Source organism: Paraburkholderia tuberum STM678 (assembly GCF_902833905.1).
GTDB lineage: Bacteria > Pseudomonadota > Gammaproteobacteria > Burkholderiales > Burkholderiaceae > Paraburkholderia > Paraburkholderia tuberum.
Genome location: NZ_CADFGP010000049.1, coordinates 1 through 51,654, shown reverse-complemented (window position 1 = coordinate 51,654; position 51,654 = coordinate 1). Strand labels below are relative to the sequence as shown.

The window sequence follows — 51,654 nt, the reverse complement described above, 5'->3', positions numbered from 1 at the left end:
CGACCGGCCGCAAGATGCGAGGTGGCTGACCGAGGATCAAAAACGAATTGTCATCGGCGCGCTCGACGAGGAAGGTCGCAGCAAGCCGCATAACTCGCCGAACACGCTCCTCGCGGCGCTGCGCGACCCGCGCGTGTACGTGATTGCCGCGGGCTGGGCCACGGTGCCCATTTGCGGAACCATCCTCAACTACTGGACGCCCACGATCATCAAACAGGCGGGCGTTTCCGACCTGTTGCAGATCGGCTTCCTGTCGGCGCTGCCTTATATCGTCGGCGCGGTTGCCATGCTGCTGATCGCACGCAGCTCCGACCTGCGGCTCGAGCGCCGCTGGCACTTCGTGCTGTCGACGACAGCGGGCGCCACGGGCGCGGTGCTCCTGACGGTGCTGACGCACAACTCGGTTGCCGCCATCGCGTGCCTGAGTCTCGTTTCGGTGAGCTATTTCGCGGCCGCAGCCATTATCTGGACCATTCCGCCGAACTACCTGAAGGGCGCGGCGGCCGCCGGCGGCATTGGCGTGATCAGCAGTCTCGGTCAGGTGGGCGCTTTCTTCGCACCAATCGTCCTCGGCTGGGTGAAGAGCGTGACCGGCAGCTTTTCGGCCGGCATCCTGCTGGTGGCGGCGCTCGTTTTCATCGGCGGCATCGCCGTCTTCTTGGGCGTGCCGCGGGAGCGGCAGGCACAGCAATCCGGCGCGTGACGGCCAGCATTTTGACAGTCAGACAGGAGCAGGAATGAGCAAGCTTCAACTTTCCATCGCGGTGGGCAACTACGACCGGATGCGGCCGCTGATCGACGGCGACGTCCAGATCGACGGTGTCGATCCGGTGTTCATGCTGCAGGACCCGGAGGAAATCTTCTTTCGTGCGTTCCGGCACGCCGATTACGACATTTGCGAGCTTTCGCTCAGCAGCTATTCGGTGAAGACGGCCGCGGGCACGTCGCCCTACGTCGCGGTGCCGGTCTTTCCGTCGCGCGCGTTCCGACACAGCTCGGTCTACGTGCGTTCCGACCGAGGGATCGACCGGCCCGAGGACCTGAAAGGCAAACGCATCGGCGTGCCGGAATACCAGCTCACGGCCAACGTATGGGTGCGGCTCTTTCTCGAAGAGGAATATGGCGTGAAGGCGTCGGATATCCGCTGGGTGCGGGGCGGCTACGAGGATCCGACGCGCGTGGAGAAGATTGCGCTCAAGCTGCCTGAAGGCGTCGTGCTGGAAAGCGCACCCGAAGGGCAGACGATCTCGAACCTGCTGGCCGACGGCGAGATCGACGGCGTGATCGGACCGCGCGCGCCGTCGTGCTTCGACCGTGGGCATCCGAAGGTCAAGTACCTTTTCGATGATCCGCAGAAAAGCGCCGCTGAATGGTACGAGCACAGGCAGCTCTTCCCGATCATGCACACGCTGGGCATTCGCAAGACGCTCGCGGATCAGCACCCGTGGCTGCCCGGCGCGATCGCGAAGGCGTTCGAGCAATCGAAGGAAGTGGCGCTGGCCCGTTTGAGCGACACCTCGGCGACCAAGGTGACGCTGCCGTTCGTCGAGGACCAGTTGCGCAATGCACGGCGTCTGATGGGGCACGACTTCTGGTCGTACGGATTCGCGAACAACGAGCATGTGATCGACCGCTTCCTCGCGCAGCACCACGCTGAGGGATTGTCGAGCCGTCGCCTGCAGCCTGCCGAACTGTTCCACCCGGCCAGCCTGGAGCGATTCAAGATCTGACCTCTCGCGGCGGTTGTTCGAGCCGTCGCGCATCCGGCAGGCGCTGGGTGCGCGACGGATGCGCGGAAGCGGACAATACATCCAATATACTCAGTAATCCAGAATACAGATGAACATGAAGAGACACACATTCCCGCTCGCCTGCGGCGGGTTGCTGACGCTCGCCTGCACGGCGGCCCATGCGCAGAGTTCGGTCACGCTCTATGGCATCGTTGATGCGGGCGTCGAGTACGTCAACCGGGTGCCCCAAGGCACTCAGACGGGCGCGGTGATCCGGGAACAGTCGGGCAATCTCGCCGGATCGCGCTGGGGGCTCAAGGGATCAGAGGACCTTGGCGGCGGCTACAAAGCCGTGTTTACGCTGGAGGGCGGGTTCAACGTGAACACCGGCGCACTAGGCCAGAGCGGACGGCTGTTCGGCCGCAAGGCATTCGTTGGCGTCTCAACGCCGTACGGCACGCTCACGCTCGGACGCCAACAGAACCTGCTCTACGAACTGATGTACAAGTACGACGCGCTGACGTTCAACCCCAGCTATTCGGCGCAAAGCATGGACAGCCAGTTCGTGAATCGCGCGGACAATTCGGTGCGCTATGGCGTGCACCTCGGCGGCGTCACGTTCGCGGCACTGTACAGCACCGGGTTCGACGCGACGATTCCGAACGGTGGGAGCGTGCCCGGCGCAACGAAGGTGGGCCGCGAAATGAGCGCGGCGCTCCTGTATGATCGCGGGCCGTTCAGCATCGGGTTGACGTACGACCAGTTGCAGGGCACCTCGATCGCGACACAGAGCAATGCGCAGCAGCGCGCGCTGCTCGGCGTGTCGTACGACTTCGGGCCGGTCACGACGCTGGCGGGCCTGCGCTGGCTGAACACGCGCAATACGAATGTGCCGCCGAGCTCGCTGCTCTATTGGGGCGGCGTGACCTGGAGGGTGAATGCGCCGCTTTCCGTTTCCGCCAGCGTCTATCACACGCAGTTTCGCAATCCGCACGGTGGCCCGACGATGGGGGTATTGCTCGTCGACTACTCGCTGTCCAGGCGCACCGACGTGTATGCGGAAGGGGCGTATGTCTCCAATCGTTCATTTTCCAATGTCGGTATTCGCGGCACGGGCGTGGACATTGCACCAGGCATGGACCAGGCAGGCGTGACCGTGGGCATTCGCCACACCTTCTGAGCGGCTTTGGCTATGCGCTCCAGTGTCTCTCGCGCGGGCTAAAGCGCTATGATTATCACCGGTGCGGTCACAATAACAGCGAGGAAGGCATGGCAGCAGCACGTACTTCGGGCAAGGGCAAGGGCGGGGTCGCGAGCGAGGACCCCATTCTGCGGCACTGGCGCGAGGCGGTTCCGGATGATCGTCTTGCTCACCTGGTGAAGGATGCGGGCCGCGCGATGATTCGCGGTCTGCAAATGCGCCTGGCGCAGCATGAAGTCTCGTTCGGCCACTGGGCTTATCTGCGTGTGCTATGGGTCACCGATGGCCTTACGCAGAAGGAGCTCAGCGACGAGACCGGCACCACCACGCCCACCACGTTCAGTGCGGTGTCGGCAATGGAAAAACTCGGGTATGTCGAGCGCCGCTATGAGCCCGGCAATCGCAAGAACACGCACGTCTACCTCACGCCGCGCGGCCGGAGCCTGAAAAACAAGCTCGTCCCGCTCGCGGAAGAAGTCAACGAAATTAGCGTCAGGGGCCTGAAAACCACCGAGATCAACGTCGCGCGGAAGGTTCTGCTGACGATCATCGAGAACATGGCACGCGACGAATCCGAGTCGGATAACCCGGCGCTGCGAATCCCGTCGACGCGGGAAGTGGGCAATCTGATCGCGGCACGCGGGGAAGAAATCGATCAGGATTGAGGCGCAGCTCAGCGTTTCAGGTCGTTCCCGAGTAGCATATTCATTATAGATCTAATAATATTGGCGGACGCGCCAAGTCAACGACCGGCAGGACGGCAGGCTACGGCATGCTGCTCTTTCGCTCAAAAAATACGGATCTGGAATGGATGGAATGACCCGCGCGGCGATGACGCGCAACGTCCGCGATGCGCTCGCGGAAGATGTCGGCGAGGCCGACTGGACGTCGCTACTGATCGACCCCGACGCTTCAGCTGAAGCCGTTTTGACCGTGCGCGAAGCCGCCCTGTTGTGCGGCAGACCGTGGTTCGACGAAACACTCCAGCACGTCGACCCGCGCATCACGATTGACTGGTTTGTCGGCGAAGGCGAACGGATGCACGAAAAGCAGGCCGTCTGCCGGATCGCTGGCCCGGCGCGCGGTATGCTCACCGCCGAGCGCACCGCGCTCAACTTCATTCAGTTGCTTTCTGGCGTGGCCACCGAAACAAGCATGATGACGCGGGTCGTCGAAGGCACGGCTGCGCGGATTCTCGACACGCGAAAAACGCTTTCGGGATTGCGCCTCGCGCAAAAATACGCAGTTCGTGTTGGCGGCGGCGAAAACCATCGTCGGGGGCTCTGCGACGGCATTCTGATCAAGGAAAACCACATCGCGGGCGGCGGCGGCATTGCGTCGACGCTTCGCGCCACTCAAGCATTGGGTGCGGGTGTGACCGTGCAGGTCGAGGTGGAGACGCTCGATGAGTTAAAGGAAGCGTTGGCTGGCGGCGGCGCGGCGATTCTGCTCGACAATTTCTCGATCGAGATGATGCGCGAGGCTGTGCGTTTCACCGCAGGGCGCGCCGAGCTGGAAGTCTCGGGTGGTGTGACCGAGCAGACGCTGCGCACCATTGCCGAGACCGGCGTGGACCGTATCTCGTTAGGTAAGCTGACGAAGAACGTCAGGGCGATTGATTTTTCGCTGCGCTTCGTGGCGTTCGCCGGGTAACGAGATCGGGGTGCATGTGTGTGCCTCGTAGGAGGAAGCGCTGATAAAAAAATCCCTCGTTTTAACTGTACATGGCTCAGTTAAACGAGGGCAATGAGGGCTTTTGCGCTTGCCTCGAACTATCAAAGCGTTACATCTGCGCCCGTTTCGCTCGACTTCAGAATCGCGATACAGATTTCCAGCGTGCCCTTCGCCCATTCGCCATCGTGAAGGGGTGAGCGTCCGTCGACGACCGCGCCATACAACTCGTCGATGACTTCGGCGCGCGGCACGGCGGGTGCTGGCAGCGACAGCGTTTGGCGCTGCTCGTCGCCATAGACGACGATCGAATCGGGCAACGGGCGCAGATCCGCGCGTTCGCACGAAACGATGACCGGACCGAAATGCTGATGAAAGCGCGGCGGCTCGTCCGCGGCGGCCGTTGGCGGCTTGTATGCCGATCCGCCGTAGGTGCCGGCCGCCTTGAGCCTGGCCTCGTCGCCCGAGGACGCGAGTGTCTCCAGACGGTGGCGGGCGCTGCCGTATGTGTCAGGACTCGTGCGATCGCCCATTTCGCCGATCCAGCCGCTCCACTCTTCGGTATTGAAGTGGCCATAGCCGTTGTACGAGAGCGAGGCATAAGCGCCGTTCTCGAACCAGATCAGCGCGGAATAAGCACCTTCGGTCGGGCGTGACGGATCCCACCGTCCTACACTCGCGCGCAGCCGCGTCGCGCGCGAGCCGGCGAGCATTCGCACGATGTCAACCTGGTGAGCCGCCTGGCTGAAGACGGCGCCGCCACCTTCAGCCGTGGCCAGCTCTTCGGGCCGGCGCGGGCGGTACAGGTAGTCGGTGTAGTTCACGGCCTGGATCATTTTCACCGCGCCGAAATCGCCGCGACTGATCAATTCGCGCGTACGCAGGTATGGCGTGTCGAAACTGTGGCAATGGCCGACGATCAGATGCACGTTCGCTGCGCGGCATGCATCGATCATGCGATCGCAGTCCGCGGCGGCGAGCGCCATCGGCTTTTCGACCAGCACGTGTTTGGCTTTTGCCGCGGCAATTTCAGTGTGCTGTGCGTGGAACTGGTGCGGACTCGCAACGTAGATGATTTCGACGTTGGGGTCATCCGCCAACTCCGCCACGTCCGCATACGTGGGCGCAGCGAAGTCGGCGGCGAACTGCCGCCGCGCTTCGTCACGCGGATCGCACGCAGCGACGAGCTGGACTCTGGGGTCGCGCAGGAAGGTCGGCAGCATCAGCGAGAATGCCCTTCCCAATCCTGCTACCCCGATGCGCAAACGGCGCTGCTCCATGGCCGTGCGCCTCCCGTTATTGCTTGACCTGATAGTCGGTTGCGAGCGCGGACGGCTGATCGGCCGGTTCCGGATTCTTCTTGCTGACGTAACGCGCGGCATACGTGCGCCAGTCGATTTCCTTCGGCACGACAGCCTGGTACGAGCAGACTTCCCGGGAAATCGCCTTTGCTCCGGTGCCAATTGCTTCGCCATCCTTCTCGAATTCTGCGATCGCATCGATCATGCGACGACGGAATTCGACGATGGCGAGATCGCTTGCGCCGAGGCGCTCGTCCGAACGGTTCGCAATCGGACCCATCGTGACCCACATGGCGATGTCCTGGTTCGGGAAGCCCGAAATGCCAGTGAAATTGCCGGCCTTCATCGCCTGACGGTCCTGCCAGAAGCGGTTGTCGTGATTGCGCAGCGGACGATAGTACTGGTCCAGATCAACACCGACCTGCTGACGCAGGAACTTGCGCCACGTTTCGGTTTCCGGCGTCGTCTCCGGATCGCCCCAGGCGATGAAGTAGAACGCCGTGTTCGTGTCGTCCATCGGCACGTTGATGTTTGCAACGTTGTACAGATTGTTCGGCGGAATCAGTACCGTTCCCGGCGCCACGAACACCGTGGAGCGTACGTAGTCGTGCGTGTTGGCGTTGAAGATCGGGCGGCGCAGCGCGGCGTAACGGAAGCCGTAGTCAGTGCGCTCGACCTGCAGGCGCGGGGCCTTGTCGGTCGACGGGCGCAACCAGTTCTTCCCGGTCGCTTCGGCGCCGCCGACGCGTGCCGGCACGAAGTCGGACGAATGCAGGCTGGAGCTGTGCGCGGAGTCGATCGCGCCTTCAAGGATTTGCGCCCAGTTGCACGGCAGCAGCGCCTTGGCGATGCTCACGCGGGTGTCGGCAGTCGGCGCCCAGGCCGGCGGCACGAATTCGGGAATGGCGTCTTGCGGGCCCATATACGCCCAGACCATGCCGCCCCATTGCTGCACCTGGTAGGCCTTGTGCTTGACCTTGTCGGTCATGCAGCTCGCTGCCGGCTCGGACACCATTTCAAGCACGTTGCCCGAGACGTCGAACTTCCAGCCGTGATACAGGCAGCGCAGGCCGGAGTCTTCATTGCGACCGTATACGAGCGATGCGCGACGGTGCGGGCAGTACTCGTCCAGCACACCAACGCTGCCTTCCGAGTCCCGGAATACGACGAGGTCCTCGCCAAATACGCGCGCTTTGACAGGTGCGCCATCCGGCTCGCTGACTTCTTCGATGAGGCAAACCGGTGTCCAGTGCCGGCGCATCAGTTGGCCCATCGGGGTATCGCCTTCGACGCGGCACAGCAATTCATTTTCTTGGTGGGTCAGCATGTAATGTCTCCCGGCGAAAGGTCGCCTTCATCAACAGGTGTTGCTCGACTATATTAGATATCTAGTGAAAGTGGCAAGAACCTTTGGGGGCGTCCGGGAAAGTACGGATGGTCAGACGTGCCGCGGAAATATTCGATCCCTAATATAAATAGGTGGGATTCATCGCCGATGGATCTGATTTGTGCGGCGCTGGCTGCGCTTCGGTGGGGACGGCTACGTTGTCGTCATCGATCCCGGGAAGCATGCTGGGGGTAAATCCGTTGAAACCGGAAACGAAGCGCAATTGTTTGGGTGACTACACCGGCGCGAAAGGGGCGCGCAATGGCAAGCGGCGATCGGGTGCTGCAGATCGCGGTATCGACAAGCCTGAAGACTGGAAGGGCAAGCGCATCGGCGTGCCCGAATGCCGGCCGAATTGTTCTACCCGGCTAGGCTCGAAAGGCTTAAGGATTTAAGCTGCGGTGACGGTGGAATGCTGGGAAATTCGCGGCGTTCTATATTTCGCGGCTATGATATAGCTCTTGATAAAGCAGGATTAATCGAACATGACAGACTCTGTATTGAAAGATGTCGAAGCCCCTGTGCGGGAAAGTGACAACAGCCTCGTTTGGTCAGACGCACGGCTACTCGGCTTCACGCCGATGGATGACGTGCATAAGGAATTCTACGAAGTCGCACTACGGCTCGTGACCTGCACCGACGCGAGCGCCCTTGCCGCGATCGAGGAATTCGAAAAACACGCCGTCAGCCATTTCGAGCAGGAAGACGAATGGATGCGCACGACAAACTTTCCCCCGCGCGACTGCCACATCGACGAGCACGAAGCCGTGCTGAAGTCAGTCCGAGACGTTAAAGCGGCGGTCGAAGCAGGGCAGGCCGGTTGCGCGCTGGTGCATGACATCGGCATGCATCTGTACAACTGGTTTCCAGGACACGCCGACTACCTGGATTCGGCGCTTGCCGCATGGATGACGAAGCAGACGATGGGTGGAAAGCCTGTTGTCTTAAGACGGACGATTTGAGCTTTGATATTTTGACGTTTGAGATCTTGAGACAAATATAAAAGGCCCTGCCAAAACTCACCACTCGCGGCACCTCATAGAGGAACGCCCGCGATTCGTGGAATTCTCACCAAAATTGTTAAGCGGCTAATTTGATGCACGTCGATCGGGCGCCCGTCGCGAGTCATATGCGTGAGTGAGCGGCCGTTCTGCAGTCCTTCGGCTCTCTATGCGTCTATGCTCTGCGCGCTCAGAGTTTTCCTGCGCAGCGGCTCCCGTCAACACATCGTCGCTTTCCGGCATCACTACTGGAATCGCAGCGGACGATATCGGTGCCGTTCAGCTCCCCGACTCGCGCAGCACGATGTGACCGAGTTCGGCGAGGCGGGCGGCGTCGACGCGCACGCTCGGGCAGGAGATGCCCATGGCGGCGATCATCTCGTCTTGCGCGTCGTAGATCGGGCGAGCCACGCAGCGGATGCCATCGGTGAATTCCTCGTCATCGATGGCATAGCCCCGCTGGCGCGTCTGTTCCAACTCCTGCGCGAGGGCCAGCTCTGAAGTCAGGGTGCGCGATGTATAGGTGGCCAGTTCGGCCGGCGTTTCGGCATGGCCGAAGGCCAGGAAAGCTTTACCGAGCGCCGTGCAGTGCAGCGGCGACAGGGCGCCAATCGGATGATCGACCTTCAGCGGCAGGGTCGAGTCCACCTTGTCGATATACCAGACGCGCGAGCCGACCAGCACCGACAGATGCGTGCATTCCCCGGTGGAGGCGGCGGCGAGCCTCTCCAGCGCCGGGCGCCATGCTTCCTTGATCGCCACGACTTCCTCGAGCGTGCGTTGTACCGGCTTGCCCGGCTGACTGCCGTTCGAGGGCAGATAGCGCCGGTTGGAATCCTGCGCCGCATAGCCGGCAGCAACCAGCGTCTTCAGAAGATGGGCGGCCATGGATTTGTCCATTTCGAGTTCGCTCGCGAGTTCCGTTAGCCGGACGGGGCCGCGATGAGTCCGCAGATACGTCAGTGCTTCGAGGCCAAGAGTCAGGGACTGGAGCAGTCGCATGAATATCCCTCCACGCCAATAAAAAGTTTTCCTCAATTGGTTGCGCGTTTCCGTCCATTGCGAACGGAAGAACTACGATGACCGTTGGTAATCGTGCGAAGCCAGGAACATCGTTGTGAAAAGCGACTGGTATCTCGATATCGGAGTTTGCATTATGATCAGGAATGCGAATGCAACAGGCGTGAGCAATCACGGCGCGTGCCGCAGTCAGTGAAGTGCGAGCCCCGCGCTGGTTCAGCAGTAGTGGCGCAGGTTAATCATCGTATAGGCAAGCGTCTTGAACGCGTAGTGAACGTCACTGATGCGTTCAAAGCGCAGCAGCAGACGGCGGAACTTGTCCTCCCAGGCGAAGACCCGTTCAATGGTCCTGAAGCGCTCCTCGAAGATGGCCGGATCGTAGCGCTGCTTGCGGCCCCGCTTCGGTATTTTGCGTCCGCGCGGATTCTCGGGGATGTTCGGGGTCATGCCACGATTGAAGATCGCCTTGCGGTTGGCCCTGCAGTCGTAAATGCCATCCAGGCTGACGATTGAACCGTGCAGGTCCGCGCCAATGGCGCGGGCCATGGCGGTAAGGCTGGGCAGCGCGTCGCGCAACAGCGGTGATTCGTTGCGGTTGCCGGGAGCGCTGATGAATGGAGCAATGACGTTGCAGTTGCGATCGCACAAGGCCACCACCTTGTCGCCCTTCAGATGCTTGTGCCCGCTATACCCGAGATTGTCGCCGCCTTTCTTCGCCGCCGTCGTGGTGCCGTCGCCGTGGATGACCGAAAGGTCAAGCAGCTGGTCCTGATGAAGTTGCTGCACCGAGCCCGAAAAGATGGCATCGATGCAACCATCGGCCTGCCAGCGACGAAACGTGCGGTAGATGCGCGTATAGTGAATTTCAGGGTGACCTTCTGCATTCCTGTCGATCGGCAGCATCTTCCATTGGCAACCCATGTACAGTGCCTGCAGGATGTAGTTGAAGATCTTGTGCAAGGCCAGCGTGGGGGGAGGTCCGCGACGGCCCAGGCTCAGATGCGGCCAGACAAATTGCTCGAACTGCTCCAGGCGCAATCTTGTTGGAATCTCTTGCCAGTATGGGCTTCGGGTCATTCGCTGCGTCCAGAAATCTGGACTTTAGCCGATCTGGCTACTCTGACCTGAAATCCAGTCCTGGCGCGGCTTGCAGACAAATTCCACGGCCGTCGAAAACCGGCAACCAGTTGATCGACATCTCATCGACGGTTCGCTTCCGCTCGTCTCGTTATCCCACACCTGACGCATTCGCTGCGCCTTTTCTTCAACGCTCACCACCACGTCTCTTAAACGCAGCAGCTTGAAGTGGTTTGATGCCTTCTCCTGAAAGACGGCATCGAGGGGCCCACCCTCATCGATCAAACAGCTTTCATAGCACACTCGCCACGACTTTTTTTTTGACAGTACCAGCAGCGCTACTGTCTCAGCCAGCGCCTTCTCCTTGCGCCGCAGGTCGCGTTCGAGCTCCTTGATGCGGCACTGATCGAACCTTTGCTGCTGCCGCTGAAACCGCGACGCAAGAAATATCCAGGCCGCCGCTCGGTTTCGAGCCGAGCTGCACTGAACGGCATCCTGTTCGTGTTCAAGACTGGGATACGCTGGTGCGACCTGTCGACCAAGTTGGGATTTGGTTCGGGTTCGACCTGCTGGAGGCGTTTGCGCGACTGGCAGAAGGCCGGCGTGTGGAAGCGATTGCACGAGCTACTGCTGGCGAAGTTACGCGAGGTCGGCGAGCTCGATTTCTCACGAGCAGCCGTGGATTCATCGTCGGTGCGAGCCGTTGGGGCGGGCGAAAAACTGGCCCGAACCCCACGGATCGTTCGCGGTGTTTGGGTCTTCTTCATCGGCCAGCCAAAGCATATTTGTCAGGCTCGAATACTACCTCTCCCGTCTTAACGCGACAAAACCGTTTGATACGGTTAGCCCGCCAACCCTTTATCAGCGCGGGTTGCAGCTGATCCGCCCGGTCTCATTGCGGTCATCCGAGCCATCGTCGTACAGTTCGTATCCGTCAGCGCATCCCGTCTTGAACGCACGTACGCGCGGTGCGAAGGTGTAGCCATCGTAACGACGGAGCAATGCGATGGAGAACACCAGCGCTCAGCGCGACAAAGGACGCGGCGAATGCGCGCACGCATGCGCACCCAGCGCGGTGGCCGCTTCATCTTCCGGCTCCGCGGACAGATCCCGCTTGAAAGTCTCGGCGAGGAAAAACGCGCACACCAGGCTCAGCAACCCCGTCGCCGCGATATAGATCGAAATGGGCAGCGTCTGGCCATACGTGGCGAACAGATAAGTGGCGATCAATGGCGTCGGCCCTGACGTGATGATGCCGGCGATCTGATACGGCAGCGACGCACCCGTATAGCGCACCCGCGTACCGAACAGCTCCGCAAACCACGTCGATTGCACGCCGTACACGGACGCCTGGCTTAACGCGATACCGCAGACGTACGCCACGAGAATCAAGGTCGGATTGCGTGTCTCGAGCAACGGAAAGAACGCGAATCCGTAGATCGCCACGAACACCGCCCCGAACATGAAGACCGTCCGGCGTCCGATCAGATCCGACAGTTTGCCGAACAATGGCAGCGTGATCAGCGCGAAGGCGCAGCCGAGAATGATGGCGTTCAGCAGGAGTCCGCGCGGCAGGCCGAGCCGCGTCGTGCCATAGACCAGCACGAACACATTGATCACGTTGAAGGTGATGTCGACCGCGAAGCGCGTGCCGATCGTCAGCACGAGGTCTTTCGGATGCCGGCGCAGCAATTCGATCAGCGGCGCCTTGACGACCTGCTTGCTCGCCTTGATCTGTTCGAATACCGGCGATTCCATGACGCGCAGCCGGATAAACAGGCCGATCGCGATCAGCGCGACGCTCAGCAGGAACGGCAGGCGCCATCCCCAGGTATAGAACGCGTCCGACGGCAGACTCGACACGGCTTTGAACACCGCGGTCGAGAGCATCAGCCCGAGCGGCACGCCCAATTGCGGGAACGCGCCGAAGAAGCCACGCTTGCTGGCCGGCGCCGTTTCTACCACCATCAGCACCGCGCCGCCCCATTCGCCGCCCACGCCAAGCCCTTGCAGAAAGCGCATCGCCACCAGCAGGATCGGCGCCCAGACGCCGATCGAGGCGTAAGTCGGCAGCAGCCCGATCACGAAGGTGCCGACGCCCATGATCGTCAGCGTCGCGACGAGCGTCGCCTTGCGTCCGATGCGGTCGCCAAAGTGCCCGAAAAACACCGCGCCGAAAGGCCGTGCGAGATAGCCGACCGCAAAACTCCCGAACGCCGCAATGGTGCCGACCACCGGATCGAACGAGGGGAAGAACAGCCTGGCGAAGACCAGCGCCGAAGCGGTGGCATAGAGAAAAAAGTCGTACCACTCGATGGCGGTCCCGACCACCGAAGCGACCAGCACACGGTTGACGGCCGAGCGGCTGATAACCGGCGCGTTGCCGGATGAAACGGGCGATGTGTTCATGTCTCCTCCCTTCTCTGGGAATCTATGTTTTGAACTGCTGCGTGTCGGCGGCGCGGGTCCGCCGGCACGTTACGATAAATTCACTGTGCTCACCAGTGCAGTTCCATCGGGAACTGGTCAAGCGTTTCGACGCCGCCCGAGGTCAACCGCACGATACGTTCCGTGCGCAAACCGCCGACGTTCGGCACCGTAATGGTCGCCTTCAGGGTAAAGACCATGTTTTCCTGCAGCACGGTCCTGTTGCCCGGCCCGATCCACGGCGCTTCTTCTTCCGGGTCCATGCCGGTGCCGTGACCGGTGCCATGGCCGCGCGCTTCGCTCGAGTATTGCTCGTAGTTCGATTTCACCAGCGCCTGCTGGATCACCGCATTCAGTTCCATGGCCGCCATGCCGGGACGCGCGGCGGCAAGCCCCGCTTCGACCGCGCGCGCCGCTGCCGCGACGATCGCCATCTTCTCGGGATTCGCCGGACCGTAGGTAAAACCGCGTCCGCCATCGGCCACGTACCCACGATAACGCGCGCCGATGTCGGTCATGATCAGGTCGCCCGGTTGCAGGATGCGGTCGGTGGGGCGCGCCAGGTTATACGCCGAGCGCGGACCGGATTGCACCATCGAATCAAACGCGGTCCGGTCTGCTCCTCCCGCGAGCATCGCGCGGTCAGCGATCAGAGCGAGTTCACGCTCGGTGTAGGGACGGCGGTCGGCGAGCGCGTCGCGAATCGCTGCCATCGCCGAATCGGTCAAGGCGGCGGCTTTGCGCATCAGTGCGACTTCGGCGTCGCTCTTGATCGCCTTGATTTCGGCCAGCACCATCGTCGGTTCGAGCTTCAATTCGTTGAGACCGGCGTTCAGGCGCTTCAACAGATCCGCAGGGATATAGGCGGCGCCGGCGAGGCCGACCGTGCCGCTGCGATGCCGCGCCGAAAATGCCTGCACCTGTTGCGTGACTTCACGCAGGCTGCGCACTTCGAAGGCGGTCACGCTCGTCGCGTAGTCGAAGCATTGATCCGACACGAACAGCACGGGGTCGCCGTCCACGGGCAGCAGCAGGATCGCGTTGGCGATGTCCGATACGCCGTCGAGCGGACGGAATTCGGTAAAGTAGCCGATGTTCGCGCCACGCCAGCAATCGCCGAAGGCAAGCAGGCCGACCAGCCCCGCCTTGTCGAGTGCGCTGCGGACCTTGGCGACGCGGCCGAGGAACTCGTCGGTGGTGATGCCTTCCGGCGGGATGTCTGTGGTACGAGTGTTCATTACTTCTTCGTCTCCTGTGTGGCTGCAGGATGCAGCCCGCCTCAATGCCCATGAAGGGAATTCGCCCCGCCTTGGAATGCAGGCCGTCCTCTCCATAGTAGGATCGATCGATATGCTTTTATAATGAAAAATAACGCAAAACCTATATCGATACGGAATACGTGGAGACAATATCGTGACCGCAGCCATTCATCCGGACACCGGCGCAGGGGCCATCGCGACGAGCCGCTTCGACCCCACGCGTCTGAAGACACGTCAATTGGCCCTGATCGTTCAGCTCGATACCCATCGCTCGGTATTGCGGGCGGCGAACGCCGCGCACATGACGCAGCCCGGGGCGACCAAGTTGCTGCGTGAACTGGAAGAGACGATGGGTGTCGAGCTGTTCGAACGGCATCCGCGCGGTGTCGAGCCCACCTGGTACGGCGAGGTGCTGATCCGCCATGCACGCAGCGTGCTGGCGGAGTTGCGGCACGCGTACGACGAAGTGTCAGCGCTCAAAGCCGGCCTGACCGGGCGGGCGATGATCGGCACCGAGGTCACGGCGGCCACCAACCTCGTGCCACAAGCGGTGGCGCTGCTGAAGAAGCGCTTTCCGCAGATTCGCGTCAACATCGAGATGGAGTTCAGCGAGGTGCTGGTGCAGCGTCTGCAGGAAGGCAAGCTGGATATGATCGTCGCGCGAATCCGCAATCCGGACGACCTTGCGGAGCTGCACTATGCGCCGCTCGCAGAAGCACAGCACGCGCTGTTTGCACGCGTTGGCCATCCGCTCGTCAAGCGCAAGGCTCTGAGCTGGGACGAACTGGCGCCGCAAACGTGGATCTTGCCGCCAAAAGGCAACGTCATGCGCAATCAGTTCACGCAACTGTTTCTCGAACGGAAGCTCGCGTTGCCGACGGATGTGGTCGAGAGCTCGTCGCTGCCTGTCATCACGAGTCTGCTGCAGATGAGCGATATGATCGCGCCGCTTGCGCGCGAGCCGGTGCGACCTTATTGCATTGCCGGTGCGCTCGAACCGCTACCGTTCGAACTCGATCTGAAGCTCGGACCGGCGGGCATCGTCACACGGCGCGGCGACAGGCTCTCGCCGGGCGCGCGGGCGATGCTGCAAGCGCTGCGCGAGGCCGCCGGATTCGACACCCAAGGCCCCGACGCCGACAGCGATTGACTTACCGCAACGGGACTCAGCGCGCGCCGTCCACCGCGACCCTTGCGCCGGGTTGTACTAACCATTCGTGAGCCGGCTCGTTATGTACGTGCCAGGCGCGGCGCGGACCGGCCATCACATTCAGGTAGTAGAGGTCATAGCCGTGCGCGGCGGCAACCGGGTGATAGCCGCGCGGCACCAGCACGACATGCTTGTCGTACGCCGCGAGCGTTTCGTCGAGACTGCGATCGTCGGTATAGACGCGCTGAATCGCGAAGCCCTGCGGCGGCGAGACGCGGTGGTAATAGGTTTCCTCGAGATAGGTCTGCTGCTCGCCATTGTCGGTATCATGCCGATGCGGCGGGTAGCTCGACCAGTTGCCCGCCGGCGTCACCGATTCCACCACCAGCAAGCTCTCCGCCGGCTCGGTTTCCGGAAGGATGTGGCGCACGTGACGCAGATTGGCGCCAGCGCCACGGGTTTCCTGCCTGACCTCGTCAGGTGCAATGAAGCGCGGCGGCAGGCCACCCTTCGCGGGCGCGGAGCAGACGCCGAGTTCGACGTCGTCCGCGGCCACGATCGTGTAGCGCGTATGCGGGGGCACGTACATGCACCACGGCGCGCCATCGAACGGCGACATCCGAGCGCCGATCGCGCGGCTCGCGAGCCCTTCGCAACCGGCTGTTGCGTGCCCCCTGACGAGCACGACCACGACTTCGCGATCGCCCGTCTCCTGTGTGACCGTGGCGCCAACCTTCAGGTCGAAAACATCGAAGCCGACGTATTTCCAGCCGGCGCTCGTCGGCGTGATATGGATGATCTGGCCATCTTCGGCGTGCTTTGACGGTTTGACGAGCAGTTCGCTCATGTGTTCCTCCGGTTATTTAGGGCTGCTACTCGCCAGAACGCGGCGGTCGCTGCGGCTGCGTGCATGGCCGTGAAGCGGTACAGGCGTCCATGGCTTTGACGACGCCTTGTGCGCGAATCGCCGCCAGATGGCGTGCGACCTGCGTGACGAAGCGCGGCTGTGCGCGCAGATCGCATCCGAAAATCGACTCGATTTCGAACAGTGTTTGTACCGCATCGATGGCATCCGCGTGCAAGGTCGAGCGGACCGCCTCGGCCAGTGTGCCGGCGAGCGGGTCCGCGATGGCGTAGGTGCGGCCTGTCTCGTCCTGACCGCTCAGGTACGCGATCCAGCCGGCCAACGCAAAGGCGAGACGTTCGGTCGGCGCGCCGCTTTTCAGGTTGGCGCGCACGCTTTCCAGCCAGCGCTGCGGCAGTTTCTGCGAGCCGTCGGTCGCGATCTGTTGCAAGCGGTGATCGAGCGCAGTGTTGCGAAAACGCGTGAACAGTTCAGCGCGATAGCTGGCCAAAGCGGGGCGCGACAGCGTCGGCTCCACCTCGTCGCGCAACATGCTTTCGACAAAGTTCCGCACGGCCGGCGCCGCGATCGCCTGATCGACGGTGTCGTAGCCGATCAGCGACCCGAGGTACGCGAGCGCCGAATGCGCGCCGTTCAGCATCCGCAATTTGGCCTGCTCATAGGGACGCGCGTCACCCACGAGCGTCGCGCCTGCGCGCTCCCACGCCGGCCGCGGCCCCGCGAAGCGGTCCTCGATCACCCATTGCGAAAACGGTTCGGTCATCACCGGCCACGCATCGTCGGCACCGAGTTGCTTCGCTACGCGCCTGCGATCGGCGTCGGTGGTGAGCGGCACGATCCGATCCACCATCGTGTTGGGAAACGCGCCCTCTCCCTCGATCCAGTCGGCCAGCGCAGGATCCGCTTCGCGCGCGAACGCCAACGTCAACTCGCGCATCGTGTCGCCGTTGGACGGCAGGTTGTCGCACGGCAGCACGGTAAACGGGCGAAAACCGCCCGCGCGACGCAGCGCCAGCGCGCGCACGACGAAGCCGATCGCGCTACGCGGCGCGGCAGCCTCGCGCAGATCATGAACAATCTCGGGATGATCGAACTGCAACGCGCCGCTGGCCGGATTGCGGCAATAGCCTTTCTCGGTGATCGTCAGGCTGACGATATGGCAGCGCGGATCGGTCATCGCATCGAGCACGGCGGCGGGCGACTGCGGCGCGACCAGCGAAGCGATCAGTGCACCGACCACCTGGAACGAATCCGCGGTGCCGTCGCGCACATCCACGGCATACAGATGATCCTGCGCAGTGAGCGCCTCCGACGTGTCCGCACGCCGCAACGACACGCCGACGATGCCCCAGCGGTGATCGCCAGCGCGCAACCTATGCTCGGTGTACACGGCCTGGTGCGCGCGATGAAACGCCCCGAGGCCCAGATGAACGATGCCCGGTGCAAGGCTCGCGCGATCGTAGGTGGGAACGACGATTTCGCCAGCGGCGCGCGCCGCGAGCGAAGCCACGGCGGCATTACTCAGCCGCATGATAGGCCGGATGTTTGGCGAGGCCTTCCCAGATGCCGTTCAGGTAGACCGCACCCAGCGCGCGATCGAACAGCCCATAGCCGGCGCGGCCCGTTTCGCCCCAGATCATTCGCCCATGGTCCGGCCTTGCATAGCCTTCAAAGCCGGTTTCGAAATAGGCTTTGACGATTTCCGCCATGTCGAGCGAGCCGTCGGCCGAACGATGCGAGGTCTCATGAAAGTCGCCTGCGGCATTGGTTTGCACGTTACGCAGGTGCGCGAAATGAATCCGGCCACGCGCGCCGAACTCGCGCACCAGTGCCGGAATATCGTTCTGCAGGTCCGCGCCCAGCGACCCAGAACACAGCGTCAGGCCGTTGGCGGGATCGTCGACGATAGCCAGCACGCGCTGCAGGTCCGCGCGATTCTTTACGATGCGCGGCAGCCCAAAAATCGGCCGTGGTGGATCGTCGGGGTGGATCGCCATCTTGATGCCGGCTTCTTTGGCCACCGGAATGATCGCGCGCAGGAAGTAGTCGAGATTGGCCCAGAGACCGGCCTCGTCAAGCGCTTCGTAGTCGCGCAGCAGGGCTCTCAACTGCTCGGGCCGATAGCTCGCGTCCCAGCCGGGCAGCTGGATACCCTGGCTGACGTCGAGCTCGCGGATCGCTTGCGTGTCGAACGCGAGCGTCGTCGATCCATCGGGCAGGGGCATTTCCAGCGAGGTGCGGGTCCAGTCGAAAACCGGCATGAAGTTGTAGCAGACCACCTTTACGCCGCAGGCGCTGAGGTTACGCAGCGTCAGGCCGTAGTTGGCGATGAGCGTGTCGCGCGTCGGTTTGCCGAGCTTGATGTCCTCGTGCACCGGCACGCTTTCGATCACTTCCAGCGTCAGGCCGTGAGCCTCTATCTTCTCCTTCAGCGACAGGATCCTGTCGATCGGCCACACCTCGCCCACAGGCACGTCATAGATCGCCGAGACGATCCCGACCATGCCGGGGATCTGGCGGATATAAGCGAGCGGCACGGGGTCCGTGTCGCCATACCAGCGAAAGGTCATTTTCACGATCGAGTCTCCTCCTCACACGCTCGCCTCGCCGTCGACGACGCTGCGCATCAGTGAATGGTTGGTTCGGCCCTTCCGCATCGGCCCAGCGCGGCGAGACGGCGAATGGACGCCGTGCGCCTGTCGGGTTCACGCGGGGGCGCAGCCAGGACTCTGCATACTAGCGGCGATTGACATGCCTTTATAATGAAGAATAATGCTTTATCTATACGATTATGGAATACATGCCGTTGCAACGTCACCGCCCGTCCGTTGTCAACTACCCTGGGCCCAGCTGGCCGCATGGCTGAACGCCCCGGATCTCCCCGCCGGGGCACGCGAAGTGCTGGGGACCGACTTACGTTTCGCTGGGATCGCAGGCTTGATTCGCTCCCTCACCTTTCCACTGCCGCCTGCGCCTGCTTCGCGCCGCGCCCTCCATATCGTGGATATCTCCGGCTTCTGAGTTAGCCAACGGCTGAGCGCTCTCTACATCCGTTGACGCACTCAACGCACCAATGAAGAGATTTGTGCACCTAAAATCAGCAACTTAGCTACTATCCATGCACCAAATCTGCGCCGGATTCCTGATTCCGGCGAAGCAAAAGCCAGAGGTATCGGGGTTTGTACTCTTGTCCACATTGCGGAATCGTTTGTTTTCGGCGCTGTTGCAAACAACTGTGACGCCTCTATAGTTGACCTCATGTAAGACGACGGCCGACCAAGACTGCGCCAACGCAGCGATCCCGCCCAAGATGTACACGCAGCGGCCACTAAATTGCCCGATTGAAAACACACCATAATTAGGACTCCACAATGAGTAACAGTACCAACGAGGACGAGAAAGTCGTTTTGATCACAGGCGCCGGGATCGGGATCGGTCGCGCCACGGCGAAAGCATTTGGCGTTCTCGATTACAGGGTCATACTTGCCGACGTTCTTCAGGCTGAGGGACAGGCAGTCGCGGCAGAGATTCGTGAAGCCGGAGGCAAAGCTGACTTCTACCCGCTGAACGTTCGAGATACCGCGGCATGCAATGAAATCGTCGCGACCGTCGAAGAGCAGTATGGTGCGCTCGACTCCGTCATCGCGAACGCGGGCATCGCGCATAAGGTCCCGCTGGATGAATTGACCGACGAAAAGTGGGACCACACGATGGACATTGATCTGAAGGGTGTGTTCCGCATCATCCGGGCTGCTCTGCCGGGCATGAAAAACAAGGGAGCCGGCAATATCGTGGCCGTTTCGTCGATTATGGGCGTCGCCTACGGTTGGGATGAGCATGCCCACTACTCAGCTGCCAAGTCGGGCGTAGTTGGGCTTGTGCGCGGTCTTGCAGTCGAGCTCGGCCGTCACGGAATCCGAGTCAACGGGCTGGCGCCCGGCTTCATCCGCACCGCCCAAGCGCTCTCCGAACAGCACTCGCTCGGCGCTGCAGGCCTCGACCAGGTTTCGGGTTCTATCCCGCTTGGTCGCGTAGGCGAACCGGAAGACATGGCCGACGTCATCACATTCATGGTCTCGGACAAGGCTCGATACCTTACGGGGCAGACGATCACGGTCGATGGCGGACTTGTCATCCAAAGTCACTAAGTCGCAGCTCGCAACTCATCCTATTCATATTGGAGGCCAAGCATGAGCAGCCTAATTGGAAAGACAGCGCTAGTCACAGGGGGCGCGCGCGGCATCGGTCAAGCTATCGCCATGGCGTTCGCGAAAGAAGGTGCCGAGGTAGCGGTACTCGACCGACGGAAAGAAGACGCGGAGCAGACCGCAGCGCGAATCAGGGACCTCGGCGTGAAAGGCGTGGCCATTTCTGCGGATGTCGGTGACGAATCGCAAATCAACGCAGCAGTAGAGACCGCCATCTTCGCACTTGGGCGCATCGATATCCTTGTGAACAATGCGGGAATCGAATCAGCGTCCTATGTCGTAGACATGCCGACGGACATGTGGGACCGCATGATGTTGATTAACCTGCGCAGTGTCTTTCTGTGCACTCGCGCCGTCCTTCCCGGAATGCGCGAACGGAAGCACGGGCGGATCATCAACATCAGCTCTCAACTCGCCCATAAAGGGGCGAAAGAGCTCTCCCACTACGCTGCAGCCAAGGCAGGCGTGATTGGATTCACGCGTTCGCTCGCGTACGAGGTGGCTGACCAAGGGATTACTGCAAATGCCATCTGCCCAGGACCTGTGGACACGGAGCTGTTCCGCAGCCTCCCGGAAACGTTCCGGCGCGCAAAACTTGCGGAACTCCCGATCGGCCGAGCAGCCTCCGTCGACGAAATCGCACCTGCGGCTGTGCTACTTGCATCCGACGCCGGCTCCTACTTTTTGGGGGCAACCATTAACCCGAATGGCGGCGACTACATGATTTAACCGCTGGCCGTAACCAAAGCGTTCAACCGCTCGAGTTGCGGCTCGCTGACCCTCTCCGTACCAACCACCGGTCTTCAATATCAGTAGTACTTTTGAAAACCTGAAGAACGTGCTTACTTTTTCCGCGAGGCGAAGGAGTTAGTCCAAAATGGCTAAGTTCAAAAATCCCCAATCGAACGATTTTCGGGTCGATCCGATACTGCCCAGTGATGTAAAGCGAGCGACCATTGTTGCTTTCTTCGCTTGGGTGTTTGCGGTCTATGACTTTATTCTGTTCGGCACCCTTCTTCCAGAAATCGGTTCCCACTACAAGTGGGATGCCGCCGAGCAGGCAGAAATCGCAACCCTGGTTGCGGCGGGAACCGCTTTGATTGCTTTCGTAATCGGGCCAATTCTCGATAAAGCGGGACGAAAAAATAGCTTGCTGTTCACCGTCGCAGGCGCTGCGGTCTGCTCCGGGTTGACCGTGGTCGGCGGATCGCTCGGGCGCTGGCCTCTGATTTTGATTCGGTCGCTCTCTGGTCTCGGATACGCCGAGGAGACGGTCAACGCAACCTATCTCAATGAACTCTACACCGCTGCTAACGATGCTCGCCTCAACAAGCGGAAGGGCTTCATCTATAGCTTGGTTCAGGGTGGCTGGCCGATTGGTGCGCTGGTCGCAGCCGGTCTCACGGCATTGCTGCTGCCCCGCATAGGTTGGCAAGGCTGCTTTGTCTTTGCCACTTTTCCGGCCATCGTCATCTTCTTCATGACCCGTCGCCTGAAGGAAAGCCCACAGTTTCTTCTGCACAAACATGTGAAGGAGCTTCGGGACCGCGGTGAAGAGGCTGCTGCACGCAAGATCGCGGAGCGCCACGGGATCGACTACGAGCAGCATTCGTCGGCGGGCGTCTGGGCGGCCTTCCGCGGGGAGTCTCTGCGTCCGACGCTCGTTCTCGGTGGTGGTTTGCTCCTCAACTGGTCCGCGATTCAAGTTTTTGGCGTGCTCGGTACAACTGTCCTGACTCAAGTCCACCACGTTTCCTTTGAGAACTCTCTCCTGATTCTCGTCCTGTCCAACGTCGTCGGCTACGTCGGTTACCTTTCGCACGGCTTCATCGGCGACAAGATCGGCCGTCGAAACACGCTGGCTCTTGGCTGGATGCTCGGGGGCTTCGCTTTTGCAGGGATGCTCTACGGCCCACACGACCTCTACGTGGTCGTCGGACTCTACAGTCTCGGCCTGTTCTTTCTGAACGGCCCGTACGCAGCTGCGCTCTTTTTCATCGGTGAGAGCTATCCGACGGCTATCCGAGGCACCGGCAGCGCCATTGTCCATGCAATGGGCCCGATTGGAGCGATCTTGGCGGGTCTCGGCATCACCGCCGCGCTTAGCTCCGGAAGTGATTGGCTTCACGCCGGCCTGTTCTTCGGTGCAGTTCCCTGTTTTCTCTCCGGCTTGCTGATCTTCGCCACGCGTCACGTTGATCCGGAAGAGCATACTTGGAGCGAACCGGTGCACGAGCCGAGCTTGGTCGCAGCACAGGAGCTCGGCCGCTACAGCGCAGCAATCGAATAACATCTTAGTGTGAAAGCAGGCGCGGGAGCAACGACCAGCAGTGCGCCGCGCCTGCGCTTTGACACCTCATCGGTGTTAGGGGCTCACCAGCAGACTCGTCTCCTTCGAGATTGAGCAATAGCCCAGTTGCTCTCCCCGACCCGATTCCTGCCCGCCTCCCCCAGTTCAGAAAGTCGACAATGCCCTTTCCTCTCTAGTTGGACTTCTTTTCCTGTGCCCGAAGCGGAAGACCGCCTCGACCTCCATCAACTCCTTCAGACACGACCGCGCAAGTCAGAGATGTCGAGGTTAGCCTGATGCACGAGGTTCTGGATAATGCGAGACTCCGTTCGCAGCAATGAAATGAGCTCTTGCTGCCGAGCGGCCGGCAAGCTTTCGGCCAACACAGTCACGCTCAGCGCGGCAAGCGGCGCACCCCCGCTGTCACGAATCACTGTCCCCACTCCGCTGAGCCCCGGGATGAGACTGCTGTCATGCGTGGCATAGCCCATGTCTTGAGAGTGCTTCACGATCTTGAGTAACGAGGGTACTGACAATCGACCATAGGTGAAGAGCCGCTTTGCGTTGGCGTGGCAAATTCGAGAGATTTCGTCGTCGGGAAGGAGCATCAACAGCGCTAGACTGCCGGCGCCCACTCCCAGCGGTCGATGCACGCCAATCTGTATAGCGGGCACCGTCACGGGTTGGCCGCCCTCAACTCTTGCTATCGAGATTGCATCAGAGTCGCTACGAATCGTCAAAAACGCAATATCCCCCGTTGATTCGGCAATCCGTTTCATCGAAGGCTCGCAGATTGCCTGCAATTTGAATTGTGTTGCCGCTGTCAAGCCGAGCTCGTACAAGTTATGGCCGAGGAGATACCGACGCGATTGTGGGTGCTGCATCACCAGCCCTTCCCGCACCAAACAACTTAGGATTCGATGGATTGTTGGCCTTTCCAGCTTCAATTGAGTGGCCAAGTCTGATAGGCGCAACCCATGCACGCTGAATGAAGCGATTTCTCGCAAGATTCGAGCAGCGCGTTCGATGCTCTGCGTTCCCGATCCTTTGCTCATCGCTGACGCTTGGCTCTCAGTGTTCATGGCGTGGTGCGTCCATCAAAGCAATCATGCTACACCCAAATAGTCCACAAAGCGGACTCATTTTTGAGGCTGCGCTGTTGTTGTTTGAAATTTGCGAGGTTATGGTTGTATCGAAGGGACAAAATCGATTTATCAGCGGCTTAAGCAGTCTCGCTGAGCACTATCCTGGGGTAATCGAGCACCGCTCGAATCCAAAATTTGCTCTGGAAGTCCGTATTGCGGATTGGGCCTGAGCAGCTGTTCAAGACGTTGAAAATCATTTGCCGTCCTCATCAGCCTCAGGACGCAGACATATCTAAAGGGAGACTTACCATGGCGCAGCGAATCGTAGATTTGACATTGACTCTTTCCGACAACATGCCGGCGCACAAGTTGTTTCAACGCCCCATCATTGCGCCTCACCTCACCCACGAGAAGTCGCTCTCGATGGGTATGGGCGTGCCTGAGGACCCGATGACTTTTGCGACCACCTTCATCAGCACGCTGGACCACATCGCTACGCACGTTGATGCCTTCTACCACACCAACCCCAATGGTGCGCCGGTCGACGAGATGCCATTGTCGATGTTCATGGGGAAAGCGGTGTGCCTCGACATGACGCACATCCCCGATTTGGGCGACATTGACGTCCGAGACCTCGAAGAAGCGGAAGAAAAGGCGGGGGTGAAGATCGACGAACACATCGTGCTCATGAACACGGGTCTGCACAAACGCCACTACCCGGACTTGAAAGTCGTATGGAGTAATCCAGGACTTACCGCGGAAGCCACGCATTGGCTTGCGGATCGCGGCTCGAAACTCCACGGCGTGGAGGGACCTTCCACTGACAAACCGTCGCATAACCTGTTTCCGAGCCACCGCGTGTGCCGCGACCGTGGCATCACCCACTACGAATGGCTCGTGAATCTCGAAGAGCTGGTCGGCAAGGGTGAATTCATGTTCTACGGGCCGCCGCTGAAGATCCAAAATGGAAGCGGATCGCCAGTGCGGGCCTGGGCCGTGCTGAACGATTGATTCGTCTTGGACTGATGTTTTGAGCACTTCTCACGGGGACTTGCTAGGGGTCCCGCCCGCAAACCAAGCAACTGACCAGGCCTGAAGATGAACACCGACGCTGACAACGATCAACGAATCCCTATAACGCTCCTGACAGGTTTCCTTGGCGCGGGCAAAACGACGCTGGTCAACCGCATCCTTTCAAGCCGCGACTCCGGGAAGGTCGCGGTCATTGTGAATGAGTTCGGCGAAATCGGCATCGACGGGGATCTCATCACCCGTGCGTCCGAGGACATGTTGGAGCTGAGTAACGGCTGCATCTGTTGCTCGAGCAAAGACGACCTGATGGAAGCGTTATACAAGCTGTATATGCGGAAGGCGGCCCTGGCCGAACCCAAGGTTGACTTTGATCGCGTCCTTATTGAGACGACCGGAATTGCGAATCCTCTCCCGCTCGCACAGGCGTTCTACACGGATATGTCGCTGAATCTCACATACCGTCTCGATGCAATCGTAACGCTGGTTGACCTGAGACATGTGGAAGACCAGTTGCAGAACGCGCCAGAAGCGGAGCGCCAGATTGCGCTGGCTGACAAGATCATCTTCAACAAGCGCGATCTGGTAGATGTCGAACAGTACCGCTCGGCCGTCTCACTGGTCGAGGCGCTGAACCCCATCGCTGCAAAGAAGACAGTTAGCTTCGGCGACGTGGCCCCGGTCGAGCTGCTCGACCTTGGCTTATTCGATCCAAGCACTCGGGAAACGTCGGTCACCAACTGGATTGGCGTAGACAGTGATTCGTACCACGCGTCGGAGGAGGACCACCGCGCTTTATGCGGCTCTGGTGCGCACCACCATCATGATCCGCACCACCATGTTGACGTCTCCTCGGTGAGTTTCCGGGAGTCTGAGGCGGTTGACTATGAAAGGTTCCTCGCCTTCCTGACCCAACTCACCCAGGACTACGGGGGCAATCTCTATCGAGTCAAGGGGCTAATCAAGTTCCCGGGCGCTGACCGTCCGATCATCCTGCAGGGTGTGCAGGACATTTTCAGCCCGCTCACCTATGCAGACGCGTGGCCTCGCGGGGTTCATGAGACGCGTCTCGTCATCATCGGAAAAAATCTTGCACGAGAAAGCATCACTACAGCTTTTAGCGCATGCATCACAAGTAGCGCCGACGCGGTAAGGCACGGCATCGTCATGGTTTAAGCAAGAAGGTGCTACGAAGTGTATTCCTCTCATTTCACTACCGCGCTCGAAATGCGAGACGCGATTGCGAAAAAGCAAGTCTCTCCGGTCGAACTTTTGAAACAGGTCTACGAGCGCGTCGACGCGCTCGAGCCTGAACTGAACTGCTTCGCAACTTTGACGCCGGAACTCGCCTTTGACAGCGCCCGCCGTGCGGAACAAGCGGTCATGAGAGGCGAAACGCTTGGCGTGTTGCACGGCCTCCCGATTTCGGTCAAGGACCTCATTGCAGTAGACGGTGTTCGTCAGACCTTCGGCTCTCTAGCAATGGAGGCGAACATTGCCGCCTATGACGCACCTTCGGTTGAACGCGTGAAGGCAGCGGGCGCATGCATCGTCGGTAAGACGACTACTAGCGAGTTCGGTTGCAAAGCCGTCGGAGACTCCCCTCTTACCGGCATTACGCGAAACCCATGGAACCTCTCCAAGACGCCAGGCGGCTCGAGCTGCGGCGCAGCAGCCAGCGTTGCTGCAGGCATTACGCCGTTCGCCCTGGGTACGGATGGCGGCGGATCAATCCGTGCCCCCGCCTCCTTCTGCGGACTCTTCGGGATCAAGCCTCAGTTCGCACGCGTGCCGGTTTTCCCTGCATCCGCAACGCCCACTTTGGGACATGTCGGCCCGCTCGCTCGCACGGTACGCGACGCAGCGTTGCTCCTCACCGCGATTTCTGGCGGTGACCGTCGCGATCCATTTTCGCAGCTTGGCACGGTGCCGGATTTCCTTGGAGCGTGCGAACAACCTGTTGAACGGATGCGCATCGCGTGGAGTCCGACCCTTGGATACGCAAAGGCAGATTCTGACGTCGTAAGCATCGCCGAGTCGGCGTTGAGGTTGTTTGAAGACATGGGCTGTGAAGTGGTAATTCTGGAGGAAGGAATCGGGAGTGATCCCGCCGACCTCTGGACGGCTGAGTTTTATGCCGGCGTGGGAACGCGCTTGAGAAAAACCTTGCTGGAATCGCGCGAACTACTCGACAAATCAGTAGCCAGGGTCCTGGACAATGCATTGGACCAAAGCCTGCTGCAATATTACGAAAAAGTGTTCGAACGGTATGAGTTCCGCGAGAAGGTCCGGTCCTTCTTCGAGCCATTCGATCTGCTCTTGTCGCCGACCATGCCAATTCCGGCGTGCGACATCAACGTTGACGTACCAGGGCAGCCAGAAGGACGCAACCTTTGCACTTGGCAGTATTACACCTATCCATTCAACCTCACGGGCCAACCTGCCGCGTCGATTCCAGTTGGATTCACCTCCGGAGGCTTGCCCGTAGGCCTGCAAATGGTAGCGAAGATCAATTGTGAAACAGACATCTTCCGTGCTGCGGCTGCGTTCGAAAGCGCCAAGCCGTGGGCCCACGAGAGGCCGGCGGTGACTAGGAGCCGAATGGATGCGGTTCGATTTGAGCGACCTGCAACTGCTAATCTGCATTACTGATTCGGGCAGCATAACCGGGGGTGCCCAACTGGCAGGCTTGTCTCTGGCGGCGGCAGGCGCAAGAGTCCAAGGTATGGAACTCGAGCTTGGGGTGCCGCTGTTCGAGCGCGGACGCCGAGGTGTTCAGCCCAGCGCAGTCGGCTTAACGGCGCTGGACCACGCTATGCAGGTGTTGCAACAAGTCGAGCGGATACGGGGGAGCTTCTTGAGCACGGACGTGAGGACCTCCCCTGGGACCGCCACGTTCGTGAACGTCACCGCGCGTAGCTCCTGCATCGACGCCTTTGACACCACGACCGGGCGACATCCCCGGACACCCGATTACCACTGCCGCGACAGGGCACGGCAGCGCAGCGACATCCAGAAGCCGATTACGCCGCATGTGCTGAGGCACGCGTTCCCCACTCATCTGCTCGAAGCCGGTACTGATGTGCTGCTCACGCGGTAGAGGAAGCGCAGTGCACCGATCGTTGGGTGGAGACTGGCGGGCGCTAGCTTGCGCTCTTCCCGAAGATAGATGAGCCAGGCCCGTATCTCCTCGGGACCCAGTAACTCGGGCGAACGGCGGAAGTGCCGGGCGAAGCTTGAAACCTGAAGAAGATAGGATCGCTGAGTATTCTCGGCGAGATTACGGATCTGCATGTCGTGTAACATACGTTGACGCAGTGGCGTCATGGAGCACCTCCATGAAACAATGATGAAGCCCGGCTGGGCATTCATATATTGGAAGACTGCTCCTGGAAGCGTCCGCTTCTCCTCGCTGATGATCCAGCGCCTGATTACCACCTCTGAGGAAAGTCAGATATAGGCGCTCGCTTTTCACCCCTACCGCGTCAGCGGTTTAGTGCAAGAAAACTTTTCGCGATGAATGCTTAAGCTGCCCGCACCCCACCAAACAAATCTTTTAAGCATCCAGTCTGCGACTGCAAGCGCAACTGCGGATCGACCTTCCGACGTTCGTTCAGCCATACCAATATATGCGCAGGTTTAAAGCTGGATGCTCGCCCTTTTTGCGACACCTTATCGACTGGCTAAGCTGGAAGTTATGGCCGGTAGAACTTCAAACAGATCGCCCACCAGACCGTAATCGGCGACGCTGAAGATCGGCGCTTCCGCGTCCTTGTTGATCGCGACGATCACCTTCGAGTCCTTCATGCCGGCGAGGTGCTGGATCGCACCCGAGATGCCGACAGCCACGTACAGTTGCGGCGCGACGATCTTGCCGGTCTGGCCGACCTGATAGTCGTTCGGCACGAAGCCCGCATCCACTGCTGCACGCGAGGCGCCCAGCGCGGCGTTCAGCTTGTCCGCCAGCGGTTCCAGAATCTTGGTGTAGTTCTCGCCATTGCCGAGACCCCGGCCGCCCGACACAATGATCTTCGCGCTCGTCAGTTCCGGACGATCGAGCTTCGTCACTTCGCGGCTCACGAACTGCGCGAGGCCGGCGTCGGCTGCCGCTTCGATCTTCTCGACCGCTGCGCTGCCGCCTTCGGCCGCGACGGCATCAAAACCGGTCGAGCGCACGGTGATGACCTTGATCGGATCAGCCGATTGCACGATCGCGATGGCGTTGCCGGCGTAGATCGGCCGCTCGAACGTGTCGGCGCTATCCACTGCCGTGATGTCGCTGATCTGCGCGACGTCGAGCTTCGCGGCGATACGCGGCGCGATGTTCTTGCCGTAAGCAGTGGCCGGCGCGAGGATGTGCGTGTAGTGCTTCGCCGCATCTTGCACAAGCGTCAGGACCGTCGCTTCGACGTTTTCCGCGAGGCCTGCGGCGAGTTGCGGCGCATCGGCGAGCAGCACCTTGCTGACACCCGCGATCTTCGCGGCCGCATCGGCCGCGCCCTGCGCGTTATGCCCCGCGACCAGCACGTGAATATCACCGCCGATCTTCTGTGCCGCTGCGATCGTGTTCAGCGTCGCGGCCTTGATCGACGCATTGTCGTGTTCTGCAATTACCAGGTTCGTCATTTCTCGGGTCTCCTCACAGCACCTTCGCTTCGGTCTTCAGCTTCTCGACCAGCGTCTTCACGTCCGGCACCTTCACGCCGGCCGAGCGCTTCGGCGGCTCGGCGACTTTCAGCGTCTTCAGACGCGGCGTGACATCCACACCGAGATCTTCGGGCTTGAACGTTTCGAGCGGCTTTTTCTTCGCCTTCATGATGTTCGGCAGCGTTACGTAACGCGGCTCGTTCAGGCGCAGATCGGTCGTGACCACGGCCGGCAGCGTCAGCGACAGCGTTTCCGCGCCGCCGTCCACTTCACGCGACACCGTCGCCTTGCCGTCCGCCACGACGACCTTCGACGCGAACGTCGCCTGCGGCAGATTCGCGAGCGCGGCGAGCATCTGGCCGGTCTGATTGGAGTCGTCGTCGATCGCCTGCTTGCCGAGGATCACCAGTTGCGGCTGCTCCCTGTCGACGAGCGCCTTGAGCAGCTTCGCGACTGCGAGCGGCTGCAGGTCTTCGTTCGATTCGATCAGGATCGCGCGATCCGCGCCGATCGCGAGCGCGGTGCGCAGCGTTTCCTGCGCCTGCGCCACACCGGCCGACACGGCGATCACTTCGGTCGCGACGCCCGCTTCCTTCAGACGCACGGCTTCTTCACCGCGATTTCGTCGAACGGGTTCATCGACATTTTCACGTTCGCGATATCGACGCCCGTACCGTCCGATTTCACGCGGACCTTCACGTTGTAGTCGACCACTCGCTTTACACCCACCAGCAGTTTCATATCGTCTCCTTCGAATACGTCGACGCCGCGTGCGCCGCCATCGGCGAACGGATCATGTCCGCTGCGCGCTCAGCCAGCATTAGCACCGTCGCATTGGTGTTGGTCGAGGTTATCGACGGCATCACCGAGCCATCGACGATGCGCAGGCCTGTCGTTCCGCGCACCCGCATTTCAGAATCAACAACGCTCATTGCGTCATCGCCCATCCGGCACGTGCCAACCGCGTGGTACACAGTTGAGCCATTGTCACGCACGTATTGCAGCAGCGCTTCGTCGGTCTCGGCCTGACGGCCCGGTACGGTTTCATCGACGATATAACGGGCGACCTCGGGCTGCGCGAAGATCCGCCGGCCAATCTTGAGTCCTTCCACCATCGTGTTACGGTCGAGTTCAGTGCTGAGGTATGACGGTGCAATCGTCGGCGCTGCCGTGATCTCGCTGCTGGTAAGGTGCACATGCCCACGGCTTTCCGGGCGCATCTGCCAGACGCCACACGAGACACCGGGCTCCGACTCCAGCACGCCAATCCGTCCCGCGACGAAGCTGCCTGGTGCGATGACGAACTGCACATCGGGACGCGTGGCGAGGCGAGTCTGTGCAAAGCCGCCGACGATCGCCGCGCTATAGGTCAATACGCCGGTCCCTGACACGACGTAGCGCATCATCTCGCGCGCGAGCGCAAGTCCGTGCGAGCGCTCGTTCGCGGTACCCGCACCGCGCACCCGATAGCCGAGCCGAACGACATAGTGATCCTGCAAATTGTTGCCCACGCCCGGCAACGCGATCCGCGTTTTAATGCCTGCATTGTCCAGCACATCCTTGTCGCCGATGCCACTCATTTCGAGCAGCCTCGGCGTGCCGATCACACCCGCGCTCAGAATCACCTCGCGGGTCGCGCGAATCTGCACCGGAATGTCCGCGCTCGTCGTCCCATTGATGCCGCTCACGTGGGTGCCGTTCATCTCGAGCCTGGACACCTGAAGGCCGGTCACCACCGTAAGATTCGGCCGCGCCATTGCCGGCCGTAGATAACCGCGCGCTGCACTCGACCGGCGACGTCCGTCGCGCGTTTGCTGGTAGTACCAGATCGACGGACCGCGCGTGTCGCGGTTTGGATCATCGACGAAATCGAGACCCGTCTTCTGGGCGGCCTGGACGACCGCACCGCAAATCTCCGGCGGGTTGTTCACCCGGCTGACCTGGATCGGACCGTGAGTGCCTCGTTGCGGGCTGCTGCCCTCGGTCCACGTTTCGGAGCGGCTGTAAAACGGCAGACAGTTGTCGAAGTTCCAGCCATTCGCGCCCGACTGCTCCCAGCTATCGATATCCTCCGCGAACGGGCGCACATATAGCAGGCCGTTGATCGCGCTGGACCCCCCGAGTCCGCGTCCACGCGGAAACAGGATTGCACGGCCGCTCGTCTCGGCGTCGGCCTGAGTGTGATAGCGCCATGTCACAGTTGGATGATCGAGCAATCGCACGAAGCCGGCCGGCACGTGGATGAACGGGTGACGATCGCGCTCGCCGGCTTCGACCAGAATCACTTTGATGTTCGGATCTTCGGTCAGGCGGTTTGCAAGCACGCAGCCCGCCGTCCCCGCGCCGACGATCACATAGTCCGCTGTGTACGATTTCATGACTTCGCTCCGGCAGCGACCAATTCGCGACCTTCGAGTGCTGCGATCTCCTCCTCGCCGAAGCCGAATTCGGCAAGTACTTCAGCCGTATGTTGTCCGAGCGTAGGCGGCGCACGGCAGTAGGCGACGGGGCTGCCGTGAAAATTCACCGGACTCGCGATGTTCGTTACCCTGCCCGCGACCGGATGCTCAATCTCGACGACCGCATTGTTATGCGCGATCTGTGGGTCCTGCGTCAGCGCGGTGTGATAGTCCTGCACGATCGCGCATGGCACGTCCGCGGCGCTCAGATGCGCTACCCAGTATTCCGCGGTATGCAGCAGAAAGTGCTGCTCGAGGATCACGTCGAGTGCATGCCGATTCGCAGTCCGCGCGGTGTTGCCGATGAAGCGTTCATCGCTCAGCAATTCTTCGCGGCCCAACGCGCGGCAAAGGTTCTGCCAGAATTTCTCGGTGAAGCAGGCCGCAAAGAAATAACGGCCATCGGAGCCCTGATAGTTGCGGTACGGCACCATCGTCGGATGGCCGCTACCGAGACGCTCGGGCGCTTTGCCGCTTCTCAGCGTCTCGCCGTCGCGCGGGATGGTGCTGAAAAGCGCAGCCGACAGCAGCGACGTGTCGATGCGCTGGCCTTCGCCATGCCGTTCGCGATGCAACAACGCCGCCGAGATACCAAACGCGAGCAGCGCAGCCGCGCCGAAGTCGGGCAACGGCGCTCCGAGGCGAACCGGATTGCCGCCGGCTTCGCCCGTCATGTCCATGAGACCTGCCACGGCCTGCACGATCGGATCGTTCGCGGGCCATGCGGCGTAGGGACCGCTTTGTCCGAACGCCGACACGCTTGCGTAGACGATTTTCGGATTGCACGCCTTCACGGCCTCGTAGCCGATGCCGAGCCGATCCACCGTGCCCGGCCGGAAGTTTTCGACGACAACATCCGCCTGCTCTGCCATGCGCAGAAATGCATTGCGTCCTTTCGGCGACTTCAGGTCGAGGCGGATGCTGCGCTTGTTGCGGTTCTGCGAGAGGAACTGCACGCTTTCGCCTTCGACGAATTGATTGCCGAGATTGCGCGAGAGGTCACCGGCCTTCGGCTCCTCGATCTTGATCACGTCCGCGCCGAGGTCGGCAAGCAGCACGGTACCGACCGGGCCCGCGGTCATGACGGTGAGATCGAGAATGCGATAGCCCGACAACGGGCCGACTTGTTTCTTATCCATGATTTGCCGCCTGCAAATGCGATGCGTCCGTGAATTCGGCACGCGGGTAATCGAGCACGTCGAAGGCGAGACGGAACGGGTCGGCCTCACCACGCGTGATGGTCGACGCATGGCCGAAACGGGCGTCGTCGCGCTGGGGAAAGTCGGTGCGGTAGTGGCTGCTGCGCGATTCGCGCCGCTCGATACACGCCTGCAAGATGACTTCGGCAGTGGTCGCCATGTTGTCGATCGTCAACGCATCGATCGCTTGCGGCGGCGTGGCAGCGCCGCCCGCGGCGAACTGCGCGCGCGCCTCGCGAGCGGCGGCTAACGCGATGTTCAGACCGCTTTCCGTCTTCTCGACGAGGCAATGCGCCTGCATCGCCGCGCGCAGATCGGAGGCGATACGTTGAGCGTCGAACGAGACATTCGGTTTTAGCGCTGTTCCGAGGCGCGTTGCGAGCGGCGTTATGTCGGGCTTCCCCGGCGCGCCACTTTCGCGCGCAAACGCGGCCGCGCCGACGCCTGCGCGATGACCAAAAACCTGACCTTCGGCAAGCGAGTTGCCGCCCGGACGATCCGGGCCACGCACGCCGCCCGCGAGTTCCCCTACTACGAACAGCCCCTCGATGGTCGACATCGCGTCGGTGTTGGTCATCCGCACGCCACCGTTCAGGCATTGGAACGCAATCCCGACGTCGAGCGGATCGCGCTTCGGGTCGAGTCCCTTCGCGCGCATCCAGCGCAGGGTGTTCGGAATTGTGGCCGCCAACCGCTCCTCTGGGATGTCGGCGAACGAGAAGTGCACCGCACCGCGTTCCGTACCTCTGCCCTGGGCGATTTCCGTTGCGATCGCGATATCGATGTAGCGCGATTCATTCGAGATCGTGAACGGGAACACTTTCTCGTCCATCGCGGCTTCGGGCGTCACGCCTGCCGGCAGGTAGTCCGCGAGGAATTCATGACCGTCGCGATTGAGCATCCTCGGATGCAGGATGAAGCAGGACTTGCTGAAGAGTTGCACGTAAGGGTGCACCATCGCCGGCCCGAACTGGTGGAACTCCATGTTCACAAGTTCGGCGCCATGGCGGAAGCAGATGGCCTGGCCGTCACCGGTCATTTCTGCTGTCGAGACTTGCTGCGAGAACAGACCGTGCGCACCGCCGGTGCCAAGCACAACGGCGCCCGCGGAAACCACCAGCAGCCGACGCAGAGCCAGATCCATCGCAACCACGCCGCTCACGCGCCCACTTGAAACACGCAGAAGGTCGATCAGCGCCACCGGCTGACGCGTCTCGACGCCGAGCTTCCTGGCTTCGTCCGCGAGCGCGCTCACGAAGGCTTTGCCGGTTTTGCCCTTCACGCCGAGAGCGCGCGCATACGTGCCGAAGTCGCTGCGGATGAGTTTATAGCCATCGCTGATGCGGTCGAACGGCACGCCGAGTTCGATCAGGTCAGCAATGCGCTTCGGTGCGCCCTCCGCCAGCACGCGCACCAGCTCGCGGTCGATGAAGCCGCCCGCCGGACGCATCGTGTCTTCGTAATGCATCGTGGCGCTGTCGTCGGCGCTGCCATAGCCGGCCGCTCCCATGCTCATGATTTCGCTCGCGCCGTGCACCGTGCTGCCGCCCTGCCCGACCGGCGCCTTTGCCAGCAGGAGGACCTTCGCACCCGCCTGGGCCGCCGACACCGCCGCACGCGAAGCCGCGCCGCCACCGCCAACCACTACTACGTCGGCTTGCGCGTAGTCGACGCCAAAGCCGAGTTTCTCCAATGTCTGAACTGCCGTCACGTCTGTCTCCGCTTACGATTTAAGCGCGCGCGCCACGATGTTGCGCTGGATTTGATTGGTGCCACCGAAGATCTGGAACATCTTGGCTTCGCGGTAATGGCGCTGCATCGCGTATTCGGCGGAGTAGCCATTGGCGCCCATGATCTGGATGCCGTCGGTGGCGACCTGCACGTACGTATCCGATGCGAGATACTTCGCCTGCGATGACTCCACGTCGCACGTTTCGCCTTCGTCGAGCAGCTTCGCCGCGCGAAATGCCATCATGCGGGCGGCATCCACGCGCGTCTGCATGTCGGCGAGCAGGTGCGACACCGCCTGGAAATCGATGATCGACTGCCCGAACTGCTTGCGGTCGTTCGCATACCAGCGCGCAAGATCGATCGCCGCCTGCGCGCCACCCACACACATCGCCGACAACGCGATGCGCTCCTTTGACAGCACCGTGGTGAGCTTTTTCCAGCCCACGTGCAGGCCGCCCACAATCATTTCCCTGGGGACACGGACGCCGTCGTACACCACTTCGCAGGTGCGAATGGCGTGGCCGCCCAGCAGGTCGATCGGATTGATCGTCAGGCCTTTGGATTCTTTAGGTACCAGAAAGAGGCTGATCCCGTCGTGCTTCTTCGCTTCTGGATTGGTGCGCACAGCGGTCAAGATATAGTCGGCCTGCATCGCGCCGGAAATCCACATCTTGGTGCCGTCCAATATGAAGTCGTTTCCGTCAGACACGCCGCGCGTCGTCAGCGAGGCAGCATCCGAGCCGGAGCCGTTTTCGCTGAGGGCGAAGGCGAAAAAGGCACGGCCTTCAGCCAGCTTCGGCAACACCTCGCCCTTGATATCGTCTGACGCGAAACGCGCCAGCGCGCCGCCCACCATGTTCACGTTCGCATTCCAGAAGCGCGCGAGCGCGATCGTGTGATACGCGACGATCTCCAGATAAGCGGCCATGTCAAGATAGCCACCGACGCCGCCGTACTCTTCGGGCAGCGTGATGCCGAACCAGCCCTGTTCGGCGGCCACCTTCACGAGTTCCTCTGGGAAGCGCTTTTCTTCGTCGCACTGGCGGACATATTCCGGCGACGCATGGCGCGTCAGCACACGATTCACTGAATCACGGAACTCGAATTGATCGGCGTTCAGATACGGTTTAAGGTCGCGGCGGTTGACCAGATTGCCTGCGTATTCGGGATTCACTCTGTCTCCTCCTTGTCCGATCAGGACACCTTGCGTTGCGCCACGACTTCTTCAACTTGCCCGAGCGGAATTGCACGCAACATTCCCGCACGCGACTTCGCCCCCGTCATCAGGAACGCAAGATCCGAGCCGCTAAGAATGAAACGCGCGCCTTTCCGCACGTACGCGGTCATCAGTGCTTCGTCGTACACCCCGCCCACGCCCGGCACCTTGCCGTGCCGGTGACATGCGGCGCACACGGCGTCGATGGCGGCCGCCACACGCATATGGCCAAGTTGCCCAGTAATACCGAGATCCGCCGCGAGATCGGTCGCGCCGACCAGCAGCACGTCGATGCCCGGCACCGCCGCGATCGCGTCGGCGTTCTCGAGCCCTTCGCGGGTTTCGATCATCGCCACCACCAGCACCTCGTCGTTGATCGCGCGAACCACATCGGCGATCGGGAGAGACTGGAAGCCGACCTGTGGCAGCATGCCAGGGATCGACCGTCCGCCGGCAGGCGGGAAGCGGCACATATTGGCGATCCGCGCGGCCTGTTCGGGCGTACTCACGTGCGGCACCACGATGCCCATCGCGCCGGTATCGAGCAGTCGTGTGGCGTGGAACGGCTCGTGCCCTGGCACCCGGATGATCGGCGTCACACCGCCCACCAGCGCGGCGGCGCAAATCTGCGCGGCCGTGTCGATGTCCATCGAGTTGTGTTCCATATCGATGAACAGCCAGTCGAAACCGGCCGTCTGCGCGATCTGCGCGATGTCGACGGTGCGGGCCTGGCGCAGGCCCATGCCGAGTGCCAGCTCACCCGCGGCCAGTTGCGCTTTTGCGTGATTCTTGATGCTTTGCATCATGGATTCCATTCAGGCGGTGGCGTCGAGCGGCTCGTCGTTCGCCAGTTCGAGGTTGATGAATTTCGTGTCCATGTAGTCGCGGATCGCGTTCGGGCCGCCTTCGCGTCCGAACCCGCTGTCCTTGCTGCCGCCGAATGGCGTCTCCGCCGTCGACGCCACGAATGTGTTCACGCCGACCACGCCGGCCTGCAAGCGTTCGGTGGTTTCCAGCGTGTTGCGCATCGAGCGCGTGAAGACATAGGCCGCAAGCGCGAACGGCAGCCGGTTCGCCTCGGTGATGGCTTCGTCCATCGTCGTGAACGGGGTGAGCGTGCCGACCGGGCCGAACGGCTCGTCGTTCATCAGACCAAGGTGCGGAGCGGGGTTGGCGACGAGCGTCGGCTCGTAGAACCAGCCGCGGCCGAATTGCGATGGACGCCGGCCACCGCATAGCACGCTGGCGCCTTCGCTCACGGCTTCATCGACGAGGCGTTCGATCGCCTCGCGGCGTTTCGACGTGGTCAGCGGACCGAGATCGGTGTTCTGCTGCAACGGATCACCGACGCGTAGCGATTCCGAACGCTCGACCAGCGCCTTCACGGTCTTGTCGAAGATCGATTCGTGGATATAGAAGCGCGTCGGCGATGCGCAAACCTGGCCCGCATTGCGGAACTTGCCTAACGACGCGAGATGCGCGAAAGCGCCAATGTCCGCGTCGCGATGCACGATCACAGGTGCATGGCCGCCGAGTTCCATCGTGACCTTCTTGAGGGTCTTCGCGGACATTTCGACGATCTGACGGCCGATGGGCACCGAGCCGGTGAAGCTGATCTTCGCCACGCGCGGATCGGCCATGATCGTCGGCGTAATCGCATCGGCTTTGCCGATCACCAGATTGATCGCGCCCTCGGGAAACCCTGCGTCGACGAAACAGCGCACCAGTGCCATCGTCGCGCCGGCCGCTTCGTTTGACGGCCGGATCACGATCGCGTTGCCGCCGGCCAGCGCCGGGCCCATCTTGCGGGCCAGCAGCAGCAGCGGGAAATTCCACGGCGTGAAAGCGGCGACCACGCCGAGCGGCTCGTAATGCACCAGATACCGTCCGCCCTTGACGCGACTTTCGTATGACATGCCGAACACGCGGCGTGCTTCGTCGGCAAACCAGTCGACCGACTCAGCGGACGCGTTAACTTCCCCACTGGCCTGCGCGATTGGCTTGCCGGTTTCCAGCGCCACGATTCGTGCGAGTTGCGGCGTGCGTTCGCGGATGAGTGTTGCGGCCCGGCGCAGTAACGCTGAGCGCTCCCACGGTGTGAGCTTGCGCATTGCGGCCGAAGCCTCGGTCGCGGCGTCGATGGCCTCGGTGACCTGTGCCTGCGTAGCCAGCGGCATATAGCCCAGCCGCTGTTCCGTCGCCGGATTGATCGAAAGCTGGCCGTTGTCAGCCGTCGTGGCCTGCCAGCGACCGCCGAGCAGCAAGCCGTGCTCGCGGTAGTGCGCTTCTAGTTCCATTTGCCTCCTCCTGATAGGTATCGCGGACATTCCCCGACTTTCCTAGGTGCTTTCCCGGGGTGCGCTCTTGCATGCACTCTTTTTCTTATATCAACACCTTGACAGCTAAGTGTCAACACTTTTAGAGTGTGTGTCAGCGAAATATGATTTGTCGCATGCACTTGCGAAGCCGACGAATCGCTAAAAAGAACGCCGCGGCGCCGCCGAATGCGTCATGCAGCCCTCCCTTTCCATGGAGCGAGACAAAATGAGTTCGTATTCCCGTCGTACCTTTCTTCAAACCCTCGGAGCAGCCGCGGTGGCGGCAACCGGGACCGGCTTCTTTTCGTCGCTCGCCCGGGCCCAGACCGCGCAGTTCAAGCTGAAGTACGCGAACAATCTGGCGCTGTCCCATCCGCTCAATGTCCGCGCAAAAGAAGCGGCGGACGCCATCAAGAAAGAAACCGGCGGCCGCGTCGAGTTGCAGATTTTCCCGAACGGTCAGATGGGAACGGATACCGACATGCTGTCGCAGGTTCGTTCGGGGGCCATCGACTTCCTTACTCAAGGTGGCGTGGTGCTGTCGACGCTGGTGCCGGTCTCCGCGATCAACGGCATCGGCTTCGCGTTCAAGGATTACAACCAGGTATGGGCGGCAATGGACGGCGAACTCGGCAGCCACATCCGCACGGCGATCTCGAAGGTCGGGCTCGTCGCGATGGAAAAACCGTGGGACAACGGCTTTCGCCATCTCACGAGTTCGGTCAAGCCGGTGCAAAGCCCGGCCGACCTCAAGGGCCTGAAGATCCGCGTGCCGGTCAGCCCCCTCTGGACCTCGATGTTCAAGGCGCTCGACGCCTCGCCCACCAGCATCAACTTCAGCGAGGCGTATTCGGCGCTGCAAACCAAGGTGGTCGACGCGGAAGAAAACCCGCTCGCGCTGATCGAAACCGGTCGCTTCTATGAAGTCCAGAAGTACTGCTCGTTGACTGGCCATATCTGGGACGGCTTCTGGTTCCTCGGCAACGCGCGTTCGTGGGGCAACCTGCCGCCGGACTTGCAGACGATCGTGGCGAAACACCTGAATGCGGCCGCAGTGGCTGAACGCGCGGACGTCGCCGCACTGAGCACGTCGCTCGTCGGGCAGTTGCAATCGCACGGCATGGCGTTCAACAAGCCCGATATCCAGCCGTTCCGCGCATCGCTTCAAAAAGCCGGCTTCTACGATCAGTGGCGCAAGAAATACGGTGATGAAGCCTGGGCGTTGCTCGAGAAGTACACGCAGAAGTTCGCATGAGCGCGGACCATCGAAGAGTTTCTGGAGAACGAGTCATGACTTCCCGAGTTCATCCCGAGCAGGTGTTCGCCCACGACATGGGCGCGCCGAAGGACCGACATGCGGTGTCGAAGGTCGTGCGCGTCGGCAGCACACTCGAGACGGCCATCAAGTGGATCACCGAAGTGCCCGCTGCGTTGCTGCTGGCGGCCGAAGTGGTGCTGCTTCTCACCAACGTTACCTGCCGCTACGTGTTGCAGGATCCGTTGATCTGGGGTGACGAGCTTGCGTCGATCCTGTTCATCTGGCTGTCGATGCTGGGCGCAGTGGTGGCGTTGCGCCGCGGCGAACATATGCGACTGACGATGTTCGTCGTCAGAATGTCGCCGCAAAATCGCGCGTTTGCGGAGACGGTTGGAAATTTCATCGTGATGACTTTCGTGCTGCTGCTGGTACGGCCGGCAACGGACTGGGCGATGAACGAATGGATCATCAGCACGCCGGCGCTCGATCTGCCGAATGCCATTCCCGCGGCCGCGATTCCCGTGGCGGCTGTGCTGATGCTCGTGCTCGCCATTACGCGGTTGCTCGAGCGCTCGTCGCTTCGCGATTGCGTGAAGGCTTTCGCGCTCGTGGCGGGTGTTGCAATTGCGCTCTACATCGTACGGCAAGCGCTCGCGCCACTGACCGCGCTCAGCCTGATCCTTTTTTTCGCCGTCGGCGTGATTACGATCATCTGTCTCGGCGTGCCAATCATGGTCGCCTTCGGCGTGTGCACGTTTGCTTACCTCGCAACCGTCACCGGCGCACCGTTGACGATTGTCGTGAGCACGATGAATCAGGGGATGTCCAGCCTGATCCTGCTCGCCGTCCCGCTGTTCATCCTGCTGGGCGCGCTAATGGAAGCGATGGGACTTGCCGAAGCGATGATCCGTTTCCTCGCATCGCTGATCGGGCACAAGCGTGGCGGCCTCGCCTACGTGCTGATCGGCGCCATGTACCTCGTCTCCGGCATCTCCGGCTCGAAGGTGGCGGATATGGCTGCGCTCGCGCCGGGCCTGTTCCCGGAGATGAAAAAGCGCGGCGCGAATGAAGGCGACCTCGTCGCGATGCTCAGTTCGGCGGCGGCCATGTCGGAAACCATTCCGCCCAGTCTCGTGCTGATCACAATCGGTTCGGTGACCGGCGTTTCGATCGCGGCGCTGTTCACAGGCGGCTTCATGCCGGCGGTGGTCGGCGCGGTAGCGCTCGCGGCAGTAGTCTGGTTCAAAAGCCGCCGGGAAATCATGCAAGGCGTGCAACGGGTCTCCGGGGCCGAAATCAGCCGCGCATTCCTGATCTCGCTGCCTGCGCTCGCGCTGCCCTTCGTGATCCGCGCCGCCGTGGTGGAAGGAATCGCGACAGCGACGGAGGTGGCGACGATCGGCGTGGCTTACACTTGCGTGGTCGGTTTGCTACTGTACCGCCGCTTCGACTGGAGCCGGCTCTGCCCTATTCTGGTCGAAACGGCCTCGCTGTCCGGCGCGATTCTGATCATCATCGGCTGCGCAACGGCAATGGGATGGGCGCTCACGCAGTCGGGCTTCTCCGCGCAACTCGCCAACTTGATGATGGCGGCACCCGGGGGCAAGCTGGGCTTCCTCGCGATTTCTGCCGTTACATTCGTGATGCTCGGCAGCTTTCTTGAAGGTATCCCTGCGATCGTACTTTTCGGGCCGCTACTGTTCCCGATTGCGCGCGCCATGGGCATTTCGGACGTGCACTATGCGATGGTCGTGGTATTCGCGATGGGACTGGGTCTGTTTGCGCCCCCGCTGGGCCTTGGCTTCTACGCGGCGTGCGCGGTCAGCAAGGTCGATCCGTCCACCGCGATGCGCCGCGTTTGGCCCTATCTCGGGGCTTTGGCGGTGGCCCTCGTCGTGATAGTGCTGGTTCCGTGGGTATCGGTAGGCTTTCTGCATGCAAAATAGAGGTATCGAATGGCACAGACAAGGCAATGGACATGAAAAGCGCGCCCAACGGTGAGGTGAAAGGCACGGTGAATGCACGTGCACCGGAGGTGATTGCGTCGAAGCTCGACGACATCCGCGATCAGGTGCGCGCCATGATCCAGCGCGGGGATTTGCGCCCGGGTGAGCGCGTGAACGAGCAGGCGCTCGCCAACCAGATCGGCGTCGGCCGTAATTCGGCGCGCGAGGCGTTGCGCTCGCTTGAACAGGCCGGACTCGTTCGCATCGTGCCAAATCGGGGCGCGGAAGTGCGGCGACTGTCTCTAGAAGAGGCGATGGATCTGTATGAGATTCGCGCAGGGCTCGCACGCACGGCGGGACGTCTCGCTGCGCTGCGTCTGGCCACTGAAGAGGAGCACTTGCTCGATATGCTGCTCGACCAGATGGATGCGGCTGTGGCCCAACGCGACAGCCGCATGTATCGGACCCTGAACACCGAGTTCCACCGTCAGGTGATGGCGGCGACCAAGAACCCCCGACTGATCACGATCAATCAGGCCGTTGAAGATGAACTGACACTCTACATTCACAAGGGCGTGTATTCGTTCACGCAAATGCAGCGTTCCTCAAAGGAGCACCGGGAGCTTTTCGAGGCGCTGCGTGCCGGCCACGCCGACGCGGCCGCGCAGGCTTTTGAAAATCATGTGCAGACGGGCAAGAAGCGCATGCTGGACACCGTATCTACGACTCCGTCCGAGCGCTAATGAAATTGGAGTGGCTTGTTGAAAAACATCATATTTCTGGATCGTGAGACGCTTTCCGTCGAGTTGCCCAGGTTTTCGTTTGCGCACCGCTGGGTAGAATATCCGTCGACGAGAACCGAGCAGATTGTAGAGCGTTGCCGGGCGGCGAACATCGTCGTCACGAATAAGGTGCCGTTGTCGCGTGAAGCTCTGCTGCAGATGCCACATCTGGAACTGATCGGCGTGCCGGCTGCCGGAGTCAACCATCTCGATCTGGACGCCTGCCGCGCTCGCCGCATTGAGGTCGTGACGTGCGCCGGCTATTCCGCGATCTCGGTTCCTGAACACGCGTTCGCACTGATGATGGCATTGCGCCGCAATCTCATCCCGTACTGGCAAGATGTCCATACAGGAGGTTGGAGCGGTTCGCCGACGTTCTACGCGGAGCTGCATCCGGTGGACGATCTATATGGCTCGACACTTGGCGTGATTGGCGGGGGACATGGCGGCAAGCGCATTGCGCAACTCGCCGAAGCGTTCGGCATGCGCGTATTGTTCGGCGACAGGAAAGGGCGGACAGCCGTGCGCCCCGGATATACCCGTTTCGACGCACTACTCCGCGAAGCGGATGTGATCAGTCTGCACTGTCCGCTCACGGAGGACACACGTCATCTTTTCAGCACCGCCGAATTCAGGCAGATGAAGCGCACCGCATCGCTGGTGAACACAGCGCGCGGTGGAATTGTCGATGAGGCTGCGCTTATCGAAGCACTTGATCGAAAGCTGATCGCTAATGCGGCGCTGGACGTGCTCGAACAGGAGCCGCCGGCGCGCGATCATCCTCTGCTGCGCAGTCAAAGAACGGATCTGATCGTAACGTCGCATGTGGCATGGCGAACCAGGGTTGCGATGAATCGGCTGGTACTGCAACTCGTTGATGGAATAGAAAAGCACTACGGACTCGCAGCCGTGTGAGCAGCGGGCTGGAATGTTGGTCCGTGGATGCGGTGCGCTTTCATTGGACCGCGTGAGGCTTTGTCAACTTGCCGGTAGCAAAACGAAACGGTGGCAGAGGTCACCATTGCTCAGCAAGCACTCGACGGATTCTGGGTGAGGTCGGTGAATTCGTGCCACGCAGCGAATCGAGCCGCGAGGTGTTTGCGATAGAGCGAAGCACGCAGCAGATGCCCCTTGAGCGCGAAATGCTGCCGTATCGGACCGAAACACGAGAGGAATGCCTGCGTGCGTTTGCAGTCGCGAAATCCCCGCATGCGACGCTCGCGTTCGCGGGTAGGTTGGTGGCTGTTCTCCGCCCGGTTGTTCAACCGGGCTGCCGCTTTGACGAACACGTGCTTCACGTTCGCCAATTCGGGAATGTCGGCCTTTGCGGCCGGGTAGCTGCGCAACTGGTCGGTCACGATCTTGCGCGGCACAGGGCATGAGCGAAGCACGCGGTTGATGAAACGTTTGGCGGCAGCCTTCGCGCCGCTTCTGCAACAGGATTTCGAGTTCGGCACCATGCTCGTCGACGGCCCGCCACAGCAGGTATGGCTCACCGCGCAGCGTCACGAACATCTCATCGAGATGCCAGGTGCTGCCCGGTTTGCGGCGCGCAGCCTTGACGCGATGCGCGAAGCCCCCGCCGAACTTGTCGCACCATCGGCGGATCGTCTCGTAGCTCACGAACACGCCGCGTTCGAACAGCAATTCCTCGATATCACGCAGGCTCAGCTGGAAGCGGAAATACCAACGCACGGCGCAACTGATGACTGCGGCGGGAAAGCGGTGACCGTGATAGAGCGATTTCGTCTTTTTCATTGCGACATCTTACGCGACCGCCTCGGTAACGTGACAACGCCCTCCCGAGTGTCGTCGCTAGAGATGGCGGGCATGACCGAACAACGGTCACAAAAATCCTGTTTTCACCACCGCGCCAAACGCCAAGCACGTGCGGACCGGGTTGGACGTCAGACGTGATCACCCTGCCCGATGAATCAGACGTGGCCGCCCTGAGAGCGAGGGGTATCAACGCGATACGTAAATAAAAGGCCAAGTCGCCTGCCAGGCATGTCACGCCGCCATGCTAGGATGTTTTTCCCTCACCGCGCCGAAGAGACGAACATGACAGCCCATGATTTCACCGAGTTTTCGTGGGACGAACAGGAAGACGTCAAGGCTGTGCTTGCAAGCCGGGGACTTGATTTGCGCGAGTTCAAGATCGCGGACGACGATAACTCCCGCTCCGGTGGCAGAAAAGGAGCGATCCGGCAGATCTCCATAACGCGCATCACCAACGGCAAAATGGCGATCTACGACACCGATCATTTCGCACCATGGATCACCGATTTCGACGAGGCGCTGGCGGCGGGATATTTCGACGACTGAAGTCGCAGCGTTCACCGTCTACGAGCTTGCATTGGCTACCGCCGACGTCGGCCTCGGACATCGCGGCAAACGCCCGATCCATCTTCGCCAGCGCCTCGTTCGCCATGACGCGAATCGAGCGCAGCGGATGCGAGGGCGGAACGTGAGCTAGACGCAGGCTGAGATGATTCTGAGCGGAACAACGTGCAACGTGCGTGGCCGCTCACACCTGCGCCCGTCTTCGCTGTTGCCGAGTATGCGCATCGCGGCTGCTGAGCAGCATGGCAGCGTGCAGACGTGCGAACTCCTGGGCTTTGTCGGCATCGCGCTTACAGGGCCACAAGGCAGACCCCGCGTCGGATAGGTGCCCCTAACCAGAAAATTGCTCGAAAATTAAAGGCACCCCCTTCTACGCGGCAACAATGGCGCAACTACTAAGTAGCCCATATGAAAGATTGACCATTTAATTTATGACAAATCGTCAGGTCGGTTGACAAAAACTGACAGCCGTGTCGGCTCTGGCAACCAGACAAGGAGAATATAAGACGGCGCTGCACTGGCCATTGCGGGCGGCGAGTGCGAACTGAACCAGAAGCGACGCCCTGGTCATCTCCCTCGAGGAGCAAAGCGTCGAGGCGAGGCTAGCCGACCACCATCATAATCTAGGAATGTCCGACCGACGGCATCACAAAGAGGCGTTCGTCCCACACCACGGGTTGCGGCTCGGTCACGGCAATCCGCGTCGCGTCGGGGTGTGCGGGATTGACCAGCACGTTGAACTCTGCACGGACGACGACGGAAGGTACGATCAGGAGCGCGGTACGCGACTCGGTCAGCCAGGCGTCGCCGAACTCCCTTGCCGCCTGCAGTGCTGGCGCATCCCATCCCCCCGGCAACGATTCGGCCGAATGGCGTTCGACGCGAATATCGTCGGGAACCGCTGCTTCAACCCATCCGTGTGTCTTCGGTACCTTGCCGATGCGCGCATGAACAAGAACCTCGAGCATCGCACCGGCGAAGGTCGACGCGGCGTAGATGACGGGTCGCCCCGGGCTATTGAAGCGGCCGCCCACCAGCATCGCGCCGGTGCCACTCCAGACCGTGTGTCGAGTGTCGGCGATTCGAAACAACTTCACGCCGGCAACCCATAAAACAGTTTCCAGAGCAGCTCTTCGACCCGGCGCGCGCCGAGCTCGGTCAGCGCAACATCGAGCGGCGCCCTCCCTTCGAGCTCCGGGTGCGGCGTCGACAGGAATTCCCGCGCGTCCTCTTCGTCGTTCCAGACGTAGGCCGTCGTCGCGACGATCCTGGCCAGCCGCTCAGTCTTTTCCGATTCGTCTGGCGTCAGCCGATCGCGACGCCGCTTATAGGTCGCTTCGGGGATGATGCGGGCAAGTAGCGCACGCCGGGCGTCGGCACCCTGCGTCGCATGTTCGACGCCCGCGCGCAGCGCGGACTTGGGCAGGCCGTCGCGGACAAGTGCCTCGAGTTCCGCGAGCGTGTGCGGGACCTGCCGCAGTTCCATGACCGCGGCCACTGCTTCAGGCGTGATCAGTGACATGCGACTCCCGACTAAAGTATCAGTTGATGCCTAATGATAGCGCAATTGATACCGTCCGCAAACCCATCTTCGATCTAGCGGGCTCCAGCGGGGAGACTGCCGAGGCGGTCACCTCGACATCGTCCGTGACTGTGAGAATCGCCCACATAGCATGACGGCACGTTACGGCCTACAGAAATCTTTCATAAACGAAACGCTCAAGCAATTAAGCATCCGCTCGCGACAGGATGTCGCAACGGGCACACGGATAAACCATTTATAGTGCACTGCACAAGCCCGTGTGATCGGTAGGTGCGATCTGACGGTCGTGTTATAGTGCACTGCACAATCTCGGTCCGATCGGCAAGTGCGATCTGACGACCGCGTCCGGCGTTGCCGGATTGCGGACAGACATGCCGCTGAAGGTGAATCGCCACGCCTGTCAGCTACGCCCAGTTTCTGACTACATCATCAAAATGAGGTCCCTGTGAAATACCTTCCCCGCATCGCCGCGTCTGGAGCACTCCTGGTCGTCGCTCTCGGTATCGTCACCTTCGCCCAGATCAAGTTCGCGCCGCAATCCGCAGACAACAACCCGGTCGCACGGATCGTCCTGAACGTCGAGTCGCAACTGAACGGCTGAGCGACTCCACCGCTGTATGTAGCCCGCGCCCCGCAGGCAAAGGCAGGCAAAGCAAACCCGCCAGGCTCCGAAGAGAACTGGCGGGTTTGAGCTACTGATTTCGGATTCACACGCCAGGCGATGGTAACGGAGTTGACGCCTGCTCAGTCTCCTCCAGCGATCAGTCAGCCTCCATGTCCACGGCATCCAACACCTTGGCAGGTCACCAATCGTCAATTCGAGACGCTTCATTGTGGCCTCGTGAGACAGGCAATCGTCCCCTTCGACGTTTCGATCATCAGAAACTTAAAGGAGCGTGTCGCCACACTGGTCCAGCGCAAGCCAGCCCTCCCCGCCTTACGCAAATTGTCACCGCGCAACCCGAAGGCATGGCCGAATCCAGAATTTGTGCAGCAGCCTCCTGCACGAATTGAAACCTCTTCGGCTTGGTAAACATAGGATTGCGAATTAATCTCCGATCATTTCTTTTATGTCAAATTAAAACCTGCGGAGCACAGCCGCCCCCAACAGCCGTTGGTTCAAGTAATTTTGTTCCCGTTCTAAACGGAATTTCGTCGTGTTCCTCCAAAAGTCGCATCGATTCGATCGTATCAGTCAGTTGCACTACGCATTCAAGATCATGGCCTACACGATGATCAATCTACGACACTATCGCGGTAGTTGATCTGACAGTTGAGGTCCATGCTTCATGTCCGGCGCACCGCGCCGTGATCCCGTTCGCCCTCATCCTGCGGAAATACATCCATGACAACACAAAACTGCCTCGCCCCCTCCTCGACGCGGCTGGTCTCGCCCACTTGCCCATTCCGTTGACCGCCGTCAGATCGCTTCAACCGAAACTCGCAACCAGTTATTGCATAACGTTAATCGACGATCAAGCCGATGTGCATATCGTTGAACTTGCCGACAGGTTCATTAGCGTGCCGCAAACCGGTGATGTCGGTCGATCTGAACGCGAACACGTTGCCGACGATGAAGCGCCGGCCGCCGTTGACCCTCGTGAAACCGATCCACTTGCGCACCGTCGCGTCGTCGAGGGTGGCGTCGGCCGTTGATGGGTTGATGCCGAAGAAGGCGAACGTCAGTCCATCCATCTGGACATCGCGCTCCAGGCGATGGCGGTACAGGCCGCAATTGCTGATGATGGCGCTCATGCTAGGATTTTTCCAATATGCAGACGGAGGCCGACATGTGGACCTGTCGAAACTGCAATGCGCGGTTTGCCCTCGGCGTGATCGAGCCCCAAATCGATGAGGAAGGATTTTTTTTCATTTGTCCCGACTGCGACTACCGGAACAAGTTGGTGAACATCGGTCGGGAGGCGGCAGGCCGCCCGCAGCTTGTCCAGCGAGACGACGAGTAAGGCACCTTTTCGGAGGCGATCATGCAGTTCGACTATAAGGAGTTTCACATCGACGCGTCGCCGCTGGATGAAGGCGGACACTACTACGCCCGCGCGAAGATCTACCGGCGCGCCTCGGTGGGTGGTGATAAGTTCGAGGTGAAGTATTCGGGCGACCTTGGAGACTATCCTTCCGACGCGGATGCAATTGAAGCTGCCGAGCGATGGGCGATCCCATGGTGCGATGCGAACTCCGTTTAGGCAGCGTGCTACGATTTCTCGAAAACCCAGAACGGGACCTTCATGGCTAGCCACAATTTCACATACAAAGAAGTCAACTACAGCGTGTACGTGACCGAACAGAAAGACGGGAGGTGGGACTGGGCATATACGATGACTAAGCCCCCCGTCTACTGGAGAAACCAAGAGACGCCTGCGAGAAGTCAGGAGCAGGCGATCGAAGAGGCTCGTTTCGACGCGGAGCGCCGGATCAACGCGATGTAGCAGTTTCACCGCGTACCTCCTTTTCCGTGGGCGGTGTCTAGGGTGTTGCGCGCAGCACGGGTCGATCGCGTTGTAGTAGGCCATCATGCTCGGATTCCTCGAAAGCGACCACGGAGGTTGCCATGCTTCATTCGGATGTGTACAAATTTCAATACACACGTCAACAGGGTCTGCAGCGTACCTACGACGTGGTGCTTAACGTCGCTCATTCGGAAGCCGGCGTATTTGCTTACGAGTCGTGGGTGCATTTCGCTCACGAGTTCAAAGGCAACGGGCTCGTTTTCCCGCTGATCGCAAGGACGGCCGCTGATGCCGAGGCGGAGGCTCGAGGACGGATTGAGGACAACATCGAGCACCTTGCCGGGGTCGCTGAGTAAGCTGCTCATTCCGTCTTATCTCCAGTAGTCAGTGCGCCGTCGCCGGGCTTGCGAACGTAGACCTTCGTTCCGGCAGGCAACTTGAAGATCGAGTCGTACGGCGTAAAGACCCTTTCGGCGAAGGCGGCCACCTTCGATGACGCGTTCGAACGTCCAGCGGTAGCGCCGGCGGTCGGCCTTTGCAATGGTTTCGATTGGTTCCGTCGCAATAAGGCGTTCGGTTATGCTGTTGGTTCGTATCCGTCAGCGTAACCCGTCAGAAGTTGGAATTTAGTACGAGACCAACAACGCCGCGAGAGATCAGGACGAGGTGAGCGAGATCCCGCTGGGGGGCCGGCCAAGATCCGGTCGATTTGCGATCATAAGCCCTGCAGTTATGAAATCGACGTCCCTTATTCAATAGCGGAATAAGTCATTCAAGCCGTGAATGCCTCCCCGAACTGCCGCGCCCGCTTCACATCGTCGGCATGCAGATAGATGGACGTCGTTGAAATCGACGCGTGCCGCAGGTTATCCCGCACGGCGCTGAGTTCGACGCCCTTCGCAAGCGCATGGGTGGCATGGGTATGCCGCATCCAGTGCGGCGTCGCCTGACGGAGTTTCTCCGCCACCACCGGATGGTCGTTTTCAATAATCTGCGCAGCGTGCCGGAAAAACCGGCGCATGACTTCCCACAGACGCAGGGACTTGATGCCGGCATCGTCATCGTCCAGGCTGCCGATCAGCGGCGTGGCGGGGTTCCAGTGCGCGCGGCTGGCCGGCAGTCCGCGTTCCTGCAGGTACCGCTCAAGCGCTACGCGCGCCAGCGGCGTCAAGGTCACCCGTGCAGGTTTGCCGCCTTTGCCGACCACATGCAGCCAGTGGTCGCCGGTGGCGTCGACCTCGATGCTGCGCAACGTGGCACTGGCCAGTTCGCTGATCCGAAGTCCCGTCGCGTAACCGAAATCCAGCATGAAGCGAAGTCGCTGCGCGGCCGGGGCCTGCCAGCCGTAGGACCATTCGAGCCCGTTGGCAATGGCGCGCACCAGCAGCCATTCGCCTTCGGTGAAAACGTGCGTAGTCTCAAGAGCTGTGGCGCGCTTGCTGCCGCGAACCTTGATGCCCGCAAACGGATTGGCCACGACGTAGCGCTGCTCCATCAGCCAGCGGAACATCGCGCTGAGGGGTATTCGTACTTCCCGTGCATTATCTGGCGGTTGCAGGGCGCAGAGGCTTGCCGAACAAGGGTTTGCCGTTTCCTGGATGTCGCGTGACCATGAGTTTCGCAAGTCATTGATCTGTCGGCCGTTTTTCGTGCAAACCGCCAGAATTTGCACGATTCGAACGATTACCCCCATGCTGGTGCTTGCCTTTGGCGGCCCATGCCCGCATACTAGCTAACATTGATTAGCTAATACGTAGGTGGTGCCATGCTCACGATCAACATGCACGACGCCAAGTCGAAACTATCAAGCCTGGTCGAGCGGCTGGAGGTCGGCCAGGAAAACGAGGTCATCATCGCCCGCAACGGCACGCCCGTCGCGCGGCTGCTGCCGTTCGCGGCGCCGCGGCGCATCGGCGCCGCGCGGCACCTGCTGGCCGGCCTGGCCGTGCCCGCCACCGTCGAGGCGTTCAACGCCGCTGATGACGCGATCGCCGCCGACTTCGAGGCAAGCGCGCAGCAGGGACTCACTCCGTGAAAGTGCTGCTCGATACGCATATCGCGCTGTGGGCCGCCGAAGGTGCGCCACAGCTGTCACCGCAGGCCGCCAGCCTGATCGAGGATCCGGCCAATACGTTGCTGGTCAGCGCAGCCGCGATCTGGGAGATTGCCATCAAGCATTCGAAAGGCAACCTGCGCGTGCATCCGCGCGATGCCCGCTCGGCGTTCCGCCTGTCCGGTTTCGTCGAACTGCCGATCACGGGTGAACATACGGAGGCAGTCTCGATGCTTCCTTTCCATGCGGATCACGCGGATCCGTTCGACCGCCTCATGATCGCCCAGGCGCTGCACGAGGGGATGCCCCTGCTGAGCGCCGACCCGAAGGTGTGGCGCTATCACCCCACCCTGATGCTGCAAGCCTGACTTCGCCTGTTTGCTTGACACCGGCTCGCTCTAACGGGTGTCGCCGCGCACTCGGGCGACGCTGCATCGGCTTCAGCCGTCGGCGCGCGAAGTCACTGACTTCGGGAAGATGCGTAGGGCACCGGTTGTGCAATCTCATGTTCCTTCAGGTACGCCCGGATGGCTTCGACCGGATACGGTTCAAGCGGTAGAGGTACCAGGTGTCGCGAGCCGCTTCCACCGTCTGCAGGTCCGCTGCGCCGGTCATTCGAAGATTGGAGGCGCCTTTGGGAACTGAATTGCCAAGCGTCGGCCTCCAGTCGACCGTCCCGACGTTTGACCCGAAATCGTCAATTTGAGAACGGAGTAGATTTGGACATCTTCTACTACTGGAAAGACTTCGTATCGGATGTAAACGAAGGGCGGATAGGTACACTTGGCGCCGATACTCACAAGCTGGCTGAACTTCAGGAGCGGCTGCCGCGCAAGGTGTGGACGTTCATAACGCCTAAGGGGATGAAGGGGAAGGGCGGTTTCAAAGGTGAAGCGCAACAGCGGGTTAATGAACGGAAGCTGAAGTTATCGAAGCGGTTGCGAGCATACGTTCGAACACCTCGAATGGCGAATGAAATACATGCGTAGC

General features: G+C 60.9%; 48 protein-coding genes and 4 pseudogenes. 28 read left to right on the top strand and 24 right to left on the bottom strand.

Annotated elements, in window-relative coordinates; all coding sequences use genetic code 11:
* From HWY30_RS31455 to nadC, 5 genes are all read left to right on the top strand, one after another.
* The coding region (locus tag HWY30_RS31455; protein ID WP_176078976.1) for an MFS transporter at window positions 1–703 on the top strand (703 nt) is incomplete at its 5' end.
* A gap of 34 nt (window positions 704–737) precedes the next feature.
* Window positions 738–1,730 (top strand): ABC transporter substrate-binding protein, encoded by a 993-nt coding sequence (locus HWY30_RS31450; RefSeq protein WP_090812403.1) that lies wholly within the window; start codon window positions 738–740, stop codon window positions 1,728–1,730.
* A gap of 109 nt (window positions 1,731–1,839) precedes the next feature.
* Window positions 1,840–2,910 carry a porin gene (locus HWY30_RS31445; protein ID WP_090812402.1) on the top strand — a complete coding sequence of 357 codons (1,071 nt, stop codon included), beginning with the start codon at window positions 1,840–1,842 and terminating at the stop codon, window positions 2,908–2,910.
* An 89-nt stretch (window positions 2,911–2,999) separates the two neighbouring features.
* Window positions 3,000–3,596, top strand: a complete 597-nt coding sequence (locus HWY30_RS31440; RefSeq protein ID WP_090812401.1) for a MarR family winged helix-turn-helix transcriptional regulator — start codon at window positions 3,000–3,002, stop codon at window positions 3,594–3,596.
* A gap of 142 nt (window positions 3,597–3,738) precedes the next feature.
* Window positions 3,739–4,584: a carboxylating nicotinate-nucleotide diphosphorylase gene (gene nadC / locus HWY30_RS31435; protein WP_090812400.1), complete on the top strand. Its 846-nt coding sequence runs from the start codon at window positions 3,739–3,741 to the stop codon at window positions 4,582–4,584.
* A 122-nt stretch (window positions 4,585–4,706) separates the two neighbouring features.
* On the opposite strand, the gene HWY30_RS31430 is transcribed toward nadC, so the two are convergent.
* The gene (locus HWY30_RS31430) at window positions 4,707–5,882 is read right to left on the bottom strand and encodes a Gfo/Idh/MocA family protein (protein ID WP_090812399.1); all 1,176 of its coding nucleotides are present in this window, start codon (window positions 5,880–5,882) and stop codon (window positions 4,707–4,709) included.
* 16 nt (window positions 5,883–5,898) lie between these two features.
* On the bottom strand, window positions 5,899–7,230 hold the full coding sequence (locus HWY30_RS31425) for a Rieske 2Fe-2S domain-containing protein (protein ID WP_090812398.1): 1,332 nt from the start codon (window positions 7,228–7,230) through the stop codon (window positions 5,899–5,901).
* Between the two features lie 218 nt (window positions 7,231–7,448).
* On the opposite strand from HWY30_RS31425, the gene HWY30_RS41125 reads away from it, so the two are divergent.
* Together HWY30_RS41125 and HWY30_RS31420 are read left to right on the top strand one after the other, a co-directional pair.
* Window positions 7,449–7,685, top strand: coding sequence for a hypothetical protein (locus HWY30_RS41125; protein WP_143037346.1), 237 nt, complete (start codon window positions 7,449–7,451; stop codon window positions 7,683–7,685).
* Between the two features lie 90 nt (window positions 7,686–7,775).
* Window positions 7,776–8,252, top strand: coding sequence for a bacteriohemerythrin (locus HWY30_RS31420; protein WP_090812397.1), 477 nt, complete (start codon window positions 7,776–7,778; stop codon window positions 8,250–8,252).
* Between the two features lie 318 nt (window positions 8,253–8,570).
* On the opposite strand, the gene HWY30_RS31415 is transcribed toward HWY30_RS31420, so the two are convergent.
* Window positions 8,571–9,293 (bottom strand): IclR family transcriptional regulator, encoded by a 723-nt coding sequence (locus tag HWY30_RS31415; RefSeq protein WP_090812396.1) that lies wholly within the window; start codon window positions 9,291–9,293, stop codon window positions 8,571–8,573.
* 234 nt (window positions 9,294–9,527) lie between these two features.
* Complete coding sequence (locus tag HWY30_RS31410) at window positions 9,528–10,388, bottom strand: IS5 family transposase (RefSeq protein ID WP_090812218.1); 861 nt, start codon at window positions 10,386–10,388, stop codon at window positions 9,528–9,530.
* A 402-nt stretch (window positions 10,389–10,790) separates the two neighbouring features.
* Between HWY30_RS31410 and HWY30_RS31405 the strand changes: the two are divergent.
* A pseudogene (locus HWY30_RS31405) lies at window positions 10,791–11,188 on the top strand (transposase); the annotation flags it as partial.
* 223 nt (window positions 11,189–11,411) lie between these two features.
* On the opposite strand, the gene HWY30_RS31400 reads toward HWY30_RS31405, so the two are convergent.
* The gene (locus tag HWY30_RS31400; protein WP_090812492.1) at window positions 11,412–12,797 is read right to left on the bottom strand and encodes an MFS transporter; all 1,386 of its coding nucleotides are present in this window, start codon (window positions 12,795–12,797) and stop codon (window positions 11,412–11,414) included.
* 89 nt (window positions 12,798–12,886) lie between these two features.
* Window positions 12,887–14,053 carry a M24 family metallopeptidase gene (locus HWY30_RS31395; RefSeq protein WP_090812493.1) on the bottom strand — a complete coding sequence of 389 codons (1,167 nt, stop codon included), beginning with the start codon at window positions 14,051–14,053 and terminating at the stop codon, window positions 12,887–12,889.
* 175 nt (window positions 14,054–14,228) lie between these two features.
* Here HWY30_RS31395 and HWY30_RS31390 point away from each other — a divergent pair, with 175 nt between their 5' ends.
* Window positions 14,229–15,224 carry a LysR substrate-binding domain-containing protein gene (locus tag HWY30_RS31390; RefSeq protein WP_090812494.1) on the top strand — a complete coding sequence of 332 codons (996 nt, stop codon included), beginning with the start codon at window positions 14,229–14,231 and terminating at the stop codon, window positions 15,222–15,224.
* A gap of 16 nt (window positions 15,225–15,240) precedes the next feature.
* On the opposite strand, the gene iolB is transcribed toward HWY30_RS31390, so the two are convergent.
* From iolB to uxuA, 3 genes are read right to left on the bottom strand one after another with little or no spacing between them, the layout of a single operon-like run.
* Entirely contained in the window at window positions 15,241–16,071 is an 831-nt protein-coding gene (gene iolB, locus HWY30_RS31385) for a 5-deoxy-glucuronate isomerase (RefSeq protein WP_090812495.1), read from the bottom strand.
* 25 nt (window positions 16,072–16,096) lie between these two features.
* Window positions 16,097–17,620, bottom strand: a complete 1,524-nt coding sequence (locus HWY30_RS31380; protein WP_090812496.1) for a mannitol dehydrogenase family protein — start codon at window positions 17,618–17,620, stop codon at window positions 16,097–16,099.
* Window positions 17,607–18,665 carry a mannonate dehydratase gene (gene uxuA / locus HWY30_RS31375; protein WP_208524340.1) on the bottom strand — a complete coding sequence of 353 codons (1,059 nt, stop codon included), beginning with the start codon at window positions 18,663–18,665 and terminating at the stop codon, window positions 17,607–17,609. The genes HWY30_RS31380 and uxuA overlap by 14 nt, the downstream gene beginning before the upstream one ends.
* A 795-nt stretch (window positions 18,666–19,460) precedes the next feature.
* Here uxuA and HWY30_RS31370 point away from each other — a divergent pair.
* From HWY30_RS31370 to HWY30_RS31360, 3 genes are all read left to right on the top strand, one after another.
* Window positions 19,461–20,237: an SDR family NAD(P)-dependent oxidoreductase gene (locus HWY30_RS31370; protein WP_090812498.1), complete on the top strand. Its 777-nt coding sequence runs from the start codon at window positions 19,461–19,463 to the stop codon at window positions 20,235–20,237.
* Window positions 20,238–20,279: 42 nt separating this feature from the next.
* Window positions 20,280–21,026, top strand: a complete 747-nt coding sequence (locus HWY30_RS31365; protein WP_090812499.1) for an SDR family NAD(P)-dependent oxidoreductase — start codon at window positions 20,280–20,282, stop codon at window positions 21,024–21,026.
* Window positions 21,027–21,174: 148 nt separating this feature from the next.
* The gene (locus HWY30_RS31360) at window positions 21,175–22,587 is read left to right on the top strand and encodes an MFS transporter (protein ID WP_090812500.1); all 1,413 of its coding nucleotides are present in this window, start codon (window positions 21,175–21,177) and stop codon (window positions 22,585–22,587) included.
* A gap of 254 nt (window positions 22,588–22,841) precedes the next feature.
* Here the strand turns inward: HWY30_RS31360 and HWY30_RS31355 are convergent, their stop codons facing one another.
* A complete protein-coding gene (locus tag HWY30_RS31355; RefSeq protein WP_090812501.1) occupies window positions 22,842–23,669 on the bottom strand; it encodes an IclR family transcriptional regulator in 828 nt (275 codons plus the stop codon).
* 312 nt (window positions 23,670–23,981) lie between these two features.
* Between HWY30_RS31355 and HWY30_RS31350 the strand changes: the two genes are divergently transcribed.
* The 4 genes from HWY30_RS31350 to HWY30_RS31335 all read left to right on the top strand — a co-directional run bounded on the left by HWY30_RS31350 (window position 23,982) and on the right by HWY30_RS31335 (window position 27,801).
* Window positions 23,982–24,683: a cyclase family protein gene (locus tag HWY30_RS31350; protein WP_090812640.1), complete on the top strand. Its 702-nt coding sequence runs from the start codon at window positions 23,982–23,984 to the stop codon at window positions 24,681–24,683.
* 87 nt (window positions 24,684–24,770) lie between these two features.
* Window positions 24,771–25,877, top strand: a complete 1,107-nt coding sequence (locus tag HWY30_RS31345) for a CobW family GTP-binding protein (protein ID WP_090812502.1) — start codon at window positions 24,771–24,773, stop codon at window positions 25,875–25,877.
* Between the two features lie 18 nt (window positions 25,878–25,895).
* On the top strand, window positions 25,896–27,353 hold the full coding sequence (locus HWY30_RS31340; RefSeq protein WP_244145082.1) for an amidase: 1,458 nt from the start codon (window positions 25,896–25,898) through the stop codon (window positions 27,351–27,353).
* Window positions 27,307–27,801, top strand: coding sequence for a LysR family transcriptional regulator (locus tag HWY30_RS31335; protein WP_167368863.1), 495 nt, complete (start codon window positions 27,307–27,309; stop codon window positions 27,799–27,801). Before HWY30_RS31340 ends, HWY30_RS31335 begins: the two co-directional genes overlap by 47 nt.
* On the opposite strand, the gene HWY30_RS31330 is transcribed toward HWY30_RS31335, so the two are convergent.
* From HWY30_RS31330 to HWY30_RS31290, 9 genes and pseudogenes are all read right to left on the bottom strand, one after another.
* Window positions 27,759–27,995, bottom strand: coding sequence for a site-specific integrase (locus tag HWY30_RS31330; RefSeq protein ID WP_244145084.1), 237 nt, complete (start codon window positions 27,993–27,995; stop codon window positions 27,759–27,761). The genes HWY30_RS31335 and HWY30_RS31330 overlap by 43 nt on opposite strands.
* Window positions 27,996–28,373: 378 nt before the next feature.
* The gene (locus HWY30_RS31325) at window positions 28,374–29,327 is read right to left on the bottom strand and encodes an electron transfer flavoprotein subunit alpha/FixB family protein (protein ID WP_090812504.1); all 954 of its coding nucleotides are present in this window, start codon (window positions 29,325–29,327) and stop codon (window positions 28,374–28,376) included.
* Window positions 29,328–29,340: 13 nt separating this feature from the next.
* Window positions 29,341–30,089: pseudogene (locus tag HWY30_RS31320) on the bottom strand (electron transfer flavoprotein subunit beta/FixA family protein).
* Window positions 30,086–31,726 (bottom strand): GMC family oxidoreductase, encoded by a 1,641-nt coding sequence (locus HWY30_RS31315; protein WP_090812505.1) that lies wholly within the window; start codon window positions 31,724–31,726, stop codon window positions 30,086–30,088. The pseudogene HWY30_RS31320 and the gene HWY30_RS31315 overlap by 4 nt, the downstream one beginning before the upstream one ends.
* A complete protein-coding gene (locus HWY30_RS31310; protein WP_090812506.1) occupies window positions 31,723–32,946 on the bottom strand; it encodes a CaiB/BaiF CoA transferase family protein in 1,224 nt (407 codons plus the stop codon). The genes HWY30_RS31315 and HWY30_RS31310 overlap by 4 nt, the downstream gene beginning before the upstream one ends.
* The gene (locus HWY30_RS31305; protein WP_090812507.1) at window positions 32,939–34,717 is read right to left on the bottom strand and encodes an FAD-binding protein; all 1,779 of its coding nucleotides are present in this window, start codon (window positions 34,715–34,717) and stop codon (window positions 32,939–32,941) included. Before HWY30_RS31305 ends, HWY30_RS31310 begins: the two co-directional genes overlap by 8 nt.
* A 12-nt stretch (window positions 34,718–34,729) precedes the next feature.
* Entirely contained in the window at window positions 34,730–35,911 is a 1,182-nt protein-coding gene (locus HWY30_RS31300; RefSeq protein ID WP_090812508.1) for an acyl-CoA dehydrogenase family protein, read from the bottom strand.
* A 20-nt stretch (window positions 35,912–35,931) separates the two neighbouring features.
* Window positions 35,932–36,756: an HpcH/HpaI aldolase family protein gene (locus HWY30_RS31295; protein ID WP_167368864.1), complete on the bottom strand. Its 825-nt coding sequence runs from the start codon at window positions 36,754–36,756 to the stop codon at window positions 35,932–35,934.
* Window positions 36,757–36,768: 12 nt separating this feature from the next.
* Window positions 36,769–38,250: an NAD-dependent succinate-semialdehyde dehydrogenase gene (locus HWY30_RS31290; RefSeq protein WP_090812510.1), complete on the bottom strand. Its 1,482-nt coding sequence runs from the start codon at window positions 38,248–38,250 to the stop codon at window positions 36,769–36,771.
* A 247-nt stretch (window positions 38,251–38,497) separates the two neighbouring features.
* Between HWY30_RS31290 and HWY30_RS31285 the strand changes: the two genes are divergently transcribed.
* From HWY30_RS31285 to HWY30_RS31270, 4 genes are all read left to right on the top strand, one after another.
* Entirely contained in the window at window positions 38,498–39,526 is a 1,029-nt protein-coding gene (locus tag HWY30_RS31285) for a TRAP transporter substrate-binding protein (protein WP_090812511.1), read from the top strand.
* A 77-nt stretch (window positions 39,527–39,603) separates the two neighbouring features.
* Complete coding sequence (locus HWY30_RS31280; protein WP_167368871.1) at window positions 39,604–41,475, top strand: TRAP transporter large permease; 1,872 nt, start codon at window positions 39,604–39,606, stop codon at window positions 41,473–41,475.
* Between the two features lie 32 nt (window positions 41,476–41,507).
* Window positions 41,508–42,218 carry a GntR family transcriptional regulator gene (locus HWY30_RS31275; protein WP_090812642.1) on the top strand — a complete coding sequence of 237 codons (711 nt, stop codon included), beginning with the start codon at window positions 41,508–41,510 and terminating at the stop codon, window positions 42,216–42,218.
* Between the two features lie 15 nt (window positions 42,219–42,233).
* Window positions 42,234–43,172 carry an NAD(P)-dependent oxidoreductase gene (locus tag HWY30_RS31270; protein ID WP_244145081.1) on the top strand — a complete coding sequence of 313 codons (939 nt, stop codon included), beginning with the start codon at window positions 42,234–42,236 and terminating at the stop codon, window positions 43,170–43,172.
* Between the two features lie 110 nt (window positions 43,173–43,282).
* Here the strand turns inward: HWY30_RS31270 and HWY30_RS31265 are convergent.
* Window positions 43,283–44,015: pseudogene (locus HWY30_RS31265) on the bottom strand (IS6 family transposase).
* A 303-nt stretch (window positions 44,016–44,318) separates the two neighbouring features.
* Here HWY30_RS31265 and HWY30_RS31260 point away from each other — a divergent pair.
* A complete protein-coding gene (locus HWY30_RS31260; RefSeq protein WP_090812644.1) occupies window positions 44,319–44,582 on the top strand; it encodes a hypothetical protein in 264 nt (87 codons plus the stop codon).
* 641 nt (window positions 44,583–45,223) lie between these two features.
* Here the strand turns inward: HWY30_RS31260 and HWY30_RS31255 are convergent.
* Window positions 45,224–45,697 carry an RES family NAD+ phosphorylase gene (locus HWY30_RS31255; protein ID WP_090812513.1) on the bottom strand — a complete coding sequence of 158 codons (474 nt, stop codon included), beginning with the start codon at window positions 45,695–45,697 and terminating at the stop codon, window positions 45,224–45,226.
* Window positions 45,694–46,122: an antitoxin Xre/MbcA/ParS toxin-binding domain-containing protein gene (locus HWY30_RS31250; RefSeq protein WP_046565320.1), complete on the bottom strand. Its 429-nt coding sequence runs from the start codon at window positions 46,120–46,122 to the stop codon at window positions 45,694–45,696. Before HWY30_RS31250 ends, HWY30_RS31255 begins: the two co-directional genes overlap by 4 nt.
* Window positions 46,123–46,588: 466 nt before the next feature.
* Between HWY30_RS31250 and HWY30_RS31245 the strand changes: the two genes are divergently transcribed.
* Window positions 46,589–46,744: a hypothetical protein gene (locus HWY30_RS31245; protein ID WP_158608233.1), complete on the top strand. Its 156-nt coding sequence runs from the start codon at window positions 46,589–46,591 to the stop codon at window positions 46,742–46,744.
* An 863-nt stretch (window positions 46,745–47,607) separates the two neighbouring features.
* Here the strand turns inward: HWY30_RS31245 and HWY30_RS31240 are convergent.
* Window positions 47,608–47,898, bottom strand: coding sequence for a DUF1643 domain-containing protein (locus tag HWY30_RS31240; RefSeq protein ID WP_244145080.1), 291 nt, complete (start codon window positions 47,896–47,898; stop codon window positions 47,608–47,610).
* 17 nt (window positions 47,899–47,915) lie between these two features.
* On the opposite strand from HWY30_RS31240, the gene HWY30_RS31235 reads away from it, so the two are divergent.
* The 3 genes from HWY30_RS31235 (at window position 47,916) to HWY30_RS31225 (ending at window position 48,967) form a co-directional block, all read left to right on the top strand.
* Window positions 47,916–48,107 (top strand): hypothetical protein, encoded by a 192-nt coding sequence (locus HWY30_RS31235; RefSeq protein WP_090812514.1) that lies wholly within the window; start codon window positions 47,916–47,918, stop codon window positions 48,105–48,107.
* A gap of 21 nt (window positions 48,108–48,128) precedes the next feature.
* A complete protein-coding gene (locus tag HWY30_RS31230) occupies window positions 48,129–48,347 on the top strand; it encodes a hypothetical protein (RefSeq protein WP_090812515.1) in 219 nt (72 codons plus the stop codon).
* 365 nt (window positions 48,348–48,712) lie between these two features.
* Entirely contained in the window at window positions 48,713–48,967 is a 255-nt protein-coding gene (locus HWY30_RS31225) for a hypothetical protein (protein WP_090812517.1), read from the top strand.
* A gap of 416 nt (window positions 48,968–49,383) precedes the next feature.
* Here the strand turns inward: HWY30_RS31225 and HWY30_RS31220 are convergent.
* Window positions 49,384–50,130 (bottom strand): annotated as a pseudogene (locus HWY30_RS31220) (tyrosine-type recombinase/integrase); the annotation flags it as partial.
* 246 nt (window positions 50,131–50,376) lie between these two features.
* Here HWY30_RS31220 and HWY30_RS31215 point away from each other — a divergent pair.
* The 3 genes from HWY30_RS31215 to HWY30_RS31205 all read left to right on the top strand — a co-directional run bounded on the left by HWY30_RS31215 (window position 50,377) and on the right by HWY30_RS31205 (window position 51,653).
* A complete protein-coding gene (locus HWY30_RS31215) occupies window positions 50,377–50,646 on the top strand; it encodes a type II toxin-antitoxin system Phd/YefM family antitoxin (RefSeq protein ID WP_090812518.1) in 270 nt (89 codons plus the stop codon).
* Complete coding sequence (locus tag HWY30_RS31210; RefSeq protein ID WP_090812519.1) at window positions 50,643–51,032, top strand: type II toxin-antitoxin system VapC family toxin; 390 nt, start codon at window positions 50,643–50,645, stop codon at window positions 51,030–51,032. The genes HWY30_RS31215 and HWY30_RS31210 overlap by 4 nt, the downstream gene beginning before the upstream one ends.
* 351 nt (window positions 51,033–51,383) lie before the next feature.
* Window positions 51,384–51,653: a hypothetical protein gene (locus HWY30_RS31205; protein ID WP_090812520.1), complete on the top strand. Its 270-nt coding sequence runs from the start codon at window positions 51,384–51,386 to the stop codon at window positions 51,651–51,653.
* Window position 51,654: the final 1 nt, after the last annotated feature.

Coding starts and splice junctions, on each gene's coding strand:
- HWY30_RS31450 (WP_090812403.1), top strand. CDS start 738: ATGAGCAAGCTTCAACTTTCCATCGCGGTGGGCAACTACGACCGGATG.
- HWY30_RS31215 (WP_090812518.1), top strand. CDS start 50,377: ATGCTCACGATCAACATGCACGACGCCAAGTCGAAACTATCAAGCCTG.
- HWY30_RS31425 (WP_090812398.1), bottom strand. CDS start 7,230: ATGCTGACCCACCAAGAAAATGAATTGCTGTGCCGCGTCGAAGGCGAT.
- HWY30_RS31230 (WP_090812515.1), top strand. CDS start 48,129: ATGCAGTTCGACTATAAGGAGTTTCACATCGACGCGTCGCCGCTGGAT.
- HWY30_RS31430 (WP_090812399.1), bottom strand. CDS start 5,882: ATGGAGCAGCGCCGTTTGCGCATCGGGGTAGCAGGATTGGGAAGGGCA.
- HWY30_RS31235 (WP_090812514.1), top strand. CDS start 47,916: ATGCAGACGGAGGCCGACATGTGGACCTGTCGAAACTGCAATGCGCGG.
- HWY30_RS31225 (WP_090812517.1), top strand. CDS start 48,713: ATGCTTCATTCGGATGTGTACAAATTTCAATACACACGTCAACAGGGT.
- HWY30_RS31275 (WP_090812642.1), top strand. CDS start 41,508: ATGAAAAGCGCGCCCAACGGTGAGGTGAAAGGCACGGTGAATGCACGT.
- HWY30_RS31295 (WP_167368864.1), bottom strand. CDS start 36,756: ATGCAAAGCATCAAGAATCACGCAAAAGCGCAACTGGCCGCGGGTGAG.
- iolB (WP_090812495.1), bottom strand. CDS start 16,071: ATGAGCGAACTGCTCGTCAAACCGTCAAAGCACGCCGAAGATGGCCAG.
- HWY30_RS31280 (WP_167368871.1), top strand. CDS start 39,604: ATGGGCGCGCCGAAGGACCGACATGCGGTGTCGAAGGTCGTGCGCGTC.
- HWY30_RS31260 (WP_090812644.1), top strand. CDS start 44,319: ATGACAGCCCATGATTTCACCGAGTTTTCGTGGGACGAACAGGAAGAC.
- HWY30_RS31360 (WP_090812500.1), top strand. CDS start 21,175: ATGGCTAAGTTCAAAAATCCCCAATCGAACGATTTTCGGGTCGATCCG.
- HWY30_RS31345 (WP_090812502.1), top strand. CDS start 24,771: ATGAACACCGACGCTGACAACGATCAACGAATCCCTATAACGCTCCTG.
- HWY30_RS31365 (WP_090812499.1), top strand. CDS start 20,280: ATGAGCAGCCTAATTGGAAAGACAGCGCTAGTCACAGGGGGCGCGCGC.
- HWY30_RS31350 (WP_090812640.1), top strand. CDS start 23,982: ATGGCGCAGCGAATCGTAGATTTGACATTGACTCTTTCCGACAACATG.
- HWY30_RS31290 (WP_090812510.1), bottom strand. CDS start 38,250: ATGGAACTAGAAGCGCACTACCGCGAGCACGGCTTGCTGCTCGGCGGT.
- HWY30_RS31410 (WP_090812218.1), bottom strand. CDS start 10,388: ATGACCCGAAGCCCATACTGGCAAGAGATTCCAACAAGATTGCGCCTG.
- HWY30_RS31395 (WP_090812493.1), bottom strand. CDS start 14,053: ATGAACACTCGTACCACAGACATCCCGCCGGAAGGCATCACCACCGAC.
- HWY30_RS31445 (WP_090812402.1), top strand. CDS start 1,840: ATGAACATGAAGAGACACACATTCCCGCTCGCCTGCGGCGGGTTGCTG.
- HWY30_RS31285 (WP_090812511.1), top strand. CDS start 38,498: ATGAGTTCGTATTCCCGTCGTACCTTTCTTCAAACCCTCGGAGCAGCC.
- HWY30_RS31415 (WP_090812396.1), bottom strand. CDS start 9,293: ATGCGACTGCTCCAGTCCCTGACTCTTGGCCTCGAAGCACTGACGTAT.
- HWY30_RS31440 (WP_090812401.1), top strand. CDS start 3,000: ATGGCAGCAGCACGTACTTCGGGCAAGGGCAAGGGCGGGGTCGCGAGC.
- HWY30_RS31250 (WP_046565320.1), bottom strand. CDS start 46,122: ATGTCACTGATCACGCCTGAAGCAGTGGCCGCGGTCATGGAACTGCGG.
- HWY30_RS31355 (WP_090812501.1), bottom strand. CDS start 23,669: ATGAACACTGAGAGCCAAGCGTCAGCGATGAGCAAAGGATCGGGAACG.
- HWY30_RS31400 (WP_090812492.1), bottom strand. CDS start 12,797: ATGAACACATCGCCCGTTTCATCCGGCAACGCGCCGGTTATCAGCCGC.
- HWY30_RS31240 (WP_244145080.1), bottom strand. CDS start 47,898: ATGAGCGCCATCATCAGCAATTGCGGCCTGTACCGCCATCGCCTGGAG.
- HWY30_RS31330 (WP_244145084.1), bottom strand. CDS start 27,995: ATGCAGATCCGTAATCTCGCCGAGAATACTCAGCGATCCTATCTTCTT.
- nadC (WP_090812400.1), top strand. CDS start 3,739: ATGGATGGAATGACCCGCGCGGCGATGACGCGCAACGTCCGCGATGCG.
- HWY30_RS31310 (WP_090812506.1), bottom strand. CDS start 32,946: ATGGATAAGAAACAAGTCGGCCCGTTGTCGGGCTATCGCATTCTCGAT.
- HWY30_RS31380 (WP_090812496.1), bottom strand. CDS start 17,620: ATGCGGCTGAGTAATGCCGCCGTGGCTTCGCTCGCGGCGCGCGCCGCT.
- HWY30_RS31335 (WP_167368863.1), top strand. CDS start 27,307: ATGCGGTTCGATTTGAGCGACCTGCAACTGCTAATCTGCATTACTGAT.
- HWY30_RS31420 (WP_090812397.1), top strand. CDS start 7,776: ATGACAGACTCTGTATTGAAAGATGTCGAAGCCCCTGTGCGGGAAAGT.
- HWY30_RS31325 (WP_090812504.1), bottom strand. CDS start 29,327: ATGACGAACCTGGTAATTGCAGAACACGACAATGCGTCGATCAAGGCC.
- HWY30_RS31315 (WP_090812505.1), bottom strand. CDS start 31,726: ATGAAATCGTACACAGCGGACTATGTGATCGTCGGCGCGGGGACGGCG.
- HWY30_RS31370 (WP_090812498.1), top strand. CDS start 19,461: ATGAGTAACAGTACCAACGAGGACGAGAAAGTCGTTTTGATCACAGGC.